The 57,671-nt window shown below is 29.5% G+C and carries 65 protein-coding genes and 1 tRNA gene (1 of these 66 running past the window's edge); 64 read left to right on the top strand and 2 right to left on the bottom strand.

The window, feature by feature from the left end:
* The 44 genes from mraY to pyrR form a co-directional block, all read left to right on the top strand.
* A protein-coding gene (gene mraY, locus EK368_RS03445) for a phospho-N-acetylmuramoyl-pentapeptide-transferase (RefSeq protein ID WP_129596442.1) crosses the window boundary here: on the top strand, positions 1 to 845 show its 3' portion. Its footprint begins 115 nt before the window's first position; 845 of the gene's 960 nt are visible here — the last part of the coding sequence; its start codon lies off the left edge, out of view; it ends in the stop codon at positions 843 to 845.
* Positions 846 to 877: 32 nt separating this feature from the next.
* Positions 878 to 2,236, top strand: coding sequence for a UDP-N-acetylmuramoyl-L-alanine--D-glutamate ligase (gene murD / locus EK368_RS03440; RefSeq protein WP_129596440.1), 1,359 nt, complete (start codon positions 878 to 880; stop codon positions 2,234 to 2,236).
* A 6-nt stretch (positions 2,237 to 2,242) separates the two neighbouring features.
* A complete protein-coding gene (gene spoVE / locus EK368_RS03435) occupies positions 2,243 to 3,346 on the top strand; it encodes a stage V sporulation protein E (protein ID WP_423243533.1) in 1,104 nt (367 codons plus the stop codon).
* Between the two features lie 4 nt (positions 3,347 to 3,350).
* Positions 3,351 to 4,457: an undecaprenyldiphospho-muramoylpentapeptide beta-N-acetylglucosaminyltransferase gene (gene murG / locus EK368_RS03430; protein ID WP_129596436.1), complete on the top strand. Its 1,107-nt coding sequence runs from the start codon at positions 3,351 to 3,353 to the stop codon at positions 4,455 to 4,457.
* Between the two features lie 124 nt (positions 4,458 to 4,581).
* Positions 4,582 to 5,835 (top strand): UDP-N-acetylglucosamine 1-carboxyvinyltransferase, encoded by a 1,254-nt coding sequence (gene murA, locus EK368_RS03425; RefSeq protein WP_202976416.1) that lies wholly within the window; start codon positions 4,582 to 4,584, stop codon positions 5,833 to 5,835.
* A gap of 66 nt (positions 5,836 to 5,901) precedes the next feature.
* Positions 5,902 to 6,645 (top strand): cell division protein FtsQ/DivIB, encoded by a 744-nt coding sequence (locus EK368_RS03420; protein WP_129596432.1) that lies wholly within the window; start codon positions 5,902 to 5,904, stop codon positions 6,643 to 6,645.
* Between the two features lie 11 nt (positions 6,646 to 6,656).
* A complete protein-coding gene (locus EK368_RS03415) occupies positions 6,657 to 7,394 on the top strand; it encodes a DUF881 domain-containing protein (RefSeq protein WP_129596430.1) in 738 nt (245 codons plus the stop codon).
* 13 nt (positions 7,395 to 7,407) lie between these two features.
* Positions 7,408 to 8,133, top strand: coding sequence for a DUF881 domain-containing protein (locus tag EK368_RS03410; RefSeq protein WP_129596428.1), 726 nt, complete (start codon positions 7,408 to 7,410; stop codon positions 8,131 to 8,133).
* A 4-nt stretch (positions 8,134 to 8,137) separates the two neighbouring features.
* Positions 8,138 to 8,476 (top strand): small basic family protein, encoded by a 339-nt coding sequence (locus EK368_RS03405; RefSeq protein ID WP_279222255.1) that lies wholly within the window; start codon positions 8,138 to 8,140, stop codon positions 8,474 to 8,476.
* Between the two features lie 200 nt (positions 8,477 to 8,676).
* A complete protein-coding gene (gene ftsZ, locus EK368_RS03400) occupies positions 8,677 to 9,768 on the top strand; it encodes a cell division protein FtsZ (RefSeq protein WP_129596424.1) in 1,092 nt (363 codons plus the stop codon).
* A 166-nt stretch (positions 9,769 to 9,934) separates the two neighbouring features.
* Positions 9,935 to 10,831 (top strand): sigma-E processing peptidase SpoIIGA, encoded by an 897-nt coding sequence (gene spoIIGA / locus EK368_RS03395; RefSeq protein ID WP_129596423.1) that lies wholly within the window; start codon positions 9,935 to 9,937, stop codon positions 10,829 to 10,831.
* A 32-nt stretch (positions 10,832 to 10,863) separates the two neighbouring features.
* Complete coding sequence (gene sigE, locus EK368_RS03390) at positions 10,864 to 11,595, top strand: RNA polymerase sporulation sigma factor SigE (protein WP_341472769.1); 732 nt, start codon at positions 10,864 to 10,866, stop codon at positions 11,593 to 11,595.
* 113 nt (positions 11,596 to 11,708) lie between these two features.
* Positions 11,709 to 12,482 carry an RNA polymerase sporulation sigma factor SigG gene (gene sigG / locus EK368_RS03385; protein WP_053956904.1) on the top strand — a complete coding sequence of 258 codons (774 nt, stop codon included), beginning with the start codon at positions 11,709 to 11,711 and terminating at the stop codon, positions 12,480 to 12,482.
* A 101-nt stretch (positions 12,483 to 12,583) separates the two neighbouring features.
* Entirely contained in the window at positions 12,584 to 12,859 is a 276-nt protein-coding gene (locus EK368_RS03380) for a YlmC/YmxH family sporulation protein (RefSeq protein ID WP_129596421.1), read from the top strand.
* A 75-nt stretch (positions 12,860 to 12,934) separates the two neighbouring features.
* Positions 12,935 to 13,390, top strand: a complete 456-nt coding sequence (gene nrdR / locus EK368_RS03375) for a transcriptional regulator NrdR (protein ID WP_129596419.1) — start codon at positions 12,935 to 12,937, stop codon at positions 13,388 to 13,390.
* Between the two features lie 64 nt (positions 13,391 to 13,454).
* On the top strand, positions 13,455 to 14,273 hold the full coding sequence (gene pgeF, locus EK368_RS03370) for a peptidoglycan editing factor PgeF (RefSeq protein WP_129596417.1): 819 nt from the start codon (positions 13,455 to 13,457) through the stop codon (positions 14,271 to 14,273).
* Between the two features lie 20 nt (positions 14,274 to 14,293).
* Complete coding sequence (locus EK368_RS03365; protein ID WP_129596415.1) at positions 14,294 to 14,986, top strand: response regulator transcription factor; 693 nt, start codon at positions 14,294 to 14,296, stop codon at positions 14,984 to 14,986.
* A gap of 8 nt (positions 14,987 to 14,994) precedes the next feature.
* Positions 14,995 to 16,782, top strand: a complete 1,788-nt coding sequence (gene pnpS / locus EK368_RS03360) for a two-component system histidine kinase PnpS (RefSeq protein ID WP_129596412.1) — start codon at positions 14,995 to 14,997, stop codon at positions 16,780 to 16,782.
* Between the two features lie 133 nt (positions 16,783 to 16,915).
* Complete coding sequence (locus EK368_RS03355) at positions 16,916 to 17,773, top strand: phosphate ABC transporter substrate-binding protein (RefSeq protein WP_202976414.1); 858 nt, start codon at positions 16,916 to 16,918, stop codon at positions 17,771 to 17,773.
* A 212-nt stretch (positions 17,774 to 17,985) separates the two neighbouring features.
* Positions 17,986 to 18,870 (top strand): phosphate ABC transporter permease subunit PstC, encoded by an 885-nt coding sequence (pstC, locus tag EK368_RS03350; protein ID WP_129596409.1) that lies wholly within the window; start codon positions 17,986 to 17,988, stop codon positions 18,868 to 18,870.
* Between the two features lie 63 nt (positions 18,871 to 18,933).
* Positions 18,934 to 19,758: a phosphate ABC transporter permease PstA gene (pstA, locus tag EK368_RS03345; RefSeq protein WP_129596551.1), complete on the top strand. Its 825-nt coding sequence runs from the start codon at positions 18,934 to 18,936 to the stop codon at positions 19,756 to 19,758.
* 14 nt (positions 19,759 to 19,772) lie between these two features.
* On the top strand, positions 19,773 to 20,531 hold the full coding sequence (pstB, locus tag EK368_RS03340; RefSeq protein ID WP_129596407.1) for a phosphate ABC transporter ATP-binding protein PstB: 759 nt from the start codon (positions 19,773 to 19,775) through the stop codon (positions 20,529 to 20,531).
* A 16-nt stretch (positions 20,532 to 20,547) separates the two neighbouring features.
* Positions 20,548 to 21,210 carry a phosphate signaling complex protein PhoU gene (gene phoU, locus EK368_RS03335; RefSeq protein ID WP_129596405.1) on the top strand — a complete coding sequence of 221 codons (663 nt, stop codon included), beginning with the start codon at positions 20,548 to 20,550 and terminating at the stop codon, positions 21,208 to 21,210.
* 342 nt (positions 21,211 to 21,552) lie between these two features.
* The gene (locus EK368_RS03330; protein ID WP_129596403.1) at positions 21,553 to 22,488 is read left to right on the top strand and encodes a YIEGIA family protein; all 936 of its coding nucleotides are present in this window, start codon (positions 21,553 to 21,555) and stop codon (positions 22,486 to 22,488) included.
* Positions 22,488 to 22,682 (top strand): capping complex subunit for YIEGIA, encoded by a 195-nt coding sequence (locus EK368_RS03325; RefSeq protein ID WP_129596401.1) that lies wholly within the window; start codon positions 22,488 to 22,490, stop codon positions 22,680 to 22,682. Before EK368_RS03330 ends, EK368_RS03325 begins: the two co-directional genes overlap by 1 nt.
* A gap of 120 nt (positions 22,683 to 22,802) precedes the next feature.
* A complete protein-coding gene (locus EK368_RS03320) occupies positions 22,803 to 24,110 on the top strand; it encodes a DUF512 domain-containing protein (protein ID WP_129596399.1) in 1,308 nt (435 codons plus the stop codon).
* A 16-nt stretch (positions 24,111 to 24,126) separates the two neighbouring features.
* Entirely contained in the window at positions 24,127 to 25,449 is a 1,323-nt protein-coding gene (gene der / locus EK368_RS03315) for a ribosome biogenesis GTPase Der (protein ID WP_129596397.1), read from the top strand.
* Positions 25,449 to 26,024 (top strand): glycerol-3-phosphate 1-O-acyltransferase PlsY, encoded by a 576-nt coding sequence (gene plsY, locus EK368_RS03310; protein ID WP_129596395.1) that lies wholly within the window; start codon positions 25,449 to 25,451, stop codon positions 26,022 to 26,024. Before der ends, plsY begins: the two co-directional genes overlap by 1 nt.
* Positions 26,025 to 26,050: 26 nt before the next feature.
* Positions 26,051 to 27,079, top strand: coding sequence for an NAD(P)H-dependent glycerol-3-phosphate dehydrogenase (locus EK368_RS03305; protein ID WP_129596393.1), 1,029 nt, complete (start codon positions 26,051 to 26,053; stop codon positions 27,077 to 27,079).
* Between the two features lie 209 nt (positions 27,080 to 27,288).
* Complete coding sequence (gene spoIVA / locus EK368_RS03300) at positions 27,289 to 28,767, top strand: stage IV sporulation protein A (protein WP_129596391.1); 1,479 nt, start codon at positions 27,289 to 27,291, stop codon at positions 28,765 to 28,767.
* A 117-nt stretch (positions 28,768 to 28,884) separates the two neighbouring features.
* Positions 28,885 to 28,961, top strand: a tRNA-Pro gene (locus EK368_RS03295).
* A gap of 230 nt (positions 28,962 to 29,191) precedes the next feature.
* Positions 29,192 to 29,575, top strand: coding sequence for a hypothetical protein (locus tag EK368_RS03290; RefSeq protein ID WP_129596389.1), 384 nt, complete (start codon positions 29,192 to 29,194; stop codon positions 29,573 to 29,575).
* A gap of 136 nt (positions 29,576 to 29,711) precedes the next feature.
* Positions 29,712 to 30,974, top strand: a complete 1,263-nt coding sequence (locus EK368_RS03285; protein WP_129596387.1) for a biotin/lipoyl attachment domain-containing protein — start codon at positions 29,712 to 29,714, stop codon at positions 30,972 to 30,974.
* A 15-nt stretch (positions 30,975 to 30,989) separates the two neighbouring features.
* Positions 30,990 to 31,682 (top strand): YggS family pyridoxal phosphate-dependent enzyme, encoded by a 693-nt coding sequence (locus EK368_RS03280; protein ID WP_129596385.1) that lies wholly within the window; start codon positions 30,990 to 30,992, stop codon positions 31,680 to 31,682.
* Between the two features lie 14 nt (positions 31,683 to 31,696).
* Positions 31,697 to 32,134, top strand: coding sequence for a cell division protein SepF (locus tag EK368_RS03275; RefSeq protein ID WP_129596383.1), 438 nt, complete (start codon positions 31,697 to 31,699; stop codon positions 32,132 to 32,134).
* 18 nt (positions 32,135 to 32,152) lie between these two features.
* On the top strand, positions 32,153 to 32,419 hold the full coding sequence (locus EK368_RS03270) for a YggT family protein (protein ID WP_129596381.1): 267 nt from the start codon (positions 32,153 to 32,155) through the stop codon (positions 32,417 to 32,419).
* A gap of 13 nt (positions 32,420 to 32,432) precedes the next feature.
* Positions 32,433 to 33,221, top strand: a complete 789-nt coding sequence (locus EK368_RS03265) for a YlmH family RNA-binding protein (protein WP_129596379.1) — start codon at positions 32,433 to 32,435, stop codon at positions 33,219 to 33,221.
* 13 nt (positions 33,222 to 33,234) lie between these two features.
* A complete protein-coding gene (locus EK368_RS03260; protein WP_129596377.1) occupies positions 33,235 to 33,705 on the top strand; it encodes a DivIVA domain-containing protein in 471 nt (156 codons plus the stop codon).
* 137 nt (positions 33,706 to 33,842) lie between these two features.
* On the top strand, positions 33,843 to 34,541 hold the full coding sequence (locus tag EK368_RS03255; RefSeq protein WP_129596375.1) for a 5'-methylthioadenosine/adenosylhomocysteine nucleosidase: 699 nt from the start codon (positions 33,843 to 33,845) through the stop codon (positions 34,539 to 34,541).
* Positions 34,542 to 34,647: 106 nt separating this feature from the next.
* On the top strand, positions 34,648 to 34,926 hold the full coding sequence (locus EK368_RS03250) for a DUF5665 domain-containing protein (RefSeq protein ID WP_129596373.1): 279 nt from the start codon (positions 34,648 to 34,650) through the stop codon (positions 34,924 to 34,926).
* Between the two features lie 14 nt (positions 34,927 to 34,940).
* On the top strand, positions 34,941 to 35,609 hold the full coding sequence (locus EK368_RS03245; protein WP_129596371.1) for a TraR/DksA C4-type zinc finger protein: 669 nt from the start codon (positions 34,941 to 34,943) through the stop codon (positions 35,607 to 35,609).
* Between the two features lie 101 nt (positions 35,610 to 35,710).
* Positions 35,711 to 36,148 (top strand): signal peptidase II, encoded by a 438-nt coding sequence (lspA, locus tag EK368_RS03240; RefSeq protein WP_129596369.1) that lies wholly within the window; start codon positions 35,711 to 35,713, stop codon positions 36,146 to 36,148.
* A 15-nt stretch (positions 36,149 to 36,163) separates the two neighbouring features.
* A complete protein-coding gene (locus EK368_RS03235) occupies positions 36,164 to 37,096 on the top strand; it encodes an RluA family pseudouridine synthase (RefSeq protein WP_129596367.1) in 933 nt (310 codons plus the stop codon).
* Positions 37,097 to 37,106: 10 nt separating this feature from the next.
* A complete protein-coding gene (gene pyrR, locus EK368_RS03230) occupies positions 37,107 to 37,640 on the top strand; it encodes a bifunctional pyr operon transcriptional regulator/uracil phosphoribosyltransferase PyrR (protein WP_129596366.1) in 534 nt (177 codons plus the stop codon).
* 36 nt (positions 37,641 to 37,676) lie between these two features.
* Here the strand turns inward: pyrR and EK368_RS03225 are convergent, their stop codons facing one another.
* Positions 37,677 to 39,446 carry an Rqc2 family fibronectin-binding protein gene (locus EK368_RS03225; protein ID WP_129596364.1) on the bottom strand — a complete coding sequence of 590 codons (1,770 nt, stop codon included), beginning with the start codon at positions 39,444 to 39,446 and terminating at the stop codon, positions 37,677 to 37,679.
* Between the two features lie 306 nt (positions 39,447 to 39,752).
* Here EK368_RS03225 and EK368_RS03220 point away from each other — a divergent pair, with 306 nt between their 5' ends.
* The 18 genes from EK368_RS03220 (at position 39,753) to EK368_RS14775 (ending at position 55,112) form a co-directional block, all read left to right on the top strand.
* A complete protein-coding gene (locus tag EK368_RS03220; RefSeq protein ID WP_129596362.1) occupies positions 39,753 to 40,634 on the top strand; it encodes a YicC/YloC family endoribonuclease in 882 nt (293 codons plus the stop codon).
* 11 nt (positions 40,635 to 40,645) lie between these two features.
* Complete coding sequence (gene remA / locus EK368_RS03215; protein WP_129596360.1) at positions 40,646 to 40,912, top strand: extracellular matrix/biofilm regulator RemA; 267 nt, start codon at positions 40,646 to 40,648, stop codon at positions 40,910 to 40,912.
* 38 nt (positions 40,913 to 40,950) lie between these two features.
* Positions 40,951 to 41,568: a guanylate kinase gene (gene gmk, locus EK368_RS03210; protein WP_129596358.1), complete on the top strand. Its 618-nt coding sequence runs from the start codon at positions 40,951 to 40,953 to the stop codon at positions 41,566 to 41,568.
* On the top strand, positions 41,562 to 41,765 hold the full coding sequence (rpoZ, locus tag EK368_RS03205; protein WP_129596356.1) for a DNA-directed RNA polymerase subunit omega: 204 nt from the start codon (positions 41,562 to 41,564) through the stop codon (positions 41,763 to 41,765). The genes gmk and rpoZ overlap by 7 nt, the downstream gene beginning before the upstream one ends.
* Positions 41,766 to 41,777: 12 nt before the next feature.
* Positions 41,778 to 42,971, top strand: a complete 1,194-nt coding sequence (gene coaBC / locus EK368_RS03200; protein ID WP_129596354.1) for a bifunctional phosphopantothenoylcysteine decarboxylase/phosphopantothenate--cysteine ligase CoaBC — start codon at positions 41,778 to 41,780, stop codon at positions 42,969 to 42,971.
* 68 nt (positions 42,972 to 43,039) lie between these two features.
* Complete coding sequence (gene priA / locus EK368_RS03195; RefSeq protein WP_129596352.1) at positions 43,040 to 45,499, top strand: primosomal protein N'; 2,460 nt, start codon at positions 43,040 to 43,042, stop codon at positions 45,497 to 45,499.
* 12 nt (positions 45,500 to 45,511) lie between these two features.
* Complete coding sequence (gene def / locus EK368_RS03190; RefSeq protein ID WP_129596350.1) at positions 45,512 to 45,952, top strand: peptide deformylase; 441 nt, start codon at positions 45,512 to 45,514, stop codon at positions 45,950 to 45,952.
* A gap of 9 nt (positions 45,953 to 45,961) precedes the next feature.
* Positions 45,962 to 46,891, top strand: a complete 930-nt coding sequence (gene fmt, locus EK368_RS03185) for a methionyl-tRNA formyltransferase (RefSeq protein ID WP_129596348.1) — start codon at positions 45,962 to 45,964, stop codon at positions 46,889 to 46,891.
* 1 nt (position 46,892) lies between these two features.
* Complete coding sequence (locus EK368_RS03180; protein WP_129596346.1) at positions 46,893 to 47,651, top strand: DUF116 domain-containing protein; 759 nt, start codon at positions 46,893 to 46,895, stop codon at positions 47,649 to 47,651.
* 1 nt (position 47,652) lies between these two features.
* A complete protein-coding gene (locus EK368_RS03175) occupies positions 47,653 to 48,345 on the top strand; it encodes a zinc metallopeptidase (protein WP_129596344.1) in 693 nt (230 codons plus the stop codon).
* A gap of 43 nt (positions 48,346 to 48,388) precedes the next feature.
* The gene (rsmB, locus tag EK368_RS03170; protein ID WP_129596342.1) at positions 48,389 to 49,720 is read left to right on the top strand and encodes a 16S rRNA (cytosine(967)-C(5))-methyltransferase RsmB; all 1,332 of its coding nucleotides are present in this window, start codon (positions 48,389 to 48,391) and stop codon (positions 49,718 to 49,720) included.
* Between the two features lie 82 nt (positions 49,721 to 49,802).
* Positions 49,803 to 50,528 (top strand): Stp1/IreP family PP2C-type Ser/Thr phosphatase, encoded by a 726-nt coding sequence (locus tag EK368_RS03165; RefSeq protein ID WP_129596340.1) that lies wholly within the window; start codon positions 49,803 to 49,805, stop codon positions 50,526 to 50,528.
* 23 nt (positions 50,529 to 50,551) lie between these two features.
* Positions 50,552 to 52,486: a Stk1 family PASTA domain-containing Ser/Thr kinase gene (gene pknB / locus EK368_RS03160; RefSeq protein WP_129596338.1), complete on the top strand. Its 1,935-nt coding sequence runs from the start codon at positions 50,552 to 50,554 to the stop codon at positions 52,484 to 52,486.
* A complete protein-coding gene (rsgA, locus tag EK368_RS03155) occupies positions 52,479 to 53,345 on the top strand; it encodes a ribosome small subunit-dependent GTPase A (protein ID WP_202976413.1) in 867 nt (288 codons plus the stop codon). The genes pknB and rsgA overlap by 8 nt, the downstream gene beginning before the upstream one ends.
* A 2-nt stretch (positions 53,346 to 53,347) precedes the next feature.
* Positions 53,348 to 54,004, top strand: coding sequence for a ribulose-phosphate 3-epimerase (rpe, locus tag EK368_RS03150; protein WP_129596336.1), 657 nt, complete (start codon positions 53,348 to 53,350; stop codon positions 54,002 to 54,004).
* A gap of 10 nt (positions 54,005 to 54,014) precedes the next feature.
* Positions 54,015 to 54,662: a thiamine diphosphokinase gene (locus tag EK368_RS03145; protein ID WP_129596334.1), complete on the top strand. Its 648-nt coding sequence runs from the start codon at positions 54,015 to 54,017 to the stop codon at positions 54,660 to 54,662.
* Between the two features lie 79 nt (positions 54,663 to 54,741).
* Positions 54,742 to 54,894: a hypothetical protein gene (locus EK368_RS14780; RefSeq protein ID WP_165000304.1), complete on the top strand. Its 153-nt coding sequence runs from the start codon at positions 54,742 to 54,744 to the stop codon at positions 54,892 to 54,894.
* A 41-nt stretch (positions 54,895 to 54,935) separates the two neighbouring features.
* A complete protein-coding gene (locus EK368_RS14775; RefSeq protein ID WP_165000305.1) occupies positions 54,936 to 55,112 on the top strand; it encodes a hypothetical protein in 177 nt (58 codons plus the stop codon).
* 39 nt (positions 55,113 to 55,151) lie between these two features.
* On the opposite strand, the gene rpmB is transcribed toward EK368_RS14775, so the two are convergent.
* Positions 55,152 to 55,343: a 50S ribosomal protein L28 gene (rpmB, locus tag EK368_RS03140; RefSeq protein ID WP_129596332.1), complete on the bottom strand. Its 192-nt coding sequence runs from the start codon at positions 55,341 to 55,343 to the stop codon at positions 55,152 to 55,154.
* Between the two features lie 214 nt (positions 55,344 to 55,557).
* On the opposite strand from rpmB, the gene EK368_RS03135 reads away from it, so the two are divergent.
* On the top strand, positions 55,558 to 55,914 hold the full coding sequence (locus EK368_RS03135; protein WP_129596330.1) for an Asp23/Gls24 family envelope stress response protein: 357 nt from the start codon (positions 55,558 to 55,560) through the stop codon (positions 55,912 to 55,914).
* A 29-nt stretch (positions 55,915 to 55,943) separates the two neighbouring features.
* Positions 55,944 to 57,539, top strand: a complete 1,596-nt coding sequence (locus EK368_RS03130) for a DAK2 domain-containing protein (RefSeq protein ID WP_165000311.1) — start codon at positions 55,944 to 55,946, stop codon at positions 57,537 to 57,539.
* Positions 57,540 to 57,671 lie beyond the last annotated feature (132 nt).

The following is a 57,671-nucleotide window of genomic DNA, read 5'->3' as shown; positions in this document are numbered from 1 at the left end:
ATGAAGGACCAAAATCCCATCTGAAAAAGTCTGGAACTCCTACTATGGGTGGTTTAATCATGATTGCTGCTATTTTTATTACGACGTTGACTTCAGGAAATGAAAATAAAGACTTATATGTAGTTTTGTTTGCTACTATTTCATTTGGATTAATAGGATTTATAGACGATTTTATAAAAGTTGTTTTAAAAAGAAATTTAGGACTTAAAGCATATCAAAAGTTAATTGGTCAAATTATTGTTGCAATTATTATAGCGATTTATCAATCTTATGTATCTGTATCGGGAACCAAAATTTTAGTTCCTTTTATAAATGAGTATGTAGATCTTGGGATTATATATGTTCCTTTTATTGCTACAGTGGTAGTAGCAACAGCCAATAGTGTAAACCTTACAGATGGTTTAGATGGATTGGCATCAGGAGTTACGTTAATTGTTTCTTCTTTTTTTAGCTTGGTAGCTATGAATTTGGGTTTTACTAGTATTGGTGTATTTTGTGGAGCACTTACAGGAGCTTGTTTAGGGTTTTTAAAATTCAATGCTCATCCTGCAAAAGTATTTATGGGGGACACAGGATCTATGGCATTAGGTGGGGCCATTGCAACTGTAGCAATTTTGATGAATTTAACTTTAATTATTCCTGTTGTAGGAGGAATTTATTTTGTAGAAGCCTTATCTGTTATTTTACAAGTAACTTCTTTTAAACTTACAGGAAAAAGAATATTTAAAATGAGTCCTCTTCATCATCATTTCGAATTGATGGGATGGAAAGAAACAAAAGTTGTAGCAGTATTTTGGTCTGTAACTTTGTTGTTATGTATTTTAGGTTTATTTGGTTTAAACTAAATGATGTTAAAATAAGAAAGCAGGTGTAGATTATGGAACTTAAAGACAAAAAGGTTTTAGTAGTAGGACTTGGAATTTCTGGAATTTCTACAGTTAATACATTAATAGATTTAGGGTCAAAGGTAACTGTAAATGATCAAAAAACAAAAGAAGAGTTAAAAGAAATTACAAAAGAGTTAACAAAAGATAAAGTAGATTTTATTTTAGGAAAGGATCCAGAGAACATGGGAATATTTGATTTAGTTGTTTTAAGTCCAGGAGTTCCTACAGATCTTTCTTTTATTCAAAAGGCTAAGGAATTAGGAATTACTATTATTGGAGAATTAGAGCTGGCATATACACTATGTAAGGGGCAATTTATTGCTATTACAGGTACCAATGGAAAAACGACTACAACTTCTTTAGTAGGAGAAATTTTTGAAAATGCAAAAAAAGAAACTTACGTGGTAGGAAATATTGGTGTAGCTGCTGTATCTAAAGCACAAAATGCTAGTAAAGAAGCTTTTATGATTACAGAAGTAAGTAGTTTTCAACTAGAGAGTATTATAGAGTTTACTCCTAAAATTGCAGCAATTCTTAATGTTACACCAGACCATTTAAATAGACATAAGACAATAGATAATTATGTAAAAGCAAAAGCTAATATATTCAAAAATCAAACAAAAGACCATATTCTGATTTTAAATAAAGATAATCCTGTGACATATAATATAAAGGATCTAGCAAAATCACAAGTAATTCCTTTTAGTAGAAAAGTTACATTGGAAAAAGGTGCTTTTGTAGTAGATGAGTATATTGTTGTCAAAGAAGAAAATAAGGCATATGAAAAGATTTGTAAAGTAGATGATCTGAAAATTCCAGGAAAACACAATTTGGAAAACGCCTTAGCAGCTATAGCCATTGCTCACTTTGCAGGAATTGATCATAAAGTCATTGCAGATACAGTAAAGAACTTTATGGGCGTAGAACATAGAATAGAATTTGTAGAGGAAATCAATAAAGTGAAATTTTTCAATGATTCGAAAGGAACAAATCCAGATGCATCTATAAGAGCTATAGAAGCTATGAAAAATCCTATTGTTTTGATTGCAGGAGGAATGGATAAAGGGACTGCTTTTACAGAATTTATTCAAAGTTTTGACAATAAAGTAAAACATATGATTATTTTTGGAGAAACAGCAGAAAAAATTAGAAAAACAGCAGCAGAAAATAATTTTTTAGAATGTAGTATTGTAAAAAATCTAGAAGAAGCAGTTTTGTTATCATCAAAGATTGCAAAAGAAGGAGATTGTGTCTTACTGTCACCTGCTTGTGCAAGTTGGGATATGTATCCAAGTTATGAAGTAAGAGGAAAACATTTTAAAGAGAGAGTAAAAAAATTAAGGGGGTAATAAATAGTGCCCAAAAAAAAGACCAGTGATTTTACCCTTATGCTTACAGTATTAGTGTTAGTAGTAGTAGGTATAGTAATGGTTTTTAGTTCAAGTCATTATTATGCTTTATCTAAGATGAATGATTCATATCATTTTTTAAAAAGAGAATTGATGTGGGCGGGACTAGGGCTTGTAGGTATGTTTTTTACTATGAATTTTGATTATTGGAAATATAAAAAGATAGCGCCGTATGCTTATATAGTAAGCTTAGTTTTACTAATATTAGTGTTAACACCTCTAGGGAAGGAATTTAATGGAGCCAAAAGATGGTTAGGAGTAGGAAGCTTTACCATCATGCCTGGAGAGGTTGCAAAAATTTGTGGAATTTTATTTACAGCATCTTATCTTTCAAGAAAGCCTGAAAAAATTAAGGATTTTTTTAAAGGGGTAATTCCTTGTCTTATGATTATAGGAATATACTTTGCTTTGATTATTCTACAGCCTAATATGAGTACTGCACTAACGATTAGTTTGATTATATCAACTATGATGTTTGTAACAGGAATGAGATGGTTTCATGTTGGAATGATGGGATTTGGAGGAATAGGATTAATTATTGTAATGATTTTATTAGAACCTTATCGTATGAGGAGGTTAACAGGATTTTTAGACCCTTTTGCAGATCCTCAAGGAACAGGATATCAAGTGATCCAGTCTTTGTATGCATTAGGATCAGGAGGTTTGTTTGGGGTAGGTCTTGGAAAAAGTATTCAAAAATATCTTTATATTCCTGAGCCTCAAAATGATTTTATATTTGCTATTATAGGAGAAGAACTAGGCTTTATAGGATGTGTTGTCATAATTATTTTATTTCTTTTATTGATTTGGAGAGGGGTAAAAATTGCTATTAATGCACCAGATTTATTTGGGTGCTTGATTGCAACAGGCATTACAGCTATGGTTGCAGTACAAGTAATTATTAATATTGCAGTTGCAACTTCTTCTATGCCTGTTACAGGAATTCCACTACCCTTTATTAGTTGGGGAGGAAATTCATTGGCTATATTTATGGCAGCTATAGGAATATTATTAAATATTTCTAGGTATTCACATTTAGATAGGAGTTGAAGCAATGAAAGTATTAATTTCAGGTGGAGGTACAGGAGGACATATCTATCCTGCCATTGCAATTGCCAATAAAATAAAAGAAGAAATTAAAGGGGTAGAAATATTATTTGTAGGTACACAAAAAGGATTAGAAAGTGATTTGGTTCCTAAGGCTGGTTATTCATTAAAAACTATTACTGTAAGTGGTTTTAAAAGAAAGATATCTTTAGATACAGCAAAATCTGTAAGAGATTTATTTATAGGAATTAAAGATGCTATAAAAATTATTAAAGATTTCAAGCCAGATTTAGTAATTGGAACAGGTGGATATGTATGTGGACCAGTTGTATTTATTGCTTCTATACTAAACATTAAAACTGTAATACATGAACAAAATGTAATTCCAGGAATGACAAATAAAATATTAAGTAAATTTGTAAGTAAGATTTTTGCTAGTTTTGAAGAGTCCAAACACTATTTTAATAATAATGAAAAAATTGTAATAACTGGAAATCCTGTAAGAAAAGATTTTATTCATATTCACAAAAGTAAGTGTCGTAACTCTTTAGATATAAAAGAAGATCAATTTGTGGTTATGGCAGTTGGAGGAAGTAGAGGCGCAGAAAAAATTAATGATACCATGATAGAAGTGTTAAAAAACTTCAATGGAAATAAAAATATTACTATCATTCATGTAACAGGAAGTAGACATTATGAAAAGACCATTCATAAGCTAAAAGAGAATGGTTTAAAAATTGAAAATAATATTGTAATTAAAGAATATGTTTATGATATGTCAAAATTTATGGGCGTGAGTGATTTAATTATTAGTAGAGCAGGAGCTATTGCATTAGCAGAAATTGCAGCGATGGGGCTTCCTTCTATTTTGATACCATCTCCATATGTAACAAACAATCATCAAGAATATAATGCCAAAGCAATACAAAAAAATGGAGCGGCTATATTGCTTTCTGAAAAAACATTACAACCAAAAGAAATTATAAATTTAATAGATAATTTATCTCAGGATGATATAAAATTAAAAGAGATGGCTTATAAAAGTAAATTATTAGCAAAACCAAACGCAACAGATTTGATTTATGATAATATTTTACAATTAATAGAATCTTAAAGGATTTTTTGACTTTCTACGGGAACACCTTTGAGAATTATGCATAAAATGATTAATATATTATTGATTATTTATGTATAAAAGGAATGATTGCCTTAAAGGATATATCTCGGAGGTGAAGTTTGTGAGTAGTTTTTTGATAGAAGGGGGAAATCCACTAAAGGGGACAATAAGAATTGGAGGAGCTAAAAATGCAGTTCTTCCAATTTTAGCCGCTACTGTAATGAATGGAGGAGAAAGCACATTATTTGATTGTCCTAATTTAAGTGATGTTCATTCTATGATTGAAATTTTAAGGTCTATAGGGTGTAGAGTACATTTTAATCAATATACTTTAACAGTTGATTCAAGTACTTTATCTTCTTATGAAATCCCAGAACATTTAGTAAGAGAAATGAGGTCGTCCATATTTTTAATGGGACCTATGTTGGCTAGATGTGGCAAAATAAAAATTAGTTATCCAGGCGGTTGCGAAATAGGTCCTAGACCTATAGATCTTCACTTAAAGGCTTTAAGGGAATTAGGAGTAAAAATTACAGAAGCCCATGGTTTTTTAGAATGTGAAGTTATAAGCTTAGAAGGAAAAGAAATTCATCTAGATTATCCAAGTGTAGGTGCTACTGAAAACGCTATGCTCATTGCAGTTATGGCAAAAGGAATTACCAAAATACGAAATGCAGCAAAAGAACCAGAAATAATAGATTTACAGGATTATTTAAATAAAATGGGAGCCAAAGTAGTAGGCGCAGGTACTAGTGAAATTATTATTGAAGGAGTAAAGAAACTTCATAATGTAGAGCATCAAATTATTCCTGATAGAATTGTAGCAGGAACTATAGTTACAGCAGTAGCCATTACAGGAGGAGAAGCTGTCTTAGATAATGTAATAGCAGACCATTTAGGACCGATTATTTCAAAAGTAAAAGAAGCAGGATGCTTAGTTCTTCAAAAAGATAGAAGTTTAAAAATAAAAATGATACACAGACCCAAAGCAATAGAGATGACCAAAACATTACCTTATCCAGGTTTTCCAACGGATATGCAGGCCCAGTTTATGGCTTTTATGACGATTGCACATGGAACGAGTATTATTACAGAGACAGTTTTTGAAAATAGATATAAGCAGGTAGATGAGTTGATTAGAATGGGAGCAAATATAAAGATTGATGGTAGAGTAGCAGTGATTCAAGGAGTCAACAAGCTTACAGGTGCAAAAGTATATGCAAAGGATTTAAGAGGAGGAGCCGCTTTAGTGATGGCAGGTCTAGCTGCAGAAGGATTTACAACTGTTGAAAATATTAAACATATAGATAGAGGATATGAAAATTTAGATTATATGCTTAAGACTTTAGGAGCAAATATTCATAGAATTGACTAAGAGGTGGCTTTTTCGCCTCTTAAACAAGAAAAAAAGTAGGACAAACTTGTAGTAAGGGAGGGACAGATGAAAAAATTTATGTTAGAAAAAAAAGTTCATCAAAGTAATAAGAAGTTATTTTCTTTAATTTTATTATTAATGGGAATTGTTGCTTTTATTGTTATTTTTAAAACAGATGTATTTACAATCAAAGATGTAGAAGTGATAGGAAACAAACAAATTTCAGAAAATGCAATCATTTCAAAATCAGCTATTACCATAGGCAATCATATGTTAAAAGAAAAATTAGAAAATGTAAAGATAAATTTGTATAAAGATCCATATATTAAAACAGTTCAAATAGAGAGAAAGTTTCCAAATAAAATTTTGATTCATATTACAGAAAGAAAAGAAGAAGCTGTTATTCCATTTATGAACGAATATCTAATTATTGATGAAGATGGGATGGTTTTAAGATCATCATCACAAATGGAAAATTTAAAAGTAATAAAAGGGCTGACTTTTTCGAATTTTATGGCAGGATCTATATTAAAAGTAAAAGATAAGAATCAGTTTAAAGAATCTCTTGAAATTGTAAGAGGTTTGAATAGATATAATGTTACGATTCAGGAACTTGATATTAGCAATAAAAAGGATATTAAAATTAAGATTACAAATGATTTGATTTGTAAAATAGGAAAAGGAGATGATTTGGATTATAGATTACAAGCATTAAATGAAATATTAAAAGATTTAAACAAAAGACAAATTACAAGAGGGGTGGTGGATATTAGTCATGAAGGCTATCCAACCTATAGGCCTGTAGAATAGGAGGAAGTAGTATGAAAAAAGTAAAAGCACAATTGGCTATTGGAGGGATATGCATTATATTAGGACTGGTTATAACCCTTCAATTCAGAACTGTACAAAATAATATTTTAGGAGGAATAGCTTCAGGGCAAAAGGCTCAAGAATTAGCTGTAGAGTTAAAAAAAGCAAGAGAAGAAAAAGATGCTTTGATAGGAGAAGTAAATTCATTAGAAGCTAAATTAAAAGAAATTGAAGAAGCAGAATCTAAAGAAGATGTTTTGGTAAAAAGTATAAGTGCGGAGTTAGAGAAATACAAAATATTTTCAGGACTTAGACAAGTCAAAGGTCCAGGAGTAGTCATAGTAATAGACGATCCACCTGCGGATCCTGAGTTTCCATCAAATACAAGTGTTATTATGTATAATTTTGATCTTTTATTAAGCTTAATTAATAGGCTCAATGATGCAGGTGCAGAAGCTATATCTATAAATGGACAAAGGATCGTATCTAGAACAGAAATTAGTCTTGCAGGAAATAATGTAAATATTAATTCTGTACCTACAGCTCCTCCTTTTGAAATTAAAGCTATTGGAAATGCTGAGACATTAGAATCTGCACTAAATATCCGATTTGGAATTGTAGAGCAAATGAAAAGTGATAACTATAATCTTTTAGTATCTGTAAAAAAGAAAGATGAGATTGTAATTCCTAGATACAATGAAGTGATAAAATTTAGATATGCTAAGCCTGTTGAAGATATGGAACAATAATTGAGGTGAACTCATGAAGCATAATATGTGGAGAATCAATATTTTAATGTTTTGTATATTATTAGGGGTAATTATTGCAATGCAGCTTAAAAATGTTCAAGGGCATTATCAATATGTTCCTTTAAAAGTGATTCATGATTATAAGTTATCTATTGAGAGCCAAAATAAAGAAGTAGAAAAATTAAAAGAAATGCTAAAAGATCGAAAAAAAATCATTTATGAATATGAAAGAACTAAAGAAGAAGGTGGTAAATTTAAAGAAACAATGACAAAAGAATTAGAAGAACAAAAACTTATTGGAGGTTTTACAGCTGTAGAAGGACCAGGTATTGTTTTAACTTTAGATGATAGCACTAGAGAATTGTATGAAGGAGAAGAGGCTGTAGATTTATTGGTACATGATATATATGTTTTAAATATTGTCAATGAATTAAAGGTTGCAGGTGCAGAGGCTATATCTATAAATGGACAAAGATTACTTTCTATGAGTGAAATGATTTGTGCAGGACATACGATAAGAATTAACAATCAAGTATTTGCCCAACCTTTTATCATAAAAGCTATTGGAGATCCTAAAAAGTTAGAAGCAGCTATGTTAGCACCAGAAAGTACGGCTCAATATATAAAAGAAATTTATGGTTTGTATGTAGAAGTGAATACAGGTATTAATATAAAAATACCTAAATTTTTTGAAGAAATAACTTTTAAATATTTAAAAGTTCTAGAAGAAGGTGAGTAAATTGATCATTGCAATTATAGGTTTGATTATAGGAATATCTGTAGGATGGTATCTTCCAGTTACGTATCCTACATCCTATTCTCTATATATGTCTGTAGCAATACTAGCTGCACTAGATTCAGTATTTGGAGGAATTAGAGCATATATGGAAGAAAAATTTAATACGACTATATTTGTATCAGGTTTTTTTGGAAATGCTATTTTAGCTGGATGTTTGGCATATACTGGAGATCGATTAGGGGTTCCATTGTATTACGCAGCTATATTTACATTTGGAGGAAGATTATTCCAAAATTTTGCAGTTATCAGAAGATTATTTATTGAAAAAATAGGACAAAAATAAACTTTTTATTTTAAAAAAAAAAGGATATTTTACAATTACGTTGAATTTAATTATATGGATGAGATGTTATGACTTTATGAAGTTTGGAAGTAAGAGGATGGATAGAAGTAGCATAGAATCCTTAATACATAAAAGTAAAGAAAACGTAATTTAGTTAGGCTAGTTGAATATTTTCATAGCTGTATGAAGGAGGTAAACTTATGTTAGAATTCGACGTAGATATGGAACAATTTGCACAAATTAAGGTAATAGGTGTTGGAGGCGGTGGAAATAACGCAGTCAATCGAATGATAGAATCTCAGCTTAAAGGGGTGCAATTTGTTGCTATTAATACGGATAAGCAAGCTTTATTTACATCCAAAGCTGAGTATAAAATACAAATAGGAGACAAACTCACAAAAGGACTAGGGGCTGGTGCAAACCCTGAAATAGGAAGAAAAGCTGCTGAAGAAAGTAGAGAAGACATTTGTCAAGCATTACAAGGAGCAGATATGGTATTTGTTACTGCTGGAATGGGTGGAGGAACTGGAACAGGAGCAGCACCTATAGTAGCACAAATTGCAAAGGAAATGGGGATTTTGACAGTAGGCGTGGTAACAAAACCATTTACATTTGAAGGAAAAAGAAGACTTCAACATGCTGAACTTGGGATTGAACAATTAAAAGACAAAGTTGATACTTTGGTAACGATTCCAAATGATAGACTTTTGCAGGTAGCAGAAAAGAAAACTTCTATTATGGATGCGTTTAAGATTGCGGATGATGTCTTAAAACAAGGTGTACAAGGTATATCTGATTTGATTGCTGTTCCTGGACTTGTAAACTTAGACTTTGCTGATGTAAAGACGATTATGTTTGAACAAGGGCTTGCTCATATGGGAGTAGGAAAAGTAAGTGGAGATAATAGAGCAGCAGAAGCAGCAAAACAAGCAATACAAAGTCCACTTCTTGAAACTTCTATTGAAGGAGCAAAAGGAGTACTTCTAAATATTACCGGAGGACAAAATTTAGGATTGTTTGAAGTTAATGAAGCAGCTGAATTAGTAGCACAAGCAGCAGATCCAGAAGCAAATATTATTTTTGGTGCTGTCATTGATGAAAATTTAAAAGACGAATTGATTATTACAGTTATTGCTACAGGATTTGAGAGCAAAAAAACAATTAGTAAAAAAGTTATAGAAAAGCAAGATGATCCACTTAAGCAAAATGAACAAGTCGTGGAAAAAGAGACAGAGGAAAATCCAATTTCAGATGATTTAGATATTCCAACCTTCTTAAGAAGAAGAAGATAAAGATCGTTTAGTTTACTAAACGATCTTTTTTCAATATAAATTAGTTCTTTTTCGACTTCAGAGAATGACAAAGTTTGAATCAAAAATTATATATAATAGTCATAAGGAAAAGGACAATTGAATATTTGTGTAACAAGTAGATTATCTCCTTATTGGAGGCGTGTATATGTTTGAAGTTTATGGAGAATATTTATTTATTGAAAATTTATTAATGAATTGGATGATTCTTCACTTGACAGGATACTTTAGTAAATATAATACAAAAAAAATCAAACTTTGGATTGGAGCTTCTGTGGGTGCATGCTATGCTTTTGTAATTTTTTTTCCATCATTAAGTTTTTTATATTCTTTTTTGATGAAATTTATTATTTCTATATTTATTATTATTGTTACATTTACACCCTATAAATTTAAAGATTTTGCAAAGCTTTTGGGTATTTTTTATTTGATTTCTTTTATGTTTGGAGGAGCAGCATTTGCGTTGTTTTATCTTACAGATTTTCATGGAATGGTTAGCAATGGTATTTTTTATATGGGAAATTTCACAATGAAGCTTTTAATCTATTCTGGAATTATTGCATACATATTGATAAAGTTTTGCTTAGAATATATTCAAGTAAGAATCTCAAGGGATGAACTATATATTCCTATTTATATTGAAGTAGAAAATCATAGTAGCAAATTAAACGCATTATTAGATACAGGAAATTCTTTATTTGATCCATTATCTAAATGTCCTGTGATTATTGTAGAATATACAGCCATTAAAGATTTATTTCCTATAGATATACAAGATGTGTTTTCTAAGGGAGAGAGTGGAAATTTAAATTTGATCCCTCAGATGATGGAAAGCTCTAAATGGAGTCATCGATTTAGAATAATTCCATTTAAGTCTTTAGGACAAGAAAATGGAATGCTGATGGGATTTAAACCTGATCAAGTTAAAATGCAAGATGAAAAAAATTTAAAATGTATCAAAAATATTATTATAGGTGTATATACAAAGAAGCTGTCTCAGGATGGAGAGTATGAGGCCTTATTACATCCAGATTTATTAAAGTAAGCCGATGGATTTAAAAGGGAGGAGTTACAGTGATTAGTGTTATCCAAAAAATAAAACAATTCTTCAGAGAATTTATTGCAAAAATACTTAAAAAATTAAAATGGATAGATGAAGAAAGTATATTTTATATAGGAGGCAGTGAAGCATTGCCTCCTCCATTAACTCCTGATGAAGAATTAAATTTAATGGATGGATTAGAGCAAGATAATGGTGAGATAAGAAGTATATTAATAGAAAGAAATTTAAGATTGGTAGTATATATTGCAAGGAAATTTGAAAATACTGGAATAGGAGTGGAAGACCTTATTTCCATAGGGACTATAGGTCTCATTAAAGCTGTAAATACTTTTGATCCTAAGAAAAAAATTAAATTAGCTACTTATGCATCAAGATGTATTGAAAATGAAATTTTAATGTATTTAAGAAGAAATAATAAAGCAAAATCAGAAATATCATTTGATGAACCACTGAATATTGATTGGGATGGAAATGAATTATTGCTTTCAGATATATTAGGAACGGAAAATGATTTGATTTATAAGTTTTTAGAAGAAGAGGTAGATAAAGAATTATTAGGAATTGCATTAAAGAAGTTGTCTAAAAGAGAAAAGAAAATTATGGAACTTAGATTTGGTTTAAATAATGGAGAAGAAAAAACGCAAAAAGAAGTTGCAGACTTATTAGGAATTTCCCAATCATACATATCAAGGTTAGAAAAGCGGATTATTACAAGGTTAAGAAAAGAAATTAAGAGATTAACATAAAGAAGTCAGAAGACTTCTTTTTTTGTCATAAAACGGCAAGTATAAAGAAAAAGCAATGAGGCAATAATTTCTATTGTAAGGGGGCAATAATCCATAGAAATGGAGGCATTGTCATGCATATTAATAAAGTAGAAATTTGTGGAGTAAATACAGCAAAATTACCAGTTTTAACAAATGCACAAATGAAAAAACTATTTGAAAGAATTTATCAAGGAGACTTAACAGCGAGAGAGGAGTTCATAAGAGGAAATTTAAGATTGGTTTTAAGTGTGATTCAAAGATTTAACAATAGAGGAGAGCATGTTGATGATTTGTTTCAAGTAGGATGCATTGGTTTGATTAAAGCCATAGATAACTTTGATTTAAGTCATAATGTAAAGTTTTCTACATATGCTGTGCCTATGATCATAGGAGAAATCAGAAGATATTTAAGAGATAATAATTCTATACGTGTAAGTAGATCTTTAAGAGATACAGCCTATAAAGCACTTCAAGTAAGAGATCAATTAATCAGTAAAAATTCAAAAGAACCTACTGTATCAGATATAGCAAAGGAATTAGATATTCCAAGAGAAGAAGTTGTCTTTGCACTAGATGCCATACAAGACCCTATATCTTTGTTTGAACCAATTTATCATGATAGTGGAGATGCTATATTTGTAATGGATCAAGTAAGTGATGAAAAAAGTGAAGATGAAACATGGCTAGAGAGCATTGCGCTAAAAGATGCCTTAAGAAAATTAACAGGAAGAGAAAAACATATACTAACCTTAAGATTTTTTGAAGGAAGAACTCAAATGGAGGTGGCAGATGAAATAGGGATATCTCAAGCTCAAGTATCTAGACTTGAAAAAACAGCTCTAAAACATATGCGTAAATACGTCTAAAAACAAAAGCATTTTTATGCTTTTGTTTTTTAGTGGTCATATATTTTAAGGCAAGCTTATATAATGATATAAAGGAAATATGAATAAAAGTGGGTGAGAAAATGATTAGTACTTATGATTTAAGAGAAAAAGAAATTATAAACATAACAGATGGAAGAAGATTAGGATATGTATCAGATATAGAAGTAAACTTAGAAAAAGGAAGAATAGAGGCTCTTGTATTACCAGGGCCAGGAAAAATACTAAATTTTTTTGGTAAAGAAAATGATTATTTGATTACATGGAGTGAAATAAAAAAAATTGGAGTAGATGTTATATTGGTTGCATTAAAAGATGAAATCATCATAAAAGAGGAGGAAGATGGAAAAAATGAGTAGACATCCCCTAGTGGGCATATTATAATTGGGATAACAGTAGATAATCAAGTTTCCAGTTGTATAGGGGGGATACAGATGAATTGTCCATTTTGTGAATATTTTGATACAAAAGTAGTTGATTCAAGACCTACAGAGGAAGGACAAGCAATTCGTAGAAGAAGAGAATGTGGAAAGTGTAAAAAGAGATTTACAACTTATGAAAAAATAGAAGAGATTCCACTAATTATTATAAAAAAAGATGGAAATCGAGAAGCGTATAATAGAAATAAAATATTAAATGGAATCATAAGAGCTTGTGAAAAAAGACCTGTTCCAATGAAAGATATTGAAATTATGGCAGATGATATAGAAAAAAACTTGCATAATACAATGGATAAGGAGATAAGGAGTACATATATAGGAGAGCAGGTTATGAATCATCTGAAGGATTTAGATGAGGTAGCTTATGTAAGATTTGCTTCTGTATATAGACAATTCAAAGATATTAATACATTTATGGAAGAATTAAGAAAAATGCTGAATGAAAAATAAAGCAGATAGCAAGTTGAAATTTAACTTGCTATTATTTTGTATAGAATAAAGAAGGAGGAAGGATATGTATAATTTTATAGAAAATAAAAATACAGATGGAGTAGTTTTTTTTACCATTCCTAGTTTTGAAAAAACGAAGCTTGTCAAACATGGATTTAGTAGCAAAATAGGAGGAGTTAGCAAAGGAAGCTATGAAAGCTTAAATTTAGGATTTAAAACAAATGATTTAAAAGAAAATGTAGAAAACAATTATAAAAAAATAACTAAGGCTTTAGATCTTTCTATACAAAATTTAGTTTTTTCAGATCAAGTTCATAAAGATCATATCAAAATTGTTACAAAAAAAGATTGTGGAAAGGGAATCATAAAAGAGAGTGATATAAAAGAGATCGATGCACTCATTACCAATGAAAAAAATGTAGCTTTGACAACTGTTTTTGCCGATTGTGTACCTATTTTTCTATTAGATCCTGTAAAGAAAGTTATTGCTTTAGCTCATGCAGGTTGGAGAGGCACTGCTCTTAAAATTGCTAAAAAAACTGTTGAAAAAATGATACAAGTCTATCAAACAAATCCAAAGGACTGTTTAGCAGCCATAGGACCATCTATTGGACGGTGCTGTTATGAAGTAGATGAAGGGGTCATAAAAGAATTTAACAAAGAGTTTACAAATGTTGATGAATTTGTATTTTCTAAGGGTAATGGGAAATATATGTTAGATTTATGGAAAGCAAATCAAAGCACTTTAAAGGAGATAGGACTTTTGGAAAGAAATATAACTATAAGTAATATATGCAGCATGTGTAATAGTGAAATATTTTTCTCTTATCGAAAAGATGAAGGGATAACTGGAAGAATGGCTGCTATCATAGAATTAGAATGATGACGAAAAGGAGAGGTAAAATGCATAAAAGAAAAGTTTTGGTAGTAGATGACGAACAGCATATCATAGAGCTTATTCAATTCAATTTAGAACAAAATGGATTTTATGTAATTACTAGTGAAAATGGAGAAGATGCCATAAAAATTGCACAAAAGGAAATTCCAGATTTGATTTTATTAGATTTAATGCTTCCCGGAATAGATGGTTTTGAAGCTTGCAAACAAATTAGAAATCATGAACAAACTAGTAAAATTCCTATTATTATGCTTACAGCAAAAGGAGAAGAAACAGACAAAGTTTTAGGTCTAGAATTAGGTGCAGATGATTATCTTACAAAACCTTTTAGTGTTCGTGAATTAATTGCCAGAATGAAAGCTGTTTTAAGAAGATTTGAAGAGCCTTCAAAAGAAACTCTTCAAGTTATTAAATTCCATGATCTTTTAATGGATACACAAAAACATGAGGTCATCAAAAATGGAAAACAAGTAGAGTTAACTTTAAAAGAATTTGAACTATTAAAAATATTAGCCCAAAATAGAGGAAAGGTTTTATCAAGAAATTATTTATTAGATGAGGTATGGGGATATGATTATTTTGGGGAAACTAGGACAGTAGATGTTCATATTAGACATTTAAGAAAAAAAATAGAAGATAATGATAAATATCCTATTTATATAGAAACTATAAGAGGAATAGGATATAAAATGAAATAGGTGAAAAAATGCAGAAAAAAATTTTTGCAACTTATATGGTATTAATCTTTTTAGGAATTATTTTAACAGGAGCATTGAGTTTAAATTTTATTAAAACAGGTTATATAGATCATATCGAAAACAAACTAATAACAAATGCAAATTTAATTAATTGTTTTATAGAAGAAAAAATTGAAAATAAAAAATTGAATTCGATAGAATTTTATGATTTTGCATACAAATATTCAAAAGAAATCAATGCAAGAGTGACTTTCATTGATCAAAATGGAAATGTTATAGCCGATTCAAAAGTAAACCCAAAAGATATAGATCATATAGAAAATCACTTATATAGACCAGAGGTCAAAAGTGCACTGAAGGGAAAGATAGGAAAAAGTGAAAGAAAAAGCATTACTACAAATATAGATTATTTATATATTGCAATTCCTATTATGGTCAAAAATGATATATATGGAGTGACAAGACTTGCACTTCCCCTTATAGAAATAAGTGAGTTAAACAGTAAATTATTACAAAGTACATTCATTGCTGCCTTTTGTGGCTTTTTAGTAACCATTATATTAGGATATAGATTTGTAAATAAAGTTACGAAACCTATTGAAGAAATTACAAAGAGTGCAAAAAAAATAGCAAATGGACATTTTGAACATAAGGTTTATATAAAAAGCAATGATGAAATAGGAATTTTAGCAGATACATTTAATATTATGGTACAAAAGATCAATCATACGATATCAGAGATCAGAGATAAAAATACAAAACTTCAATCTACATTAGGAAGCATGAATGAGGGATTGTTTGCAATTGATAAAAATTATAATATTATACTTATGAATTCTGTTGCAATGAAGCTTTTTCATATTGAAGATGAGAATGTTTATGGTAAGCATATATTAGAAGTTATTAGAAACAATAAGCTTCATGACATATTAAAAAATATTTTAGACAATAATTTGATTGGAACCAAGGAAATTAGCATAGAATATCCAGATCCTAAGATCTTGAAAATTTATACTAATTTTATTCGATTAGATATGGATCCTACAAGAATTATTGGAGTAATGGCGCTGATTCAAGATGTAACAGATATGAGAAGACTTGAAAATATGCGTTCTGAATTTGTTGCAAATGTATCTCATGAATTAAAAACACCGCTTACTTCTATTAGTGGATTTATAGAAACTCTAAAAGAAGGTGCTATGGATAATGAGAAGGTACGAAATCGTTTTTTAGATATTATTGACATTGAGACAGAGAGACTTAAAAGATTGATTGATGATTTGCTCACTCTATCTTCTATTGAGAATCACAAGATTTCAGTCAAAAGAGATCCTATTTGTATCCATGAAATGTTTCAAGAAACTTATGTAATGATGAAAGGATTAGCGGATCAAAAAGAAATTGATTACACTACAGAAATAAAGCTAGATTTACCTATCATTTATGGAGATCCTGATTGGTTTAAACAAATGATTTTAAATTTAATAGAAAATGCAATTAAATATACAAGTCAAAAAGGGAGTGTCAAAGTTTTTGCATACGAAAAATACGATAATATTTTTATGGTAATAAAGGATACTGGGATTGGAATACCTAAAGAACATATTCCAAGATTATTTGAAAGGTTTTATAGAGTAGACAAAGCAAGATCCAGAAAGGTAGGAGGAACTGGATTAGGACTTGCAATTGTAAAACATATTGTTCTATCTTTTGATGGTGAAATAAAAGTCAATAGTAAATTAGGAAAAGGTTCAGAGTTTACTGTAAGAATTCCTATTGGAGAGAAAACAAATTAGTTTTCTTTTTTTTTACAATTATTTAACAATTTCTTTATTTTCCCTTAACAATAGAAGAATATACTGAGTATGTAAAGTTTGAAAGACAAGTGGAATACAAACTTTAAATTTTATAAAAATGGGGGAAAGTAAAATGAAAAAAATATTATTTTTTATAATGGTACTTATTTTAGGGATGGGAATATTGTCTGCATGTGGACAAAAGGAGGAACCAAAAGATAAAGAATCACAATCAAAGATATCAGGTAAAATTGTTATAGCAGGATCTACATCTATACAACCATTATCAGAAGAGTTAGCAAATGTATTTAAGGAACAATATCCAGAAATATCTATTGAAATACAAGGTGGAGGATCAAGTGTAGGAGTTAAATCTGCAAATGATTCTATTGCAGATATTGGAGCTAGCTCAAGAGAATTAAAAGAAGATGAAAAACAGTTAGGATTAAAGGTTTATACAATAGCTAAAGATGGTATTGCTGTTATAGTAAATCCATCTAATGAAGTACAAGATGTGACATTAGAACAAATCAAAAAAATCTTTACAGGAGAAATTAACAACTGGAAAGAAATTGGTGGAAAAGATCAAAAAATTACAGTTGTAAGTAGAGAAGAAGGGTCAGGAACAAGAGGAGCATTTGTTGAAATTACAGGAGTAGAGGCAAAGGATGAAAAAGGAGGAAAAATAGATAAAACTACTAAGGAAGCACTAGTACAACCATCTACAGGAGCAGTCAAACAAACTGTTGTAAATACACCAAATGCTATTGGATATATTTCTATGGGAGCAAAAGATGAAACAGTAAAATCTTTAAAAGTTGAAGGGATAGACGCTACAGAGGAAAACGCAAAGATAGGATCTTATAAGATATCTAGACCGTTTCATTATTTAACAAAAGAAAAAGAATCAAAAATAATAAAATTATTCATAGATTTTGTAATGAATGACGGACAGGATATTGTAAAAGAAGAATTTATATCAATTAAATAATGATAAACTAAAAATACAAAAGATGGAGGAATCCATCTTTTGTGTTTAATCCATAGATAAAGTCATAAAAACATCACCGATTTTCAAATCCATCTTTTATATTTTATTGTGAATTAACATGAAATTAACAAAAAGTTAATGGTTTCATAAAGAAGTAAATAGAAATTCTATATAAAATGAAAATAAGAGATTTGATAGTGGGAGGAAAGAAAATGAAAAAATATGAAAAATGGATAGAAATCTTTTTGTTTATTTGTGCTACTGTAGCAACTTTGTCAGTTTTTTTAATTACTTTTTTTATTTTTAAAGAAGGAGTTCCTATTTTAAAAAGTTATGGAGTATTCTCCTTTATATTTGGAACAAATTGGAGTCCAACAAATGGAGAGTATGGAGCATTTCCTATGATTATAGGGTCTATAGGTGTTACACTAGGAGCATTGATGATTGGAATTCCAGCAGGAATTACTTGTGCAGTATTTTTAGCAGAAATTGCACCAAAATCTATGGTAAAGATTTTTAGACCAGCTATTGAATTATTAGCAGGTATTCCATCTGTTGTATATGGATTGTTTGGACTTTCTATAGTAGTACCTTTTATCAGAATATATATCTTGCCTATCATACAAAAGTTTCATCCTAATGCATACACATCTGGATATAGTATTTTAGCAGGTGCTATGATATTAGCTATTATGATTTTACCAACTATTGTAAGTATTTCAGAAAATGCAATAAGATCAGTACCTAGTGAATATAAAGAAGGTTCTCTAGCTTTAGGGGCAACCCATGTTAAAACCATTACAAGAGTTGTTCTTCCAGCAGCTAAATCAGGAATTATAGCATCTGTAGTTTTAGGAATGGGCAGAGCTGTTGGAGAGACTATGGCAGTTATATTAATTACTGGAAATATGCCAAAAGTTCCAGGAGGAATACTAGATTCAGTATCTACATTGACAGGAACTATTGCTATGGAAATGGGATATGCAACACCTACTCATCAAAAGGCTTTGTTTGCTACAGGAATTATTTTGTTTGTATTTATTATGTTTTTAAATATGACAGCAACTTTTACCATGAAGAGGATGGGGGAGAAATAAAATATGGTAGAAAATACAAAAATTTATACATCGAATATATTGTTTAAAAAACAGAAAGTAAACATGAAAGAAAAAATTGCATTCATATTGATTTATGCAGTAGCTTTTCTTACAATTGTAGCTTTATTATCTATTATTGGTTATGTCCTTATAAATGGAGTAAAATATTTAAATGTTGAATTTTTTATTCAAGAACCAAAGAGTATGGGAAGAGAGGGAGGAATTTTTTCGATTATTATAGGAAGTATTTATTTAACATTCGTCTCTATTGGAATTGCAACACCTATAGGCGTTTGTGCAGCGATTTATCTTACAGAATATGCAAAAGAAAATAAGCTTGTGAAATTAATTAGATTTGGAACGGAAATATTAGCAGGAATTCCATCTATTATATTTGGATTATTTGGATTTGTATTCTTTGTTATTTTATTAGGATTTAGATGGTCTATTTTATCAGGAGGATTGACTTTAGCTATGATGATTTTACCAACTATTATTAGAAGTACAGAAGAAGCAATTAAAATGGTTCCTACGTCTTTTAGAGAGGGGAGCTTAGCGCTAGGGGCTACAAAATGGCAGACTATAATAAAAATAGTTATTCCGAGTAGTATATCAGGAATTGTAACAGGAATTATTTTAGGAATTGGAAGAGCTATAGGAGAAACAGCAGCAGTAATACTTACAGCAGGAAGTTCATTAGGAGTTCCTTCTTCTATACTAGATCCTACAAGAACTATGTCTGTGCATGTATATTTATTAGCATCAGAAGGATTATCTAAAGAAAAAACTTTTGCTACAGCTTCTGTACTCATCATATTAGTATTATGTATTAATTTTTTATCCAACGTAGTTGGAAATCAGTTTATGAAAAATACAAAAGTTTCATAGAAGGGAGATTCATTATGAGTAATACAAAAATACGTGTGAAAGATCTACAACTTTATTATGGAGAATTTCATGCACTTATGGATATTAATATAGATATTATTGAAAATAAAGTTACAGCATTAATAGGACCTTCAGGTTGTGGAAAATCAACTTTTTTAAGAACGTTAAATAGGATGAATGATTTGATAGATCATGTAAAAATTAAAGGAAATATTTTAATAGATGGAATAGATATTTATGATATTGCATGTGATTTAACTCATTTAAGAAAAAGAGTAGGAATGGTTTTTCAAAAGCCTAATCCTTTTTCAAAAACAATTTATGAAAATATTTCATATGGACCTAGAATTCATGGAATTAAGGAAAAATCAAAATTAGATGAAATCGTAGAAAAAAGTTTAAAGAAAGCGGCTCTTTGGGATGAAGTAAAGAATAGATTAAATAAACCTGCTTTAGGATTATCAGGAGGACAGCAACAAAGACTTTGTATTGCAAGATGTTTAGCTGTAGAACCTGATGTTATTTTAATGGATGAACCTACTTCTGCATTAGATCCTATTTCTACTTTAAAGGTTGAAAATCTATTAGAAGAATTAAAAAGAGAGTATACCATAGTAATTGTTACTCATAATATGCAGCAGGCAGGAAGAGTATCAGATTATACATCCTTTTTCTTAAATGGAGAAATTATAGAGAAAGATCTTACAAAAAATATATTTTCAAAGCCAAGAGATAAAAGAACACAAGATTATATTACTGGAAGATTTGGTTAAAAAGGAGGATGTATAGATGAAAAGATTACAATTATCTAAAGAACTTACAAAACTTCATAATGATTTACTAAAATTAGGAAGTATGGTAGAAGAATCTATTTTATATAGTATTAAATCATTGAAAAATCAAGATTGTGCTCTTGCTCAACATGTAATTGATTTTGATAAAAATATTAATAATTTAGAAGAAGAGATAGAAGACAAATGTATAAAATTAATTGCAACTCAACAACCTATGGCAATTGATTTAAGAGAGATTTGTTCTATATTAAGACTCATTGCAGATTTAGAAAGGATGGCAGATCATGCTAGAGACATTGCCAAAATTACTATTAAATTATCAAGCGAAAAATATATCAAGCCCCTTATTGATATTCCTAGAATGGCAGATTTAGCTACTCATATGGTAAAAAAAGCATTAGATGCTTTTGTAAAAAAAGATATTGAGTTGGCTAGATACACTTGGACTTTAGATGAAACCGTAGATGCAATTTATAAGCAAGTGTATAGAGAACTATTAACTTATATGATAGAAGATTCTAAAAAAATTACTCAATCTACCTACTTTTTATTTATTTGTTCTCATATAGAAAGAATTGCAGACTATGCAAAAAATGTATGTGAAAAGGTAGTGTATATTCAAATAGGGAATTATAATATGAAAGATTTAGATAAGTAAAAGAATAATATTATAATTATTTTTGAAAAAATTCGATTTGTCGAAATATTCTTGTAGGAATTTTAAACTTTTTACCGAACTTAGTAAATAAAGGGGGTAAAAAAGATGGATGATAAAACTATACTTATTATAAAAAAAATACTAAAGAAACTTGAAAAGATAGATCGAGACTATAAAAGTAGTCAGAAAAATAAAAAGTGTGTATAATATATTCAAAAATATGAGACAGTCCTATTAACAGGACTGTGTTTTTTTATTCCAATAGGAATATGTGAATCTTTTCATAAAACCTTTAAAATAACAAATAATAAAGTTATAAGATAAAGAAATAGGAGGTATTTTATGGAAAAATTTAGCATGCAAATTATTTTAGCTTTATTTATGGGACTTTTGGCTAGAATATATATGATTAGAATTGATCAAAGACAATATCCAAGTTATCCACAAGGATTGATTTCTCATTTAACACTAGGGGTTATTGCATCATCTTTAGGAGCAGTAGCATTGCCAGCTTTAATTCAAAAAGAATATGGTGCTGTTACTTTTTTAGCATTAGCAGCTCAGCAATTTAGAGATGTTAGAAATATGGAAAGACAAAGTCTGGATAATATTGAAGGTACAGAGTTAGTACCTAGAGGTACTGCATATATTGAAGAAATTGCAAAAGCATTTGAAGCAAGAAATTATATGGTTATTATTACATCTCTTACAACCAGTATATTTTTTTATTTAGGTAAAAAAATAAATTTACATCTTTATGGACAAATTGTTTTAGGAGCTTTGACAGGGATGATTATGGCAGCCGTATTAAAAAAAGTTCTAAAGAGACAACTGATCATGGAGATTGCAGAAGTAAAACCTGCAAAAATCCATTTTAAAGGGCCACTACTTATGGTAAATGATGTAGTAATCATGAATATAGGATTAAAAGCTTCTAGAAAAATATATGAGGAGGTAGGAATAGCAGTAGAAATTATTCCCCATGATGCTAATGGAAGAGAAACTTTAGCAAGTATAGGACAAAGACAAGCTATTGCTCATAATACAGCTGTTCAATTAGGAATAAGAAAAGATGTAGATGAGCCAGATTTTACACCCATGCTTAGAAGAAATCCTAATAATGGACATATTGTATTTTCGCTTATTCCTATGGAACCTAACATAGATCTTTTAGTAGAAGCTGTTAAAAGAACACCAGTTTTAGAAACAGCAAAAAGAAAGCCTTTAGAATCTAAAAAAGGAAAATCAGAGAATAATCAATTGAAAGGGGAATTATAATGGACTTTGGGATTAAGGAAAATATTGTTGCCATTGTAACAACAGATAAAAATATGATTTCTACTACAACGGTACCTGTTTTTTATGCCAATTCAGAAGAACAAAAGGAAAAAACTGCTCTTTTGGTTTCAAAAATTACGATGGGTATGGTTCATGATTTGGAAAATGGGTCTTATGTAATTGTGAAGCATTAAAGTTTCTTGACGTACAATAAACTACCGTGATATGATTACTAATTGTGGTGAATGTTAGAAAAAATTGTGATATAATATTAGTATCAGGTATTAAAACTAGATTTTAAGTGGGTGTATATAATGCATAAAAACATCATTTCAAAAGTATATGATAACAGTAGAGCAAAGAAGCTAGGAATTGAAGAAGGAGATCAACTTTTAAAAGTAAATGGAGAAGAGATTGAGGATATCATTGAATATATGTTTTTAATGGCAGATGAATATATAGAGATAGAAATCAAAAAAAAAGATAATTCTATTCGAAAGTATTCTCTCTATAAAGATTTTGATGAAGATTTAGGAATAGAATTTGAAAATCCTATTATCGATCAAGCAAAGAGTTGTCAAAATAAATGTGTATTTTGTTTTATTGATCAATTACCACCAAATATGAGAGATACTCTTTATTTTAAAGATGATGATTCAAGGCTTTCATTTCTTCAAGGAAATTTTATTACTTTGACAAATATGTCAGATAAAGATATAGAGAAAATGATTAGATACAGGATTAGTCCTGTGAATGTTTCTGTTCATACTACAAATCCTTCTTTACGAGTTAAAATGCTTCATAATAAAAAAGCAGGAACTATATATGAAAGAATACAAAAATTAGCAGATGCAGGAATTAAAATGAATGGACAGATTGTTCTTTGTAGAGAGCTTAATGATGGGGACGAACTAGAAAAAACCATAAAAGATTTATCTCTTTTATATCCTTATATGGAAAGTGTTGCAGTTGTTCCAGTTGGAATTACCAAATTTAGAGAAGGTTTGTATCCACTTAAAATATATGATGAAAATTCAGCAAAACAAGTCATTAGACAAATAGAAAAGTTGCAAAAAATTTTATTAAAAGAGATAGGAACTCGTTTTGTATATCTTTCGGATGAATTTTATGTAGTGGCACAGGAAGAAGTTCCATCTTATGAAGAATATGAACAATTTTTACAGATAGAAAATGGTGTAGGGATGATGGCTCAATTTGAATATGAAATTATTCATTATCTTAAAGAAATAAATATAGACAAAATAATACATAAAAAAATCTCTATTGCTACAGGAAAATCTGCTAAAGAATTTATGAAAAAAATAGCACGACAAGTTGAGAAAAAATTTCCTTTCATAGAGATCAATGTATTTGAAATAAAAAACTTTTTCTTTGGAGAGACCATTACCGTCGCAGGGCTAATTACAGGTACAGATTTAATCAATCAATTAAAAGAAAAATCTTTAGGTGAGAAGTTGATTATACCTGCAAGTATGTTAAAAATGGGAGAAAAAGTTTTTCTAGATGATGTAAGGATAGAAGATGTAGAAAAAGAATTAAATATTAAAGTAGCAGTTGTTAATGTTGAAGGAAAAGATTTTGTAAATAAAGTGATTGAATAAATATAGGAGGTGTATTATGTCCAAACCAGTAGTAGCAGTTGTAGGAAGACCTAATGTAGGAAAATCTACTTTTTTTAATAAACTAGCAGGAAAAAGGATATCTATTGTAGAAGATCATCCTGGTGTTACAAGAGACAGAATTTATACAGATGTAGAATGGCTAAATCATTCTTTTACACTAATTGATACAGGGGGGATGGAGCCAGATACAAAAGATATTATTTTATCTCAAATGAAAAATCAAGCCAATATGGCGATAGAAACCGCAGATGTAATAGTATTTATGGTAGATGGAAGAACAGGCTTAGTAGCAGATGATGAAGCTATTGCTACTTTACTTAGAAAAACTGGAAAACCTGTTTTGGTAGTAGTAAATAAAGTAGATACTAGTAAATTACCAGATTCTTTTTATGAATTTTATCAATTAGGATTAGGAGATCCTGTATGTATTTCGTCAACTAATCAATTAGGTCTTGGGGATTTATTAGATGAAATTGTAGCTAGATTTCCACAAGAACATGAAGAAGAAGAAGATCAAGAAAGAATAACAGTAGCTGTTATTGGAAAACCCAATGTAGGAAAATCTTCTATTATCAATACAATTTTAGGAGAAGAAAGAGTCATTGTAAGTGATATCGCAGGGACAACAAGAGATGCTATTGATACTCCTTTTACCCATGGAGAAGATGAATATGTATTTATAGATACAGCAGGAATTCGAAGACAAAGTAGAGTAAATGAGAATATAGAAAAATATAGTGTTATTCGTTCTTTAAATGCCATTGATCGAGCTAATGTTTGTATGCTTATGATTGATGCTACTGAAGGCATTACAGAACAGGATAAAAAAATTGCAGGATATGCTCATGAGGCAGGAAAAGCAACTGTAATTGTAGTGAATAAGTGGGATCTTTTAGAAAAAGAGACAAATACGATGAATCAATTCACAAAAGATATTAGAAATGAACTTGCATTTATGTCTTATGCACCTATATTATTTGTTTCAGCAGTTACAAAACAACGGGTTGGACAAATTTTAGAGACTGTTAAATTTATTTCTAATCAACATGCTATGAGAGTGCAAACAGGTAGATTAAATGATGTAATAGGAGAAGCAATACTTTTAAATCAACCACCATCAGATAAAGGAAAAAGACTAAAAATATTTTATGCTACTCAAGCATCTGTAAGACCTCCTATGTTTGTTATTTTTGTAAATGATAAACAACTGACACATTTTTCATATTCTAGATATATTGAAAATAAAATTAGAGAAGCATTTGGATTTGAAGGAACACCAATAAGTATTTTATATAGAGAAAAGGGTGAAGAAATGTAATGTTTAAAATACTTGCTATGGTCATTAGTTACCTATTGGGAAACTTTTCAACTTCTGTTATTATATCTAAGGTATTGGCAAATATAGATATTAGAAATTATGGTAGTGGAAATGCAGGTGCTACAAATGTATATAGAACATTAGGAGCAAAGGCTGCTATTTTAACACTTTTAGGAGATGCTTTAAAAGGTGTGATTGCAGTAGCTATAGGAAGAGTTTTAGGTGGAGAAAATATTGCGTTGATTTGTGGTGTTTTAGTGATTATAGGTCATAACTGGCCAATATTGTTTGGATTTAAAGGTGGGAAAGGAATTGCTACAGCTATAGGAGTAGGACTGTGTGTACATTATTTAGCTGCAATTATTTGTATATTTATAGGAATTGTGATTTTAGTTAAAACAAAATATGTATCTTTAGCTTCTATTACAGCAATTAGTATATTTCCGTTTTTGTTGTTATTTGATAAAGGTATAAACTATTTTATTTTTGGTTTAGTAATTGCTGTGATGGCACTATATAGACACAGACAAAATATAGATAGACTGATGAAGGGGATTGAATCTAAAATAAGGTAACTTTTCATCATATAGGGGGCTTTGTTATGAATCATAATATTTGTGTACTTGGAGCAGGAAGTTGGGGAACAGCTTTGGCAATTTCTCTTTCTAAAAAGGGACACAATGTAAATTTATGGATGAGAAATAAAGAGCAATTTGAGCAAATGAGAAAAACAAGAGAAAATATAAAATATTTATCAGGGGTACTTTTACCAGAAAATATACATCTGTTTTCTAACATTCATGAAGCAGTAAAAGATACTCAAGTGGTTTTACTTAGTGTATCATCTCAAGCTGTTAGAAAAGTAATAGGGCAATGTAAAGAAATCATTTTAAGTGATCAAATTATTGTCAATGCGGCAAAAGGTCTTGAAAATAATACATTACTTAGAATTTCTCAAGTAGTAGAAGAAGAATTACCCCAAAATTCATTTGCTGTTTTATCAGGTCCTTCTCATGCAGAAGAGGTATGTAGAGATATGCCTACTACGTTAGTAGTTGCATCAAAGTCAAAAAAAGTTGCTGAGTACATACAAGATCTATTTATTTCTCCAAAGCTTAGAATATATACAAATCCAGATGTAATAGGAGTAGAACTTGGAGGAGCTCTTAAAAATGTTATTGCACTAGGGGCTGGAATATCAGATGGACTAGGCTTTGGAGACAATGCAAAAGCAGCTCTTATGACAAGAGGAATTACAGAGATTGCAAGACTTGGATCAGCTATGGGAGCAGATACGAATACTTTTGCAGGACTTACAGGCATTGGAGATTTAATTGTGACTTGTACAAGTATGCATAGTAGAAATAGAAGATGTGGAATTCAAATTGGAGAAGGAAAAAAACTAGAAGAAGCCATTGAATCTATAGGTATGGTTGTAGAAGGAGTTGTAACTACAAAGGTAGCTTATGAACTTTCTAAAAAATATCAAATAGAGATGCCTATTACTTCTGAAATTTATAATATTTTATATCACAATGAAGATGTAAAAGAAGCTGTAGTAAATCTTATGATGAGAAGTAGAACTCATGAAATTGAAGAAGTAGTTGAAAATGAAAAATTTAATTGGTAAAGATAGCTTTGAGCTATCTTTTTTTAATTTAGTAATAATGTTTATAAAGAGCTCATATATATATACTGTTAGTACATTAATAAATAAAAATATAAGTTTGTATTGGAGATAAAAATATAAATTTCTTCTATGTATTTCTAAAAAGTTTACTGATGATGTTTGTAAATGAAAATTTTTTATAAATATTTTTAATTAAAGGAGTGAGCGGAATGGAGAAGTTTGATATATATAATGACATTGCTGAAAGAACACAAGGAGATATTTATATAGGAGTTGTAGGTCCAGTTAGAACAGGAAAATCTACTTTCATTAAGAGATTTATGGAATTACTCGTATTACCTAATATTGAAAATGCGTATAGAAAAGAAAGAGCAAAGGATGAATTACCACAAAGTGGAGCAGGAAAAACAATCATGACTACAGAACCTAAATTTGTTCCGAATGAAGCCATTGAACTTACATTAAAAGACCATGCAAAATTTAAAGTAAGACTAGTAGACTGTGTAGGATATTTAGTAAATGGAGCTATTGGTCATGAAGAAAATGGAAAACCTAGAATGGTAACTACTCCTTGGTATGAAAAGGAGATTCCTTTTGAAGAAGCGGCAGAAATAGGAACAAGAAAAGTTATTAAGGAGCATTCTACTATAGGACTTGTAATTACGACAGATGGAAGTGTAACAGATCTAGAAAGAGGAAGCTACATAGAAGCAGAAGAAAGAGTAATAAAAGAGTTAAAAGAGATTGAGAAACCTTTTGTTTTGGTTTTAAATTCTATTAAACCTTATGAAGAAGAAACTATAGAATTAAAAGAAGAGTTAGAAAAAAAATATAATGTTCCAGTAGTCGTTGCAGATTGTGCAAAAATGGAGATAGAAGATATCAATCAAATATTAGAGAATGTATTATTTGAGTTTCCGATTAAGGAAATTAATATTCATCTTCCTGGATGGGTAGAAGGATTAGATACGACTCATTGGTTAAAAGATAAAATCATTTATTCAGTAAAAGAATGGAGTCAAGAAGTTAAAAAAATTAATCATATTAGAAGCTATGTAGCAAAATTTATGGATATGGAAGTTGTATCTGAAGTAAGTTTAAGTGATATTGCATTAGGAGAAGGAATTGCTCATGTTCAAATGAAAATGAAAGATGGACTCTTCTATAATATACTGCAAGAAATTACAGGATATAAAATAGAAGGAGATCATCAAATACTAGGACTTATTAAAGAATTTTCAAGAGCAAAAAAAGAATATGATCGAGTAGAAGAAGCATTAAACAATGTAAAAGAAACAGGGTATGGACTAGTAGCTCCAACTCTTGAAGAATTGGAATTACAAGAGCCAGAAATTTTTAAGCATGGAAATAGATTTGGTGTAAAATTAAGAGCAAATGCTCCGTCATTGCATCTTATTAGAACAGATATTAAAACAGAAGTTTCTCCTATTGTAGGGACAGAAAAAGAAAGTGAAGAATTACTGAAATATCTTTTAGATGAATTTCAATCAGATCCTAAGAAAATTTGGCAAACGAATATGTTTGGAAAGTCTCTTCATGACATGGTAAAAGAGCAAATGCAAAATAAATTGTTTACTATGCCAGAGGATACAAGAGTTAAAATGCAAAAAACACTACAAAAAATTATCAATGATGGTAGTGGCGGATTGATTTGTATTATTTTATAAAATAAATATTCAAACAAAAGAGTTAGTCAGAACCTAGCTCTTTTGTTTAAATCAAATTTGAAAACTCCTTGAAATTTATGGATGTATATTTTATAATAATATTGAAATACTTATTATCTGGGTGTGGCGCAGTTTGGTAGCGTGCTAGAATGGGGTTCTAGAGGCCGGGAGTTCAAGTCTCCCCACTCAGACCAATATGAAAGTAGGTACTTAAGTATCTACTTTTTTGTGTGATTGACACTCCCCATGTCTAAAGTCAGGGGATTCTAAAGTGATTAAAAGATAGTGGATTATGAATAATAGCCGATGTATTGTACAGATTTTGTAATGGTAGAATGCATCGGCTTTAGTGTTGACTAAAAAATAGTATACAAGTAAAATAGAGTCAGTGAAATCAATATATTAAAAATCAAGGAGAATAATTATGTGGAGTTATATAAAAAATACTCTGTGGGCTATGTTTATTATATTTTTTTTAGGATATATTTTTACGATATTAAAAGAAAAATATTATTTATGGAATCACTTTATCTTTATAGATAGTAAAGCAATCTCACAAGAGCATATTGATGAAGTAGAAACAAGATATTTTAAGATTGGAAAAATAAGAGTTATGGCAGGAGACGAAATGAAAATTTATTGTCATAATAAGAATGTAATCAAAGGAATTATAATAGGAGCAACATTAAAAGATAATCGTGTTTTAATTGTTACACCTAAAGATGAAATCGAATTTGTAAATGTAGATGATATTAAAGATATTAAGATTATTAGCAGATATGGAAAATTTTTTAATTTTTTCGAATAATTAATACATGAAAAAGAAAATTTTTCCATAGTAAAATAGGACTATAAAACTAATTTTGATAAATATAAATAATATGCAGGAAAATCTATAAAAGTGAAGAATTATTTAAATAAAAGAAAGCGTGTAGGTGAAGGAATTGAAAAAGAAGACTCAGAAAAAAAGAAAAAAGAACAAGTTAAGAACTTTTTTTCTTGGCATGATTATTTTATATTTAATGATTAAATTTTTACCTATGATGTGGTCTATGACAAAAGAAACAAGTATCGCTGAATATGGAACTATCCAGATTATAGATCAACTTTCCTGTTATATTATTAGAGATGAAAGACTTATAAAAAGTTCTGTAGAAGGAGATATAAAGTATTTTGCACAAGAAGGAGAAAAAGTTGAAAAAGGTTATAGAATTGCAGAAATTTATAAAGATACAGTAGATTATACAACAAGAAGAAAATTAGAAGTAGTCAATCAAAGAATTGATAATATTAAAAGTGATGAAAATAATTTATTTCAAAGTGATGTAACAAAAATTAATGAAGATGTTGAGGAAATTATTCAGTCTATACAAGAATCTAAACAAAAAAATGATTTGCTTAAAATTGAACAATTAAAAAAAGAATTAGATTTAAAATTAGAAAAAATGAAAATTATTTCAGGAGATAAAAGCTTTGCTGGGAAAAATTTAGAAACTTTAAAGGCAGAACAAGAACAACTAGAAGAAAAAATCAATGCTTCTGTTTTGAGAATGAAAAGTCCAATATCTGGAATTATAAGTTATAGTATAGATGGATATGAAGATGTATTAACTCCTCAAAATATGACTACCCTAGAATCAAATAAATTAAAAGATATAAAAAGCGAAGTAACAGATTTACAAACAGAAAAGGTTATTCAAAATCAACCATTATTTAAAGTTGTCAATAGTCATATATGGTATATGATCACTTATGTTGAAGAGAATCAGTTAGAAAATTATAAAGAAGGAAAAATGGTAACTTTCAAGTTTCCTAGTGGAGAAGTAAAGGGAAAAATATTTCGAGTTATAGAGAGTAAAAAAAAGAATATGATTGTATTTCAAATCGATCAATATAATGAAAAGTTTTTTAATACTAGAAAAATTGATTTAGAGGTTATTGCTGTCAATTATGAGGGGCTGAAGCTTTATAAGGATAGTTTAATACAAAAAGATGGAAAAAAAGGAGTTTATGTTTTAGATATCAATAGATATGCAAGATTTAAACCTGTCAAAGTACTTGGTTATGATGAGGATTATATAATTGTTCAAAACAATATTTTTTATGAGAAAGAAGGAGAAGAAATAAAAGCTGTAGCAACTATAAAATTATATGATGAAATAGTTAGAAATGCTTCCAAAATAAAGGAAGGTCAAATGATATATTAAATGGAGGGAATATATATGTCCATTGAGGGAAATATTATACATATTAGACAAGAAATTTATAAGGCTTGTGAAAAGTCTAAAAGGAATCCAGACGAAGTAACACTTATTGCAGTAACCAAAACAGTAGACAGTTCCAAAGTTAATGAAGCAATTGCACAAGGGATAGAAGATATAGGAGAGAATAAAGTTCAAGAAATTATTAACAAATGTGAAAAAGTATCTCCAGTTTCTTTTCATATGATTGGTCATTTACAAACCAATAAAGTAAAATATATTATAGATAAGGTAAAATTAATTCATTCATTAGATAGAATCAGCTTAGCAAAGGAAATTGATAAAAGAGCAAAACAACATAATAAAATTATGGATGTACTTATTCAAATCAATGTAGCAAAAGAAGATACCAAGTTTGGCATGTACCAAGAAGATGTATATGATTTTTTAGAAAAAATAAAGTGCTTTGAGAATATCAAGGTGAAAGGATTGATGACGATAGCTCCTTATGAGGAAGATCCTGAGGAGGTAAGAAAATATTTTAAAGAACTTAAAAAAATATTTGAAGAAATTAAGACAAAAGCTTTTTCTCATGTAGAAATGAAATATTTATCCATGGGAATGACAAATGATTTTCAAATTGCCATTGAAGAGGGTGCTAATATTATACGAGTAGGCACTGGAATTTTTGGAGAAAGAAATTACAATCAGTAGAGAGGAGATATAAAATGAGTAAAATAGTTGAGAAGGTAAAATATTTTATGGGGTTAGATGATTATGAAGAAGAGGAAGAAGAAGTGATGGAGACTACTATTGAAGAAGAAGACAATATAACACCTTTTCCTACTAAAAAAAATAGGATTGTCAATATACATACAACAACTCAAATGAAAGTGGTAGTTTATGAACCAACTGAATTTGAAGAATCTCAAAGTATTGTGGATAATCTTAAAAATAGAAAACCTGTTGTGATTAATCTAGAAAATTTAGATCAAGAATTAGCAAAAAAAATATTTGATTTTGTAAATGGAGCCGTTTATGCATTAGATGGAAATATTCAAAAGGTTTCAAAGGGTATTTTTATTTTAGCTCCTAGTAATGTAGATATATCAGGAAATATTAATGAAGAGATAAAAAACAAAGCTTTATTTCCATGGAATAAATAGACCTTAGGTGGTGAAAAAATGTGGATGCTTGTACAGTCTGTTGAATATTTTTTTAGAGTATTAAACTTTTTAATTTTAGCTAGAATTTTATTATCTTGGGTTCAGCCTCATGGAGGTGGAAATGTTACAAGGGTTGTTTATCAATTAACAGAGCCTATCTTAGCTCCTTTTAGAAAATTACTTCAAAACTTTAATTTAGGAATGGGAATGATAGATATATCACCTATTTTAGCCGTGTTTTTTTTAGACTTTATTAGAAAAATTATTCTTAGCTTAATTTATTAGAGAGTGTGATACTTTGATTGACAAAGAAAAGCTTATAAAGCATATTAAAAATGATGAAGAAAGAAAAATAGTAATGAAAGTGCTCAATAAGATGGAAAGTTCATTAAAAGGATATACTATAAAAGCTAGTGATTTTTATGATCCTTATCAAATATCTCTCTGTGAGTCTATTTTTCGTAATTTTGATGATATCAATTACAAAATATTTGGAGGATATGAAAAAGCAGAGAGAAAAATAATGATTTTTTATCCAGAATATATGGAATTACAAAAAGAGGATTGTCCGATTTGTGGAATTCGGATTTATGGAAAATTCAGTAAAGAAGATATTAGTCATAGAGATTTTTTAGGTGCTATTTTAAATTTAGGATTAAAGAGAGAAAAAATAGGAGATATCTTAATTGATGACGGACAAGCAAATGTAATTATATTTAAAGAGTTATATGATTATATTCAAATAAACTTGGAGAAAATATCCAAGTACAAAGTTAATGTAGAACTTATTCCTTTTTCTAATATGATCCAGGTACAAGAGGAAACTAAGATTATAAATACGACAGTAGCTTCTTTAAGAATCGATAGTATTTTAAGTGCAGGATTTAAAGAGTCTAGAAGTTCTATAGGAAGAAATATTCAATATGATAAGGTGAAGGTGAATTTCAAGCCGATCAATCAGTCTTCATACATGTTAAAAGAAGGGGATTTGATTTCTGTAAGAGGCAAAGGTAGGATTATATTAGATCAAATTGAAAATAAAACAAAAAAGGACAGATACAGAGTGATCATAAAAAGAATGATCTAGAGGAGAGGATAACATGATTACACCACTTGAAATTCAAAATAAAGAGTTTAAAAAATCATTAAGAGGCTATAAAGAAAGTGAAGTAGATGAATTTTTAGATCATATTATTATTGACTATGAAAATTTATATAAGGAAAATATTGAATTAAAAGATAAAATTGTTCTTTTAAATGATCAGATTAATAAATATGAAAATCTAGAAAAAACTCTTAATAATACACTAGTTTTTGCACAAAGTACAGCAGAAGAAGTTGCTCAAAATGCACAAAAAAAAGCAGAGCTTATTATAGAAGAAGCACAAAGTAAAGCTACTAGAATTGTTAAAAATGCAGAAGATGAAATAATAAAAATTCAAAGAGAATATGAACAAGGAAAAAAACAATTGCAAATTTTTAAAACTAGATTTAAAACTCTTTTAGAAGCACAGCTTGAAACCATTGATAGAGAATCAGAAAATCTTGTGGAAGAAACTGAATCTGTATAACTTAAAATTCTCGTCTATAGCGAGGATTTTTTCTTTGATATAATATCTTAAATAATAAAACCCTTGCAAATCAATGGATCTTAAGTATAATAAAGAAAGAATAGTGATAATTTGAAAAATATAGGGAGGGAAACATAATGAATACAATAGGAATTATAGGAGCAATGGATGAAGAAATTGAAATTTTAAAAGATAAAATGGAGCTAAAAGAAGAAAATACATTTGCAGGAATGAGATTTTATAAAGGAAATTTAGAAAATAAAGAAATTGTATTAGTAAGAAGTGGAATTGGAAAAGTAAATGCAGCTGTTTGTGCACAAGTTTTGATTAGTAATTTTTCTGTAGATGCTATTATGAATACAGGAGTGGCAGGAGCTATTTTTGATGAATTAGAGGTAGGAGACATTGTAGTATCAGAAGATGTAATTGAACATGATTTCGATGCTACTGTATTTGGTGGATATAAACTAGGACAAATCCCTAGAATGGAAGAATACATATTTAAAGCAGATAAAAAATTAATACAAGCAGCTGTAGAAGCTCAGACAAATGAAAATTATAAAGTAAAGAGTGGAAGAATATTATCAGGAGATTTATTTGTAGGTTCTAAAGAAAAGAAAGATTTTTTATGGAAGGAATTTAGAGGATATTGTGCAGAAATGGAAGGTGCAGCAATTGGTCATACTTGTTATTTAAGTAATGTTCCTTTTTTGATTATTCGTGCTATGTCTGATAAAGCAGATGGAACAGCTGATGTAAACTTTAATGAATTTGTTCATCAAGCTGCAAGAAACTCAGTTGATATTGTTCTTCATGTATTAAAAACTATAGGATAGAATGTGAAAACATTCTATTTTTTTTATAAAAAATTTATAATACATACAAGAATGAACAAAAGGGAAAAATAGCATAAAATATTCTTTTGAAAATGAGGGAATAATAATGGATGATAAAAGGTTAACACAATTTGAAAAAAAAATAGAAAAACTAGCACAAGATTTAGAAAAAACTAAAATATGCGAATATGTAAATATAATGAATAATCCTAAAAGATTATTGTATATAAACTTTATGGCAGGATTAGCAAGAGGATTAGGAACAGCTATAGGATTGACTATATTGGCAGCTGTATTTTTTTATATGCTAAAGAGTACAGTAGATTTACCTCTAATAGGAAAATATATTGCTCAATTGATTAACATTATTGAAAACTATAGGTAAAGGAGGAATTAGGTTTGAAAAATGATCAATTAAACTATTATAAAAATAAGTTATTAAATGAAAAGCAAGAAACGATAAAAACTATTGAACGTATGAATGAAAATGAACCAAATGCTTCTTTACAGGAATATTATGATGAACTTTCTGTATATGACAATCATCCTGCGGATATAGGTACAGAAACTTTTGAAATGGAAATGAATTTTAATCTTAAAAATAATGAAGAAATATATTTAAAAGAAATTGAAGATGCACTAGATCGAATACAAAGAGGAACATATGGAAAATGTATAGATTGTGGAGTAGATATTCCTTACGAAAGACTTGAAATGATTCCAACAGCTTCAGAATGTATAAAATGTCAAGAGGATAAATTGAGTATTCATCATGAAATTCATACAAGGCCTGTGGAAGAACAAAGCTTATATCCACCCTTTGGAAGAACCTATATGGATACAAATGAAGATTATAATGGATTTGATGGAGAAGATACATGGCAGGCTGTAGCTAGATTTAATAAAACAGATGAGAAGCATATGGCACTAGATTGGTATGATAATAATATGTATGATGAAAATGTATCGGGAACAGTAGAAGATGTAGATCAAATCAGTAATGGTTTTTACAAGGGACAATTAGAGGATGAAGAAAGAGAAGATATACCTCATAAATACAAAAAGTGAAGCTATGCTTCACTTTTTGTATGAAAAATAGACAAAGCTAGTACGAAACCCATCTAAGTTATGTTATAATCAGATAGATATGTATTTGTGGGAGGTGTATAATGAATTATTTTTTAATTATTTTATTGATTTTTTTAGATCAATGCTCTAAATGGATCATCCAAAGTAGATTTTTACTTCATGAGTCCATACCTATTGTAAAAAATATATTTCACATTACTTATGTTCAAAATGCAGGAGCTGCTTTTGGAATATTGAAGAATCAAAAAATATTTTTTATAATAGCTACTGTTTTTATTATGGCTAGCATTTTTATTTATATATATAAACAAACTAAGCTACATAAAATACTAAGTGTAAGTTTAAGTTTAGTCATAGCAGGAGCTATAGGAAATTTAATAGATCGTATCCGATTTGGATATGTGATTGATTTTTTTGATTTTAGAATTTGGCCTGTTTTTAATATTGCAGATATGTGTATTGTATTTGGAGCAATAGGACTTTGTTATTATATGGTTTTTTTAGAAAATCGTAGCTAGAAAGGAAAGATTGGATTGGAGTATATAGAATTTGTTGTGGATGATTTAGATGAAGAAAAAAGAATTGATTTGTATTTATCTGAAGAATTAACACATTTTTCAAGAAGCTTTATACAAAAGTTAATTGAAAAAGATAAAGTAAAAGTAAATGGAAAGCTTATAGAAGCAAAAAAATATAAAGTAAAAGAAGATGATGTCATTGAAGTAGAAATTCCTAAGCCTGAAAAATTAAATATTCAAGCTGAGAATATACCAGTTGAAATTATTTATGAAGATGATGATCTTTTAGTAGTGAATAAGCCACAGGGAATGGTTGTTCATCCAGCACCAGGAAACTTTAATGGAACTTTGGTGAATGCTTTGTTGTATCATTGTAAAAATCTATCATCTATTAATGGTGTTATTCGCCCAGGTATTGTCCATAGAATTGATAAAGATACAAGTGGACTTTTGATGGTAGCCAAAAAAGATCATGTACATAGACACCTTGCAGAGCAATTAAAGGAACATACTATTAAAAGAGTGTATACAGCACTTGTTCACGGAAACATAAAAGAAGAGGAAGGAACCATACATGCACCCATAGGAAGACACCCTCAAGATAGATTAAAGATGGCGGTAGTACAAAGAAATGGAAAAGATGCAATTACTCATTTTAAGGTATTAAAAAGATTAAAAGACTATACTTGGATAGAAGCTAGATTGGAGACAGGGAGAACTCACCAAATAAGAGTACATATGGCTTATATCAAATATCCTTTAGTAGGAGATCCTGTATATAGTCCTAAAAAAGAAAAATTTCATTTAAATGGACAAATGTTGCATGCTAAAATTTTAGGATTTATACATCCTACAAAAGAACGGTTTATGGAGTTTGAGGCACCACTTCCACATCATTTTACACGAATTTTAAAAATTTTAGATAATAATATTTTAAAAAATGAATAGAGGTGAAAATATGGAATTTAAAGCAAATATTATGGATGAAAAAGCTATGCAAAGAGCAACTACAAGAATTGCTCATGAAATTATTGAAAGAAACAAAGGAGTAGAAGAAATTGTGCTTGTAGGAATTAAAACAAGAGGAATTCCTTTTGCTAAAAAAATTGCAGAAAGAATCAAGGCTATTGAAAATGTAGATATGCAGATTGGAATTTTAGATATTACTTTATATAGAGATGATTTGACGCAAGCAAATGAAAATCCTATACTCAATAGCACAGATATTCCTTTTGACATTACAAATAAAACAGTTGTATTAGTAGATGATGTTTTGTATACAGGAAGAACTGTAAGAGCGGCTATGGATGCTATTATAGATATTGGTAGACCTAAGGCCATACAATTAGCTGTTTTAATAGACAGAGGTCATAGAGAATTTCCTATTCGTGCAGATTTTGTAGGAAAAAACGTTCCTACTTCAAAAGAGGAAATTGTACGTGTACAATTTGATGAAATAGATGGGAATAATGGAGTGAGTATCAATCAATAAAGAGAAGAGTCTAAAGTAATAAAGAGTCCAAATCAATTAAGATTTGGACTGATTCATTTGAAGGATTTCTACGATGTTAGAGCGAGGAGTAGTATAAATAGTTTTATTATTTTCGTAGATAACCATTCCTGGTTTTGCTCCACTAGGTTTTTTTACATATTTAACAGTAGTATAATCTACTGGCACGTTACTTGATATTTTTCCTTTGCTAAAATATGCTGCAAGCTCTGCTGCTTCTAAAATAGTAGTTTGAGGAACTTCTTGATTATTTGTAATAATAATTACATGAGAGCCTGGAATGTCTTTTGTGTGAAACCATAAATCTTTCTTTGAAGCTATTTTTAATGTAAGATGATCATTTTGTTTGTTGTTTTTTCCTACTAATATAGAATATCCATCTGAGGATATGAAAGACATAGGTTTGCTAGGAGTATTTTTTTTAGAAGAAATTTTTTTCTTTTTTATATAACCTTCTTCCATAAGCTCTAGACGAATTTCTTCAATATTTTCTAAATCAGATGTATTTTCTATATTTTGTAAAAGATTTTCAAAATAAGTGATTTCATTATCTGTATCTTTTAATTGTGTATCTATCTCATTTTGTGCATTTTTAGATTTTGTATATTTTTTAAAATATTTTTGTGCATTTTGTGAAGGAGTTAAATGTTCATTTAATGCAATTTTGATTGTAGTACAGTTTTCATCATAAAAATTCATGACTTCTATTGATTTATCTCCTTTTTTTATGGTATGAAGGTTTGCAGTTAATAATTCTCCATAGACTCTATATTTTTGAGCTTTCATAGCAGATAAAAGCTCTTCTTTTAGCTTTTGTTTTTTATTTAATAATTTTTGCATAGTATGATGAATTAATTTTCTTAAATCTGTAGATTTTTGTTTGATTCTATCAAATAGATCCCTTTGAATATAAAATTGTTCTAAAAGATCACTCATAGAATCAAAATCAATAGATGTATAAATTTCTTGATAAATTTTAAGAGGTATAGGATAAAAATCAATAATTTCACTATTGTCTTTAGAGATGACCATATGAGGATTAGGATTATTTACACATAAAAATTTATTAAATGTTTTCCATAAGTGTTCATAATCAGTATCTAAAAGTTCTACTAAAGCCTTGTCTTGTTCTATATGAGATAAAAAACAAATTTCTCGTGAAGCTACTGGACTGATCCCTTGGAAACTTGTATAGATAGCTTTATAAATAGAAGTCCCCATAGTAGCTTCTTGAACCTTTAAGACAAAATCATTAAAAGATAAATGTAGTGGATTTTGTTTTCCTTGTGTAGGAGGTGCAATATAATTTTTCCCAGGCAGAATTTCTCTATATCTGTTGATATCTCCTGAAATTCTTTTAATGCTGTCTAATATTTTATTTTGAGATGGATCTAATAGTATGATATTGCTGTGTTTTCCCATAATCTCAATAATCAATTGTTTAATAGATAAAACTCCTAGTTCATCATAGCTTTCTATATTGAGGATGACAATCCTTTCAAATTCTTGTTGATAGATATCTATAATTCTTCCTCCTTGAAGATGCTTTCTTAAAAGCATACAAAAGATAGGAGGGGTTTGTGGATTGATTTTAGCTGTATGAGTAAGATGAATTCTTGGATGATTGCTACTTGCAGAAATTAAAAGCTTATATTTTTCTTTAAAGCAGCGAATCGAGATATGAATTTCATCATTTTCAGGTTGATAAATTTTATCGATTTTACCCATTAGTATTTTTTCTTTTAATTCGTGTACAATTGATGAAACTACCATTCCGTCAAAAGGCATATATATTCCTCCAAATATTTATTCTTATTCTTTAAGTATACCACTGTTTATAGAGATTTAAAAGTTTTCATAGAAAGGATACATATTGTAAAAAATAAAGAATAGGTAGAACAACTAAGTAAAATTTTGTATAATAGGAGTGTTAAGATTGTAAGTATTTCTTAGAAAGATTGATAAATCTTTATAAAAATCTCTTTGAAGACTTAAAATTTCCATGTAAAAGTGATATAATCATTACTTACGAGAGTAGAATATTTCTAATAAATTTATTTCATATTAAAATAAATCAACGGAAGGATGAAAAGCATGATCAAGAGCATGACAGGGTTTGGAAGAGGTGAAGCAAAAGATCTAGATAGACAATTTATTGTAGAAATAAAATCTGTAAATCACAGATACAACGATACTGTAGTCAGAATGCCTAAAAGACTTACATATTTAGAAGAAAAACTAAAGAATTTTGTAAAGACAGAAATTAAAAGAGGTAGAATAGAAATCTATATTACTATGGAGAATATAGGAGATACAGATACAAAAATCTCTGTAAATACGTCACTAGCAAAGGAATATATAGACTCTCTTAAAGAAATTAAAGAAGAATTTCATGTAATGGATGATATTTCTGTTTCTTTGGTAGCAAGATTTCCAGATATATTAAAAATAGAATCAAAAGAAGAAGATGAAGAAGCTGTATGGAATTGTCTAAAGGATGCATCTATGAAAGCTTTAGACATGCTTATGAAAATGAGAATAGTAGAAGGTAAAAAGCTAGTTGAAGATATAGAAAATAGATGTGAGTATATAAAAAAAATAATAGATGTAATTGAACAAAGAGGACCAAAAGTAGTAGAGGAATACAAACATAAACTAAAAGATAGGATTCATGAAATTTTAGAAGATGGTATTGAAATAGATGAAAATAGATTAAGCTTAGAAATTGCTTTTATGGCAGATAAAAGTAGTATTACAGAAGAAATAGTGAGACTTAAAAGTCATATTCATCAATTAAAAAATACATTTAAAGAAAAAAATCCTGTAGGAAGAAAGTTAGACTTTTTGATTCAGGAGATGAATCGAGAAATTAATACAATAGGTTCAAAAGCAAATGATCTAGAAATTACAAATCATGTAGTAGAAATAAAAAGTGAGTTAGAAAAGATTAGAGAACAAGTACAAAATATTGAATAGGGGGTCTAAGAATGAGTATTAAATTAATTAATATAGGATTTGGAAATATTGTATCTGCAAATAGATTAGTAGCTATTGTAAGTCCTGAGTCAGCACCTATTAAAAGAATTATCCAAGAAGCAAGAGATAGAGGAATGCTTATTGATGCTACTTATGGAAGAAGAACAAGAGCTGTAATTATTACAGATAGTGATCATATTATATTATCTGCTGTTCAACCAGAAACAGTGGCTCACAGATTATCTAATAAAGATGAAGGGAAAGAGGCTACTTTTTAGAAAGAACAATAGAATAGATAAAAAGGGGACTAAGAAAGATGAAAAAAGGCTCGTTAATTGTAGTATCAGGTCCTTCTGGGGCGGGAAAAGGCACGATTTGCAAGGAATTATTACAAATACAAAAAAATATTAGCCTTTCCATATCTGCTACTACAAGAAGCCCCAGAGAAGGGGAAGTAGATGGAAAAAATTATTTTTTTGTAGATAAAGATTTTTTTGAAAAAGAGATTTCTCAAGATGGATTTTTAGAGTATGCAAAAGTATTTGATAATTATTATGGAACACCTAAAAAATATGTACTGGATCAAATTAATGATGGTAATAATGTTTTACTAGAAATTGATGTACAAGGAGCATTACAAGTAAAAAAGAAATATCCTGAAGCTCTACTAGTATTTATATTGCCTCCATCTATGAAGGAATTAAAAAATAGAATTACAACAAGAGGAACAGAATCACAAGAAGCTATTGACAAAAGATTTAAAAGTGCTATAGAAGAAATAGAATATGTAAAAGAATATGATTATTATATTATAAACGATGAAGTTGAGAAAGCTGTCTGTAGAATAATAAATATTATAAAGGCACATAAATATAAAGTGACAAAGGACATTGAAAAAATTATTTTAAAATTTAAGGAGGAGTGTTCATGTTAAATCCATCTGTAGCTGAATTAATGAAGAAAGTAGATAGTAGGTATTCATTAGTCATTGCAGCATCAAAAAGAGCTAGACAAATTATTGATGGGTCTGAAAAAATTACAACTGCACCATCAAATAAACCTGTTACTATTGCAACTTATGAAATTGCTGAAGATTTAATTAAATGTAGTCGTGAACAAGTCGAAAAATAATGAGGTGTAGTAATGAAAAAAAATGTTGTAGTGGGAATAACTGGAGGCATTGCAGCATATAAAGGAGTAGATGTAGTTAGCAAACTTAAAAAGCAAGGATTTGAAGTCTTTGTGATTATGACAAAATCAGCACAAGAATTTATAAATCCATTGACTTTTCAATCTTTATCACAAAATTATGTGATTACAGATATGTTCAAAGAGCCAAAAACATGGGAAGTGGAGCATATTTCGTTAGCGCAAAAGGGTGATTTATTTGTAGTTGTTCCTGCAACTGCAAATGTAATAGGAAAGATTGCAAATGGTATTGCAGATGATATGTTAACTACTACGGTAATGGCAACAAAAGCACCAGTACTTTTGGCACCTGCTATGAATACAAATATGTACGAAAATTCTATCGTGCAAGAAAATATAAAAAAACTTAAAGATTTTGGATATTATTTTATTGAACCTGCAGAGGGTAGACTTGCATGTGGAGATATTGGAAGAGGAAAACTTCCAGAGCCAGAAGAGATTGTCAAGGAAGCTTCTTTATTGCTTAAAAATGAAAAAGATTTAAAAGGTACAAAGATTTTGATTACAGCAGGTCCTACAAAAGAGCCTATTGATCCTGTTCGATATATTACCAATCATTCCTCTGGAAAGATGGGTTATGCCATTGCAGAGTGTGCAGAAGATAGAGGTGCAGAGGTTTTATTAATTTCAGGAGCTACAAACCTAGCTACACCAAAAGGAGTAAAAAGAATTGATGTAACTACTACCAATGATATGTATCAAGAAGTTTTAAAAAAATTTTCTTGGGCAGATATTGTAATTAAGTCAGCTGCTGTAGCAGATTATCGTCCAGCTATGGTAGAAAAAAATAAAATCAAAAAGAAAGATAATGACTTATCTATTACTCTTACTAGAAATCCTGATATATTAAAAGAGCTTGGATCAAAAAAAGAGCATCAAATTCTTGTGGGTTTTGCCGCAGAAACTCAAAACTTATTAGAAAATGCAAATAATAAAATTAAAAAGAAAAACTTAGACTTTATTGTTGCAAATGATTTGACCAAAGAAGGTGCAGGTTTTAAGAGTGACACTAATATTGTAAGTATTATAGATAAAAATGGATCAATAGAGCATTGTGAAAAAATGTCTAAAAAAGAATTGGCAAAGATTATATTAGATAGAGTAAAAAATTTAATGATTCAGGAGTAGGGATACCTGCTCCTTTGTTGTGTATACCCTATAGATTTTGATATAATAAGGCCATGGAGGAAAGATCTATGGATAAATTTGCAAAAGTTATTATCAATCACAAAAGCAATCAAACAGATATGGAATATACTTATGGGATACTAGAAGATATGTATGAAAAAATACAGATAGGTTCAAGAGTCATTATACCGTTTGGACAAGGAAATAGACCTATAGAGGGCTATGTAGTAGATATAATAGACGATATAGATATTCCTAAAAATAAAATAAAGTATGTTCAAAGAGTGGTAGATCATATTCTTTCAAAAGAGATGATGGATCTATGCAAATGGATGAAAGAAGAATATATGTGTAAATTTATTGATGCGATAGGATGTGTTATGCCTACCGGAAAATCATTGAAGCTATACAAATATATTGTACTTTCTGAAAATTTCAAAGAAGATCAATTACTCAATTATGATTCTCTCAAAAAAGAATATAAAATTTTAAAGTATCTGACTCAGAATAAAAAAATACAAGAAGAAATATTTTTTAAAATATTTCCTGATAAAGATTCAAAAAATATTTTAAAAAAATTAAAAGAACAGAAACTCATTCAAATACAAAATTCTTTTAAAAGTCATGTAAATACATCATTAAAAAAAATCATAAAGCTTTGTGAAAAAGGAAATATACTAGATCAAATCAGTAATCGTGCTGTCAAACAAAGGGAAGCCATATCTTATTTAATGGATAAAAAGGAAGTAGAGTGGAACGAGTTTAAGAAAGAAAAAAATGTATCATTGGGTACTTTAAAAGCTCTTGAAGAAAAAGGTCTGATTCAAATTCATATGGTTCAAAATAGAAGAGATCCTTATGAACGTATGGATATAGAAAAAACATACAAACTTCCTCTTACAAAAGAACAGATGCATGCAATGGGAAAAATAGTGCCGTTTATAAAAAAAGAAATTTATCGTACTTTTTTAATTCATGGAGTTACAGGAAGTGGAAAAACAGAAGTATATATGAGACTCATTGATGAAGTCTTAAATAAATCTAAAGAAGCTATTGTACTTGTTCCAGAAATTTCTTTAACTACACAAATGATTGAAAGATTCAAGGGTAGATTTGGAAATCAAGTGGCTATATTACATAGCAAATTATCTTTAGGAGAAAGATATGATGAGTGGGTTCGTATTAAAGAAGGAGAAGTAAAAATTGCTATCGGAGCAAGATCAGCAGTTTTTGCACCTTTTCAAAATCTAGGCATTATTATTGTAGACGAAGAGCATGAATATACTTATAAATCTGAATACACCCCCAAATATCATGCTATAGATGTTGCAAAGTTTAGATGTCAAGAAAATAATGCCTTACTTTTATTAGGGTCTGCTACACCATCTCTTGAAAGTTATACAAAAGGATTAGATGGAGAATATGAAAAAATAGAAATGCTTTATCGATTCAATAAAAACCCTCTTCCTCAGGTAGAAATTGTAGATATGAGAGAAGAGTTAGAAAGAGGAAATAAAAGTATTTTTAGTAAAAAATTATATCATGCCATTGAAGAAAATTTAAATAAAAAAGAACAAATTATATTATTTTTAAATCGTAGAGGATATTCTACATTTATTTCATGTAGAAAATGTGGCTATGTAGTAAAATGTCCTCATTGTGAAATTTCTCTTACTTATCATGCAGATACACATAAAGCTCATTGTCATTATTGTGGATTCATACAAAATCCTCCTTCCCTATGCCCTAAGTGTAGTAGTAAATATATTAAATATTTTGGAGTAGGGACAGAAAAAATTGAGAGAATAACAAAAAAGTATTTTCCTAATGCAAATGTTGCAAGATTAGATTTAGATACTACTACAAAAAAAGGTTCAATGGATCAGATCATAGAAAGATTTAAAAAAAGAGAGCTAGATATTCTCATAGGAACTCAAATGATTGCAAAAGGATTAGATTTTCCAAACGTAACTTTAGTAGGGGTTATTGCTGGAGATACAAGTCTTAATTTACCTGATTTTCGAGCATCTGAAAAAACTTTTCAATTGATTACTCAAGTGGCAGGAAGAGCAGGAAGAGGAGATCTTTTAGGAAATGTAATTGTACAAACCTATGAACCGGAGCACTTTTCTATTCAAGCTGCAAAAAAGCATGATTATAAGTCTTTTTATTATGAAGAAATTTTACTGCGAAGAGAATTTTTATATCCTCCCTATACAGTGATTTTTACCATTTTATTTTCTGGAATAAAAGAAAGAGAAGTTATTGAAGGAGCAAATGATTTTACACAAAAATTAAAGGAACATATTTTAAAACACAATATAGATTCAAAAGAAATAGTTTTCGGAGCACATCCTGCTCCACTTTCTAAAATAAAAGAAAAATATAGATGGCAAACTATTATCAAATGCAAATTAGTTGACCAAAAAACAATAAAAGGTATAATAAATGATATGAAACATAGTGAAAGTAGTTATTTTTCTAGTGTAAATATGAGTATAGATATAAACCCAATTAGTATGATGTGAAGGAGGAATAATATGGCAATTAGAAATATTATCAAAGAGGGAGATACAATCTTAAGAAAAAAATCTAGAATCGTTGATAAAATTGATGATCGAATCAAAACACTTATGGATGATATGATTGAGACTATGTATTCTGCAGATGGAGTAGGTCTTGCAGCTCCACAAGTAGGTATTTTAAAAAGAATTATTATTATTGATATAGGAGAAGGATTAATAGAACTTATAAACCCTGAGATTGTAGAACAAAAAGGTTCACAAATAGATACTGAAGGATGTTTAAGTGTACCTGGAGCTACAGGGGAAGTAAAAAGACCTATGTGGGTTAAGGTAAAAGGTTTAAATAGAAATGGGCAAGAAGTAGAGTTAGAAGGAAAAGAGTTTTTAGCACGAGCATTTTGTCATGAAATTGATCATTTAGAAGGAACATTATTTATAGATAAAGTCATAAAGTAGGTGATGAAAATGAAAATTATATTTATGGGAACACCAGATTTCTCTGTACCATGCTTAAAACAGATCATAGAAGATGGACATGAAGTAATAGGAGTATTTACTCAACCAGATCGACCAAAGGGAAGAGGGAAAAAATTTACACCTCCACCTGTAAAAGAGATAGCTACACAATATAATATTCCTGTTTTTCAACCTGAGAAAATAAGAGAAGAAGAATCAGTAAAAAAAATAAAAGAGTTAGGACCTGATTGTATTGTAGTAGTTGCTTTTGGTCAAATTTTACCTAAAAGTATTTTAGAGACTCCTCATTTTGGATGTATTAATGTTCATGCATCATTACTTCCAAAATATAGAGGAGCAGCTCCTATCAATTGGGCTATTATCAATGGAGAGAAGATTTCAGGTGTTACAACAATGTATATGGATGAAGGATTAGATACGGGGGATATGATTTTAAAAAAAGAAGTTCCTATTGATGATAAAATAGCAGGTGATTTTTATGATGAACTTTCTATAGAAGGAGCTAAACTATTAAAAGAAACCTTAGTACTTATTGAAAAAAAATGTGCTCCTAGGGAAAAACAAATCCATGAAGAAAGTAATTATGCATCTATTCTTGATAAAAATACAGGAAAAATTGACTGGAAAAATACAGCAGAAGATATTTATAATTTGATTCGAGGACTCAATCCTTGGCCGGTAGCATATACTACTTATAACGGACAAAAAATGAAAATATGGAAAGCAAAAGTTCTACAGGAAAATTGTAACGAAACTTTAGGAAAAATCATAAAAGTTAGTCAAGAAGGTTTATCTATAGCTACCAAAGAAAAAATTCTTTTAATAGAGGAAATACAATTTCCAAACAGTAAACGCATGACGGTAGATGCTTACTTAAGAGGACATGCTATAGAAAAAGACATCATATTAGGTGAATAATATGAATACTAAAAATAATAAAATATTTATGAGTATGATCCTTATAATGATTATACTATTTGTTTTCATTGGAGGAGTCTCTCTTTATTTAGTTAGATCTAGTAATAGGGTATTATATGATTTTGTTTTGAATATAATACTGATTATAACGATATTACTTAGTCTATTTACACTCATAAGTATGATAATGATGATTTGTATTTTATATAATAAAAAAATATCTAGGTTTTCAATTAATTGGTTAAAATATTCATTAACCATAATTTATTCTAATATTATGTATCTTGCTTCTTTTATGAGGATAGATAAAGATTCCATCAGAAGTGTTTTTGCACAAATTAACAATAAAATTAATATATATTCTCAGCTATCTGTAAAACCAGAAGATATATTAATTTTACTTCCTCATTGTATTCAAAAGTCAATTTGTCCTCATAAGATTACTACGAATATTGAAAATTGTAAAAGATGTGGACTTTGTAATATTGATGATTTGCTTAAATTAAAGGAAAAATATAAAGTACAAATATTTGTGGCCACAGGAGGTACACTAGCAAGAAAGATTATCAAAGAATTAAAACCAAAACTTATTATTGCAGTTGCTTGTGAGAGAGATTTAAGTAGTGGAATTAAAGATGTAAAAAGGATACCTGTAATTGGAATACTTAATGAAAGACCAGAAGGACCTTGTGTAAATACTTATGTGAATGTAGAAAAAATAGAAAAAACCATCAAGTATTTTATTAGTGAGGAGGAATAGTATGTATGCCAGAGGGTTTTATTCACCATCAGGAATGATTTTTTTAATTCCTGCTATGCTTTTAGCTTTTTATGCACAAATGAAAGTAAAAAGTACTTTTCACAGGTATTTGAATGTAGCTAGCACAAAAGCATATACAGGAGCAGAAGTAGCTAGAATGATTCTAGATAAAAACGGTATACGACATGTATCTGTTGAATCAATAGGTGGATTTTTATCTGATCACTATGATCCAAGACATAAAGTTCTTAGATTATCTCCACAAGTCTATAATGGAAGAAGTATTGCTTCTATTAGTGTAGCAGCTCATGAGGTAGGTCATGCCATACAGCATGATCGTGGTTATGTTCCACTTACACTTAGAAATACAATAGCACCTATTGCAAGCTTTGGTTCACAGTTTGTTTGGGTATTAGTATTTGCAGGTTTTGCTTTAAGAATAGGCCCTTTGATAGATTTAGGAATTTTGTTTTATTTAGCAGCAGTTATATTTCAAGTAATTACTTTGCCAGTAGAATTTAATGCAAGTAGTAGAGCCATTGATGAGCTTCAAGGAAGAGGAATTATCACAGCAGATGAAGTTAGACCTTCGAGAAAAGTTTTATCTGCAGCAGCATTAACTTATGTAGCAGCTATGGCAGTATCTATTGCACAACTATTAAGACTTATGCTACTTAGAAATAGAGATGATTAATGCACCCATATGGGTGCATTGATTTGTATATAGGAGGAGAGACATGAACGCAAGAAAGTATGCTTATAAAATACTATTAGATATTGAACAAAATCAAGCTTTTTCAAATATTGCAGTCAATAAAGCATTAAAAGGAGAAGAAATTTCTCCAGTAGATAGAAGGTTAATTAGAGAAATTGTATATGGAGTTTTGGAAAATAAAATTTACTTAGATTTTATAATATCAAAACTTTCTAAGACAAAAATGAATAAAATGGATATGAAAGTGATTATAATCCTTAGAATAGGACTTTATCAAATTATATTTTTAGATAAAATTCCTGCCTTTGCGGCGGTATCCGAAAGTGTAAATATTATGAAAAAAATAAATCCAAGAGCAGCAGGCTTTGTAAATGGAATCTTAAGGAATTATTTAAGAAATAAAGAAAAAATACAAATTCCTTCTTTACAAGAAAATTTAGAAATGCATCTTTCGATTCAATATTCCCATCCCTTATGGTTAGTAACAAAATGGTTAAAAGAATTTGGACAAGACTTTACCATAAAACTTTTAAAAGCCAACAATGAAACACCGAAATTATCCATTCGAGTCAATACACTAAAAACTACAAGAGAAAAGTTAATAAAAACACTACATGCTGAAGGGGTAGAGGTAGATGAAAATACAAATGTAGAGGAATGTTTATATCTAGATCATGTAGGAAATATAGAGGAGCTAAAAGCTTATCAAGATGGACTTTTTCAAATTCAAGATGAAAGTTCGATGTTAGTAGGTCTTGTACTAGATCCAAAGGATAAAGAGGTTATTGTAGATGTATGTGCAGCTCCAGGAGGAAAAACAACTCATATTGCACAAATTATGAATAATGAAGGTAAAATTATAGCTAGAGATATTTATCCTCATAAACTAAATTTGATTCAACAAAATGCTAAGAAATTAGGTATAAAAATTATTAAAGTGCAAGAGTTTGATGCACAAAAAATAGATACAGATTTGATTCAAAAAGCAGATAAAGTATTGGTAGATGCTCCTTGTTCAGGACTTGGGATTATTAGAAGAAAACCTGAATTAAAGTATAACAAGACATTAGATCATATTCAACAAATTACAAAAATTCAATTAGATATATTAAAAAATGCAAGTCAATATGTAAAAAAAGACGGGATATTAGTTTATAGTACTTGTACAATAGAAAAAGAGGAAAATATAGAAGTAATTAAAAAATTTATAGAATCTGATGAACAATTTGAAATCATAGACGTAAATCCATATATTCCTAAAAAATTTAGAGCAGAAGAAAAAATGCTACAGCTTTATCCTCATATTCATAATACAGATGGATTTTTTATCTGCAAATTAAGAAAGAAATCATAAGGAAATAAATCGAAATGTGGTATAATAGTGGTTGTAAAAAAGGCAAAAAATCAATATGAATTGATTTATATGGGGTGATTGAATGGAAATTGGAGCTTATTCTCATAAAGGTAGAGTAAGAGAAATGAATGAAGATGCTTATTATATAGCGAGTAAGGATCTAAATTTATTTATTGTTGCAGATGGAATGGGAGGCCATAATGCAGGAGAAGTAGCAAGTAATGTGGCGATTCAGTCTATTAAAGATTTTATGGAGAAAAACAAAGAGGTAATTTTAAAAAATGATAAGGAAATTTGTACGGTATTAAAGAATGCAACCACTTATGCTAATGTAGATATTTTTAAAAAGGCACAACAAAATAGAGAATGTGAGGGAATGGGGACTACTTTAACAGTAGCACTCGTTGCATCAAAGATTTATGTTGCTCATGTAGGAGATAGTCGAGCTTATCTCATTCGAAAAAATAATATATCTCAAATTACTCAAGATCATTCACTCGTTGCAGAGCTTGTGAGAAATGGAAGTATCACAGAAAATGAAGCAAAGATTCATCCTCAAAGAAATATGATTACAAGAGCTTTAGGAACAGATGAAGATATTAATATAGATCTGTATACACTTGATGTAGAAAAAGAGGATATTATTGTTTTGTGTACAGATGGACTTACAAATCTTATAGAAGTTGAAGAAATTAAGGATACATTAATAGATTGCAAAAATATCCAAGTAGCTTGTGAACATTTAGTAGCCCTTGCAAATGAAAGAGGTGGATATGATAATATTACTGTTATTGCCATAAAAAATTAGATAGATAGAATCGAGGTGAAAAAATGATAGGAAAAATTTTAGGAGACCGTTATGAAATTATTGAAAAAATAGGTGGCGGGGGAATGGCATTAGTCTACAAAGCAAAATGTAGATTGCTCAATAGATTTGTAGCTGTAAAAATATTAAGACCAGAATTTACAAGTGATGAAGAGTTTATTCAATCTTTTAGAAAAGAATCACAAGCTGCTGCAAGCTTATCTCATCCTAATATTGTAAATATTTACGATGTAGGAGATGAAAAAGATATTTATTATATTGTTATGGAATATGTAAAAGGAAAAACATTAAAGCAAATGATCAAGGAAAAAGGTATTTTAAATTCTAATGAAACCATTCATATTGGAAAACAAATTGCTTTAGCTTTAAAACATGCCCATAGCAATCACATTGTGCATAGAGATATTAAGCCTCACAATATATTGATTACAGAAGACGGAAGAGTAAAAGTTACAGATTTTGGGATTGCTAGAGCAGTAACCTCTTCAACAGTTACGAATACAGGAAATGTAATAGGGTCTGTACATTATTTTTCACCAGAACAAGCTAGAGGTGGATATATTGATGAAAAATCTGACTTATATTCTTTAGGAATTGTTATTTATGAGATGATTACAGGAAAAGTTCCTTTTGAAGGAGAGAGTCCTATTTCTATAGCACTAAAGCATATCCATGAAGAAGTAGCACCACCATCCTTAGTTAATGAAAATATTCCCAAGGGATTAGAAGATATTATTATTAAAGCTACTCAAAAGGATCAGTCTAAAAGATATAATAATACAGAGGAAATTTGTCAAGATTTAGATAAAGTCTTAGAATACCCAGAAGGAAATTTTGTGAAATTTGAAGAAGATGATGATAGCCCAACACAAGTGATTCCTGTCATTAAAGGAGAACCTGTAGATATGAAAAAAATAGATCATAGAAAAAAAGATAAACCAACAAATAAAAAAATTGTATGGGGTGCAATTATTACAGCGTTTATTTTAGCTCTTTTATTTACAGCAGGAGTATTTTATGCAAAAGGATTTTTAAAAGTAGATGAAAAGTCAGTTCCAAATGTAGTAGGTAAGTCTTATGAAGAAGCAAAGACAAATCTTGAAAATCTTGGATTTAAAGTAGAAAAAGGTGTCTCAAAAAGCAGTTCTGAATATGACAAAGACTATGTAATGGCTCAAGATCCTTCTGCTGGGGAAGTAAAAAAAGCTGGCTATACAATTAAATTAACCATAAGTACAGGAGCGAAGTTAGTAGAAGTACCTTCTTTTATCAATGAAAATATTGATGAAATAGGCGATATTTTAGAAAATGCAGGACTACAGGAGGGGATTGTAAAACCTCAATACAGTAATTTACCAAATGGAGTGATTATTGATCAAAGTCCAAAACCTTATAAAGAGGTTAAAGAAGGAACTGAAGTGAATTTTATTATAAGTAAAGGACCAGAAACAAAGATGGTTTTAGTACCTAATGTAGAGGGAGAGGAAATAAACGTAGCGAAAAGGATGCTTGAAACATTAGGATTAACAGTTAGAAAAGTTGACTTTGAGTATCATGATCATATTGAAAAGAATAAAGTTATTACTCAAAGTATAAAAGAAGGATCAGAGGTAGAAGAAAACAAGGTAATAGATCTTTTGATAAGCAAAGGATCAGAAGGATTGACACAGCCTTCTGAAGAAGAAGAGCTTCAAATGAAAACTATATCATTACCTCTTAATTATGATCCAGCTAAAAGAGAAGAGTTTGATTTAAAAATCGTAAAAATTCAAAATGGGGTTTCAACTACTGTATATAGTGGTAAGCATCAAAAATCAAAGAGTGGAAAAGAGTCTATTTCTATTTCTGGTAGAAATAAAGCAACCATTGAAATCTATTTCGATAATGAAAAAATTATAACGAAGCAAATAGATTTTGAAACGGGGAAATATTATGATTGATGGAAGAATTATAAAAGGCATAGGCGGATTTTATTATGTACAATCAGGTGAAAATATTTATGAATGCAGAGCAAGAGGGAAATTCAGGAAAGAAAAAATTATTCCTTTAGTAGGAGATCAAGTACAGATTCAAGTTCAAGAAAATCAAAAAGGTGTGGTGGAAGAAATACTACAGAGGTCTAATGAGCTTATCAGACCTCCTGTTGCCAATATTGATCAAGCAATGATTGTATTTGCAGTAAAAAAACCTGATCCCAATATTACTTTATTAGATAGATTTTTAGTAATGGCAGAAAATAAAGAAATAGATGTAGTGATTTGCTTTAATAAAATGGATTTAAGTGAAGAAGAGTGCAAAAATTTAAAAGAAACTTATTCTAAAGCAGGATATAAAGTAATTGCTACTAGTGTAAAAGAAAATAAGGGTATAGATGATGTAATAGATATTTTGAAAAATAGAGTTACAGTTTTTGCAGGACCCTCTGGAGTAGGAAAATCTTCGTTACTCAATTATATTCAACCTAATTTGTCTTTACAAACAGGAGAAATTAGTCAAAAAAATAAAAGAGGAAAGCATACTACAAGACATGTAGAATTATTGCCATTAGATTTTGGAGGATGGGTATTAGATACTCCTGGCTTTAGTTCCTTAGAACTAGATTTTTTAGAAGAAGATCTTCCATTTTTATTTAAAGAATTTCAGTTTTTATTAGGAAAATGTAGATTTAATGGATGTAAACATCTAAATGAGCCAGATTGTGCTGTAAAAGATGCAGTAGAAAGTGGAAAAATTAGTTTATCTAGATATAAAAGTTATACTCAATTATTACAAGAAATGGGTCAAAAGAGGAGGTATTAAATATGGCAAAATTAGCACCATCGATATTATCAGCAGATTTTTCAAGTCTTTTAGAAGACATCAAAAAAGTAGAGGATGCAGGAGCGGATTTGCTTCATATAGATGTGATGGATGGTCATTTTGTTCCTAATATTACAATAGGACCACTCATTTTAAACAGCATAAAAGAAAAAACAAATCTTCCTTTTGATGTACATCTGATGATAGAAAATCCAGACCTTTATATTGAAGAGTTTGTAAAAGCAGGAGCGGATATCATTACAGTTCATGTAGAGGCTTGTCCTCATCTACATAGAACGATACAAAATATAAAATCTTATGGAGTAAAAGCTTGTGTATCTTTAAATCCTGCAACATCTTTAAATACAATCGAATACATTCTAAAAGATATAGATATGGTTTTACTTATGTCTGTAAATCCTGGATTTGGAGGTCAAAAGTTTATTCCTTCTGTATTAGATAAAATTAAAAATTTAAGAAAAATGATTGAAGAGAAAAATTTAAATGTAGAGATCCAAATTGATGGAGGCATTAAACTCGATAATGCAAAAGAAGTAGTAAAAGCAGGAGCGAATATATTAGTGGCAGGTTCTGCTATATTTGGAGCAGAAGATGTAACACAGGCAGTAAGAGAGTTTAAAGAGGAGATAAACCTATAGGAGGTCTATTATGAGGTGTGTCATTGTTTCAAATGGGGATATACTTCATTATGAAAGCATGAAGGAGAAAATCAAGGATTATGATTTTTTAATTTGTGCAGATGGAGGAGCAAAACATTTATTTAGAATGAATAGGATACCTCATTTTATTGTAGGTGATTTGGATTCTATTGACGAAGAGGTCAAAAAATATTTTCAAGAAAAAAAAGTAATATTTTACAAATTCCCTAAAGAAAAAGATTATACAGATACAGAACTAGCAGTAGAGTATGCGCTTGAAAAAGGTGCGACAGAAATTTTATTTTTAGGAGTCATGGGAAGTAGAATGGATCATACCTTGGCAAATATTACTTTATTGGTAGATTTATTGAAAAAAGGGATAAAGGCCAAAATTATTAATGAACAAAATGCAATAATTGCAACAAATGAGGATATAGAGATAGAAGGAGAATTAGGAGAATATCTTTCTATCATTCCTCTATCTGAAAAAGTAGAAGGAATTACACTAAAGGGACTTAAGTATCCACTTTCGAATGCTACGATTCATATTGGATCGTCTGTTGGAATTAGTAATGAATTTGAAGAGAAAAAGGCATTAATTGAGATAAAAAAAGGAATCATCTTAATTATAAAAGCAAAAGACAAAAGCCCATTTTAATGGGTTTTTCTTTTTTTGTAGCACTATGTATTCTTATGAATAATATATAATAATATGTATGAATACTGAGGTGGTTTTTTTGAAAAGAAGAAATTCGATTAAAAAAATATTGGGCATTTTATTGGCTTTAAGTGGAGCAGTAGTATTGATAGAATGTGTACCTTTATGGATTTGGTATGCTGCGTTAGCAGGATTATGTATGATTTTAATAGTAATGTTTTTTATTAGATAATAAATTGTAAATTTTAAAATCATTGAAAGGGAGGAATAATAGTGAGAAGAAGAAAATATATCCATAGAAGAGCAAAGAAAAAAATAATAGGATGTTGTCTTTTAGGGATTGGAATTTCAATTGTTGCAGTTATACTTCTTCCTCCAAATGCTTGGATTGTTCTAGGAGGAATCATTATGATTTATATAGGGTATAAATTATTTTGTGGTAGTTCATGATAAAGGAAAAGCCCACCTAAATAGGCAGGCTCTTTAAAGCTATATAGCTCTTTCGACCTTATTAGAACGAAGACATCTAGTACATACATGAACTCTCTTTGGAGAACCATCTACGATAGCTTTTACTTTTTTTATATTTGCACCCCAAGATCTTTTGATATGACGATTAGAGTGACTTACTGCATTACCAGATATTTTACCTTTTCCACATACGTCGCATGCTTTTGACATATATAACACCTCCTTCGAGTGAGTATCCACCTATTACAAACATTAACATTTTACCACATGTATAGGGTTTTATGCAACTATTATGAAGAAATTCATGGAAAACATTTTGAAAATGGAAAGAAATATCATTTTGGTTGAATCATTAAATAAATTCATATAAAATAGAGTAGGAATATAATAAGGTATTAGAAAGGATAAAAAAGGGAGGATTAAAATGAGTGCCAAATTAGTAAATGAATTAGGAAACATTTTCATAGATGATGAGGTTTTGGCAAGTATTGCTGGTATATCTGCAATGGAGTGTTATGGATTAGTAGGCATGTCTAAAAAATCAACTGGAAATGGTTTGGTAGAACTTTTAAAAAGAGAAAATTTAGGAAAGGGAGTAAAAGTACGCTCAGAAGATGATAAGATTATTATAGATCTTTTTATTGTAGTGCAGTTTGGTATTAGAATATCTACTGTTGCTCAAAACATTATTGATAAGGTAAAATATAATATTGAAACGATTACAGGATTAGCTGTAGAAACTGTAAATATTCATATACAGGGAGTTAGAGTACAAAAGTAATTTGAGGAGGTACGGTCTTGAAGGTTCAGATGATAGATGGAGTATTGCTCAAAAAGATGTTTATTCAAGGAGCAAATATATTAGAAGAAAATAAAGAAGAAGTAGATGGATTAAATGTATTTCCAGTTCCTGATGGAGATACTGGAACAAATATGTCTCTTACCATGCGCTTTGCAGCAAATGAGATCAAAGAATTGCAAAATAATAATGTAAAAGAAATAGCAGAGGCGATGGCTAATGGGTCTTTAATGGGAGCTAGAGGAAATTCAGGTGTAATTTTATCACAGCTTTTTAGAGGATTTGCAAAAGGGTGTGATAAAAAATCAGAATTAACAGTGATTGATTTGGCAAATGCTATTAAAAGTGCTTCTGAAACAGCATATAAAGCAGTGATGAAACCTATTGAGGGAACTATTCTTACGGTAGCGAGAGAAATGGGAGAAAGAGCTATTCATATAGCAAAAGAGACAAAAGATATAGATGTATTTTTAAAATCAGTGATAGAATATGGAGAGTATACACTATCTCAAACACCTAATATGTTAAAGGTCTTAAAAGAAGCAGGTGTAGTAGATGCAGGAGGAAAAGGTCTTATTTTTATTTATAAAGGTTTTTATGAAGCCATTACAGGAAAAGAAGTAAAGATTGAAACAATTCAATTGTCAAAGCCTGTACAAATGGAAACTAGAGAAGTACAAAATATTGAATTTGGATATTGTACAGAATTTATTATAAAAGGGAAACAAGTAGATATAGATGGATTTAAAAGTAAAATAGAAAAATTTGGAGATTGTATGTTAGTAGTAGGTGATGAAAACGTAGTAAAAGTACATATTCATACAAATCATCCAGGTATTATTATAGAAAGTGGTCTTGAATTAGGAGAATTGATGAATTTAAAAATTGATAATATGAGACTACAACATGAAAATAAAATTTTTGACAAAGTAGATCAAAAAGAAGAAATAAAGGAAGTTGGAATGATTGCAGTAACTATGGGAGAAGGACTTACAAATATTTTTAAAGATTTAAATGTGGATAGGGTGATTACAGGAGGACAAACCATGAACCCTAGTACAGAAGATATAAAAAAAGCAATTGATGAAGTAAATGCAAAGCATATATTTATATTCCCAAATAATAGCAATATCATCCTGGCTGCCAATCAAGCAAAACAATTAAGTGAAAAACAAATTACAGTGATCCCTACTAAAACTGTTCCTCAAGGAATTGCAAGTGTTTTAGCTTATCATGAAGATGTGGATATACAAGAAAATGAAAAAAATATGATACAAGCTTTACAAAATGTCAAGACAGGACAAATTACTTATTCTGTAAGAGATACAAAATTTAATGATTTAGATATTCATAAAGACGATATCTTAGGAATGTCTGATGGAGAAATTATAGGAGTAGGAGATCATATTGAAGAAGAGGCTTATAAGCTTTTGAAAAATATGATCAAAGAAGATGATGAGATTATTACTATTTTTTATGGAACAGACGAGGAAGAAGACAATGCTCATCATCTTGCACAAAAAATACAAGAAGAATATGAAGATATTGATGTAGAAGTTTACTATGGAGGACAACCTCTTTATTATTATATATTTTCTATAGAATAAGAAATGACGCAAGTCATTTCTTTAGCTTATAGATAAAGTTATAAAAAACGTCACTAATTTTCAAATTTAGAAAATATGAAGAAACGATCGAAAATAGCATTACAAACTCGCTATGCTCAAACAGTGTAATGC

Origin of the sequence: Anaerophilus nitritigenes (assembly GCF_004138215.1) — a bacterium.
GTDB lineage: Bacteria > Bacillota > Clostridia > Peptostreptococcales > Thermotaleaceae > Anaerophilus > Anaerophilus nitritogenes.
This window is presented reverse-complemented; position numbering and strand designations above follow the sequence as displayed.

Bases quoted from the DNA above. Each gene is read 5' to 3' on its own strand.
- coaBC (WP_129596354.1), top strand. From the start codon at position 41,778: ATGAAAAAAAATGTTGTAGTGGGAATAACTGGAGGCATTGCAGCATAT.
- fmt (WP_129596348.1), top strand. From the start codon at position 45,962: ATGAAAATTATATTTATGGGAACACCAGATTTCTCTGTACCATGCTTA.
- pknB (WP_129596338.1), top strand. From the start codon at position 50,552: ATGATAGGAAAAATTTTAGGAGACCGTTATGAAATTATTGAAAAAATA.
- EK368_RS03365 (WP_129596415.1), top strand. From the start codon at position 14,294: ATGCATAAAAGAAAAGTTTTGGTAGTAGATGACGAACAGCATATCATA.
- spoIIGA (WP_129596423.1), top strand. From the start codon at position 9,935: ATGTTTGAAGTTTATGGAGAATATTTATTTATTGAAAATTTATTAATG.
- EK368_RS03180 (WP_129596346.1), top strand. From the start codon at position 46,893: ATGAATACTAAAAATAATAAAATATTTATGAGTATGATCCTTATAATG.
- EK368_RS03420 (WP_129596432.1), top strand. From the start codon at position 5,902: ATGAAAAAATTTATGTTAGAAAAAAAAGTTCATCAAAGTAATAAGAAG.
- EK368_RS03130 (WP_165000311.1), top strand. From the start codon at position 55,944: ATGATAGATGGAGTATTGCTCAAAAAGATGTTTATTCAAGGAGCAAAT.
- der (WP_129596397.1), top strand. From the start codon at position 24,127: ATGTCCAAACCAGTAGTAGCAGTTGTAGGAAGACCTAATGTAGGAAAA.
- EK368_RS03145 (WP_129596334.1), top strand. From the start codon at position 54,015: ATGAGGTGTGTCATTGTTTCAAATGGGGATATACTTCATTATGAAAGC.
- rpmB (WP_129596332.1), bottom strand. From the start codon at position 55,343: ATGTCAAAAGCATGCGACGTATGTGGAAAAGGTAAAATATCTGGTAAT.
- EK368_RS03380 (WP_129596421.1), top strand. From the start codon at position 12,584: ATGATTAGTACTTATGATTTAAGAGAAAAAGAAATTATAAACATAACA.
- EK368_RS03320 (WP_129596399.1), top strand. From the start codon at position 22,803: ATGCATAAAAACATCATTTCAAAAGTATATGATAACAGTAGAGCAAAG.
- sigG (WP_053956904.1), top strand. From the start codon at position 11,709: ATGCATATTAATAAAGTAGAAATTTGTGGAGTAAATACAGCAAAATTA.
- EK368_RS03220 (WP_129596362.1), top strand. From the start codon at position 39,753: ATGATCAAGAGCATGACAGGGTTTGGAAGAGGTGAAGCAAAAGATCTA.
- rsmB (WP_129596342.1), top strand. From the start codon at position 48,389: ATGAACGCAAGAAAGTATGCTTATAAAATACTATTAGATATTGAACAA.
- EK368_RS03260 (WP_129596377.1), top strand. From the start codon at position 33,235: ATGATTACACCACTTGAAATTCAAAATAAAGAGTTTAAAAAATCATTA.
- ftsZ (WP_129596424.1), top strand. From the start codon at position 8,677: ATGTTAGAATTCGACGTAGATATGGAACAATTTGCACAAATTAAGGTA.
- spoIVA (WP_129596391.1), top strand. From the start codon at position 27,289: ATGGAGAAGTTTGATATATATAATGACATTGCTGAAAGAACACAAGGA.
- EK368_RS03290 (WP_129596389.1), top strand. From the start codon at position 29,192: ATGTGGAGTTATATAAAAAATACTCTGTGGGCTATGTTTATTATATTT.
- EK368_RS03330 (WP_129596403.1), top strand. From the start codon at position 21,553: ATGGAAAAATTTAGCATGCAAATTATTTTAGCTTTATTTATGGGACTT.
- pstC (WP_129596409.1), top strand. From the start codon at position 17,986: ATGAAAAAATATGAAAAATGGATAGAAATCTTTTTGTTTATTTGTGCT.
- EK368_RS03305 (WP_129596393.1), top strand. From the start codon at position 26,051: ATGAATCATAATATTTGTGTACTTGGAGCAGGAAGTTGGGGAACAGCT.
- EK368_RS03410 (WP_129596428.1), top strand. From the start codon at position 7,408: ATGAAGCATAATATGTGGAGAATCAATATTTTAATGTTTTGTATATTA.
- murD (WP_129596440.1), top strand. From the start codon at position 878: ATGGAACTTAAAGACAAAAAGGTTTTAGTAGTAGGACTTGGAATTTCT.
- EK368_RS03270 (WP_129596381.1), top strand. From the start codon at position 32,153: ATGTGGATGCTTGTACAGTCTGTTGAATATTTTTTTAGAGTATTAAAC.
- plsY (WP_129596395.1), top strand. From the start codon at position 25,449: ATGTTTAAAATACTTGCTATGGTCATTAGTTACCTATTGGGAAACTTT.
- pyrR (WP_129596366.1), top strand. From the start codon at position 37,107: ATGGAATTTAAAGCAAATATTATGGATGAAAAAGCTATGCAAAGAGCA.
- rpe (WP_129596336.1), top strand. From the start codon at position 53,348: ATGGCAAAATTAGCACCATCGATATTATCAGCAGATTTTTCAAGTCTT.
- EK368_RS03415 (WP_129596430.1), top strand. From the start codon at position 6,657: ATGAAAAAAGTAAAAGCACAATTGGCTATTGGAGGGATATGCATTATA.
- pnpS (WP_129596412.1), top strand. From the start codon at position 14,995: ATGCAGAAAAAAATTTTTGCAACTTATATGGTATTAATCTTTTTAGGA.
- phoU (WP_129596405.1), top strand. From the start codon at position 20,548: ATGAAAAGATTACAATTATCTAAAGAACTTACAAAACTTCATAATGAT.
- lspA (WP_129596369.1), top strand. From the start codon at position 35,711: ATGAATTATTTTTTAATTATTTTATTGATTTTTTTAGATCAATGCTCT.
- def (WP_129596350.1), top strand. From the start codon at position 45,512: ATGGCAATTAGAAATATTATCAAAGAGGGAGATACAATCTTAAGAAAA.
- EK368_RS03280 (WP_129596385.1), top strand. From the start codon at position 30,990: ATGTCCATTGAGGGAAATATTATACATATTAGACAAGAAATTTATAAG.
- priA (WP_129596352.1), top strand. From the start codon at position 43,040: ATGGATAAATTTGCAAAAGTTATTATCAATCACAAAAGCAATCAAACA.
- EK368_RS03165 (WP_129596340.1), top strand. From the start codon at position 49,803: ATGGAAATTGGAGCTTATTCTCATAAAGGTAGAGTAAGAGAAATGAAT.
- gmk (WP_129596358.1), top strand. From the start codon at position 40,951: ATGAAAAAAGGCTCGTTAATTGTAGTATCAGGTCCTTCTGGGGCGGGA.
- EK368_RS03225 (WP_129596364.1), bottom strand. From the start codon at position 39,446: ATGCCTTTTGACGGAATGGTAGTTTCATCAATTGTACACGAATTAAAA.
- murG (WP_129596436.1), top strand. From the start codon at position 3,351: ATGAAAGTATTAATTTCAGGTGGAGGTACAGGAGGACATATCTATCCT.
- pstA (WP_129596551.1), top strand. From the start codon at position 18,934: ATGAAAGAAAAAATTGCATTCATATTGATTTATGCAGTAGCTTTTCTT.
- EK368_RS03325 (WP_129596401.1), top strand. From the start codon at position 22,488: ATGGACTTTGGGATTAAGGAAAATATTGTTGCCATTGTAACAACAGAT.
- remA (WP_129596360.1), top strand. From the start codon at position 40,646: ATGAGTATTAAATTAATTAATATAGGATTTGGAAATATTGTATCTGCA.
- EK368_RS03135 (WP_129596330.1), top strand. From the start codon at position 55,558: ATGAGTGCCAAATTAGTAAATGAATTAGGAAACATTTTCATAGATGAT.
- rsgA (WP_202976413.1), top strand. From the start codon at position 52,479: ATGATTGATGGAAGAATTATAAAAGGCATAGGCGGATTTTATTATGTA.
- EK368_RS03355 (WP_202976414.1), top strand. From the start codon at position 16,916: ATGAAAAAAATATTATTTTTTATAATGGTACTTATTTTAGGGATGGGA.
- EK368_RS03255 (WP_129596375.1), top strand. From the start codon at position 33,843: ATGAATACAATAGGAATTATAGGAGCAATGGATGAAGAAATTGAAATT.
- EK368_RS03175 (WP_129596344.1), top strand. From the start codon at position 47,653: ATGTATGCCAGAGGGTTTTATTCACCATCAGGAATGATTTTTTTAATT.
- pstB (WP_129596407.1), top strand. From the start codon at position 19,773: ATGAGTAATACAAAAATACGTGTGAAAGATCTACAACTTTATTATGGA.
- pgeF (WP_129596417.1), top strand. From the start codon at position 13,455: ATGTATAATTTTATAGAAAATAAAAATACAGATGGAGTAGTTTTTTTT.
- rpoZ (WP_129596356.1), top strand. From the start codon at position 41,562: ATGTTAAATCCATCTGTAGCTGAATTAATGAAGAAAGTAGATAGTAGG.
- EK368_RS03250 (WP_129596373.1), top strand. From the start codon at position 34,648: ATGGATGATAAAAGGTTAACACAATTTGAAAAAAAAATAGAAAAACTA.
- EK368_RS03275 (WP_129596383.1), top strand. From the start codon at position 31,697: ATGAGTAAAATAGTTGAGAAGGTAAAATATTTTATGGGGTTAGATGAT.
- nrdR (WP_129596419.1), top strand. From the start codon at position 12,935: ATGAATTGTCCATTTTGTGAATATTTTGATACAAAAGTAGTTGATTCA.